The sequence below is a fragment of the Paenibacillus sp. EKM206P genome (assembly GCF_011066155.1).
GTDB lineage: Bacteria > Bacillota > Bacilli > Paenibacillales > Paenibacillaceae > Paenibacillus > Paenibacillus polymyxa_D.
The window spans coordinates 460,689-518,359 of record NZ_JAAMNQ010000002.1; the positions used below are offsets into that span (position 1 = coordinate 460,689).

The 57,671-nt window shown below is 47.2% G+C and carries 61 protein-coding genes and 1 riboswitch (2 of these 62 cut by a window edge); of the genes, 41 read left to right on the top strand and 20 right to left on the bottom strand.

What is annotated here, in order from left to right:
• Together G9G53_RS05830 and G9G53_RS05835 are read left to right on the top strand one after the other, a co-directional pair.
• Positions 1-444, top strand: partial view of a phytoene desaturase family protein gene (locus G9G53_RS05830; protein ID WP_165146064.1) — the 3' end only. The gene continues 1,041 nt to the left of window position 1, outside the view; only the last 444 of its 1,485 coding nucleotides appear in the window; the start codon falls outside the window, past its left edge; its stop codon occupies positions 442-444.
• Positions 445-469: 25 nt separating this feature from the next.
• The gene (locus G9G53_RS05835; RefSeq protein ID WP_165146067.1) at positions 470-1,084 is read left to right on the top strand and encodes a TetR/AcrR family transcriptional regulator; all 615 of its coding nucleotides are present in this window, start codon (positions 470-472) and stop codon (positions 1,082-1,084) included.
• A gap of 68 nt (positions 1,085-1,152) precedes the next feature.
• Here the strand turns inward: G9G53_RS05835 and G9G53_RS26325 are convergent, their stop codons facing one another.
• Positions 1,153-1,611, bottom strand: coding sequence for a hypothetical protein (locus G9G53_RS26325; RefSeq protein ID WP_238437808.1), 459 nt, complete (start codon positions 1,609-1,611; stop codon positions 1,153-1,155).
• Between the two features lie 10 nt (positions 1,612-1,621).
• Positions 1,622-1,987, bottom strand: a complete 366-nt coding sequence (locus G9G53_RS26330) for an SMI1/KNR4 family protein (protein WP_238437807.1) — start codon at positions 1,985-1,987, stop codon at positions 1,622-1,624.
• A gap of 175 nt (positions 1,988-2,162) precedes the next feature.
• On the opposite strand from G9G53_RS26330, the gene G9G53_RS05845 reads away from it, so the two are divergent.
• Entirely contained in the window at positions 2,163-3,788 is a 1,626-nt protein-coding gene (locus tag G9G53_RS05845) for a DUF6138 family protein (protein ID WP_165146070.1), read from the top strand.
• Here G9G53_RS05845 and G9G53_RS05850 read toward each other — a convergent pair.
• Complete coding sequence (locus tag G9G53_RS05850; protein WP_165146073.1) at positions 3,723-3,953, bottom strand: hypothetical protein; 231 nt, start codon at positions 3,951-3,953, stop codon at positions 3,723-3,725. The two genes, G9G53_RS05845 and G9G53_RS05850, sit on opposite strands and share 66 nt — an antisense overlap.
• A complete protein-coding gene (locus G9G53_RS05855; RefSeq protein WP_165146076.1) occupies positions 3,934-4,593 on the bottom strand; it encodes a hypothetical protein in 660 nt (219 codons plus the stop codon). Before G9G53_RS05855 ends, G9G53_RS05850 begins: the two co-directional genes overlap by 20 nt.
• A gap of 127 nt (positions 4,594-4,720) precedes the next feature.
• Between G9G53_RS05855 and G9G53_RS26880 the strand changes: the two genes are divergently transcribed.
• Positions 4,721-4,804 (top strand): putative holin-like toxin, encoded by an 84-nt coding sequence (locus tag G9G53_RS26880; protein ID WP_223822146.1) that lies wholly within the window; start codon positions 4,721-4,723, stop codon positions 4,802-4,804.
• A gap of 213 nt (positions 4,805-5,017) precedes the next feature.
• Entirely contained in the window at positions 5,018-5,557 is a 540-nt protein-coding gene (locus G9G53_RS05860; protein ID WP_029518560.1) for a hypothetical protein, read from the top strand.
• A 61-nt stretch (positions 5,558-5,618) separates the two neighbouring features.
• On the opposite strand, the gene G9G53_RS05865 is transcribed toward G9G53_RS05860, so the two are convergent.
• The 7 genes from G9G53_RS05865 to G9G53_RS05900 form a co-directional block, all read right to left on the bottom strand.
• Entirely contained in the window at positions 5,619-6,062 is a 444-nt protein-coding gene (locus G9G53_RS05865; RefSeq protein WP_029518559.1) for an immunity 26/phosphotriesterase HocA family protein, read from the bottom strand.
• A 2-nt stretch (positions 6,063-6,064) separates the two neighbouring features.
• The gene (locus G9G53_RS05870; protein WP_029518558.1) at positions 6,065-6,625 is read right to left on the bottom strand and encodes a hypothetical protein; all 561 of its coding nucleotides are present in this window, start codon (positions 6,623-6,625) and stop codon (positions 6,065-6,067) included.
• Positions 6,609-7,136 carry an SMI1/KNR4 family protein gene (locus G9G53_RS05875; RefSeq protein ID WP_029518557.1) on the bottom strand — a complete coding sequence of 176 codons (528 nt, stop codon included), beginning with the start codon at positions 7,134-7,136 and terminating at the stop codon, positions 6,609-6,611. The genes G9G53_RS05870 and G9G53_RS05875 overlap by 17 nt, the downstream gene beginning before the upstream one ends.
• Positions 7,137-7,219: 83 nt before the next feature.
• Complete coding sequence (locus tag G9G53_RS05880) at positions 7,220-7,849, bottom strand: hypothetical protein (RefSeq protein WP_165146079.1); 630 nt, start codon at positions 7,847-7,849, stop codon at positions 7,220-7,222.
• 178 nt (positions 7,850-8,027) lie between these two features.
• Positions 8,028-8,435 (bottom strand): hypothetical protein, encoded by a 408-nt coding sequence (locus tag G9G53_RS05890; RefSeq protein WP_029518555.1) that lies wholly within the window; start codon positions 8,433-8,435, stop codon positions 8,028-8,030.
• Positions 8,428-9,072 (bottom strand): immunity 50 family protein, encoded by a 645-nt coding sequence (locus G9G53_RS05895; RefSeq protein ID WP_165146082.1) that lies wholly within the window; start codon positions 9,070-9,072, stop codon positions 8,428-8,430. Before G9G53_RS05895 ends, G9G53_RS05890 begins: the two co-directional genes overlap by 8 nt.
• A gap of 39 nt (positions 9,073-9,111) precedes the next feature.
• Entirely contained in the window at positions 9,112-9,714 is a 603-nt protein-coding gene (locus G9G53_RS05900) for a hypothetical protein (protein ID WP_238437827.1), read from the bottom strand.
• Between the two features lie 350 nt (positions 9,715-10,064).
• Between G9G53_RS05900 and G9G53_RS05905 the strand changes: the two genes are divergently transcribed.
• The 13 genes from G9G53_RS05905 to G9G53_RS05965 all read left to right on the top strand — a co-directional run bounded on the left by G9G53_RS05905 (position 10,065) and on the right by G9G53_RS05965 (position 26,192).
• A complete protein-coding gene (locus tag G9G53_RS05905) occupies positions 10,065-11,711 on the top strand; it encodes a DEAD/DEAH box helicase (protein WP_165146088.1) in 1,647 nt (548 codons plus the stop codon).
• Between the two features lie 157 nt (positions 11,712-11,868).
• Entirely contained in the window at positions 11,869-12,771 is a 903-nt protein-coding gene (locus tag G9G53_RS05910) for a cation diffusion facilitator family transporter (RefSeq protein WP_029518550.1), read from the top strand.
• A 91-nt stretch (positions 12,772-12,862) separates the two neighbouring features.
• Complete coding sequence (locus G9G53_RS05915) at positions 12,863-13,876, top strand: LCP family protein (RefSeq protein WP_013312376.1); 1,014 nt, start codon at positions 12,863-12,865, stop codon at positions 13,874-13,876.
• A gap of 150 nt (positions 13,877-14,026) precedes the next feature.
• Entirely contained in the window at positions 14,027-15,190 is a 1,164-nt protein-coding gene (locus G9G53_RS05920) for an AI-2E family transporter (RefSeq protein ID WP_165146091.1), read from the top strand.
• Positions 15,191-15,294: 104 nt separating this feature from the next.
• Positions 15,295-16,314 (top strand): LLM class flavin-dependent oxidoreductase, encoded by a 1,020-nt coding sequence (locus tag G9G53_RS05925; protein WP_165146094.1) that lies wholly within the window; start codon positions 15,295-15,297, stop codon positions 16,312-16,314.
• A 231-nt stretch (positions 16,315-16,545) separates the two neighbouring features.
• Positions 16,546-17,439 carry an ABC transporter ATP-binding protein gene (locus G9G53_RS05930; protein ID WP_165146097.1) on the top strand — a complete coding sequence of 298 codons (894 nt, stop codon included), beginning with the start codon at positions 16,546-16,548 and terminating at the stop codon, positions 17,437-17,439.
• A gap of 12 nt (positions 17,440-17,451) precedes the next feature.
• Entirely contained in the window at positions 17,452-18,255 is an 804-nt protein-coding gene (locus tag G9G53_RS05935) for a (2Fe-2S)-binding protein (RefSeq protein WP_165146100.1), read from the top strand.
• Positions 18,256-18,342: 87 nt separating this feature from the next.
• Positions 18,343-18,819: a glutathione peroxidase gene (locus G9G53_RS05940; RefSeq protein WP_165146103.1), complete on the top strand. Its 477-nt coding sequence runs from the start codon at positions 18,343-18,345 to the stop codon at positions 18,817-18,819.
• Between the two features lie 390 nt (positions 18,820-19,209).
• On the top strand, positions 19,210-20,571 hold the full coding sequence (locus tag G9G53_RS05945) for an FAD-dependent oxidoreductase (protein ID WP_069010035.1): 1,362 nt from the start codon (positions 19,210-19,212) through the stop codon (positions 20,569-20,571).
• 387 nt (positions 20,572-20,958) lie between these two features.
• Entirely contained in the window at positions 20,959-21,792 is an 834-nt protein-coding gene (locus G9G53_RS05950) for a formate/nitrite transporter family protein (RefSeq protein ID WP_165146106.1), read from the top strand.
• Between the two features lie 371 nt (positions 21,793-22,163).
• On the top strand, positions 22,164-24,296 hold the full coding sequence (locus G9G53_RS05955; RefSeq protein ID WP_165146109.1) for a molybdopterin-containing oxidoreductase family protein: 2,133 nt from the start codon (positions 22,164-22,166) through the stop codon (positions 24,294-24,296).
• A 46-nt stretch (positions 24,297-24,342) separates the two neighbouring features.
• The gene (locus G9G53_RS05960; protein WP_165146112.1) at positions 24,343-25,593 is read left to right on the top strand and encodes an MFS transporter; all 1,251 of its coding nucleotides are present in this window, start codon (positions 24,343-24,345) and stop codon (positions 25,591-25,593) included.
• 104 nt (positions 25,594-25,697) lie between these two features.
• Positions 25,698-26,192 carry a GNAT family N-acetyltransferase gene (locus G9G53_RS05965; protein ID WP_069010031.1) on the top strand — a complete coding sequence of 165 codons (495 nt, stop codon included), beginning with the start codon at positions 25,698-25,700 and terminating at the stop codon, positions 26,190-26,192.
• A 97-nt stretch (positions 26,193-26,289) separates the two neighbouring features.
• Here the strand turns inward: G9G53_RS05965 and G9G53_RS05970 are convergent, their stop codons facing one another.
• Both G9G53_RS05970 and G9G53_RS05975 read right to left on the bottom strand, forming a co-directional pair.
• Positions 26,290-26,838, bottom strand: coding sequence for a GNAT family N-acetyltransferase (locus tag G9G53_RS05970; protein WP_029518539.1), 549 nt, complete (start codon positions 26,836-26,838; stop codon positions 26,290-26,292).
• Positions 26,839-26,922: 84 nt separating this feature from the next.
• Complete coding sequence (locus tag G9G53_RS05975) at positions 26,923-27,648, bottom strand: copper amine oxidase (protein ID WP_165146115.1); 726 nt, start codon at positions 27,646-27,648, stop codon at positions 26,923-26,925.
• A gap of 168 nt (positions 27,649-27,816) precedes the next feature.
• Between G9G53_RS05975 and G9G53_RS05980 the strand changes: the two genes are divergently transcribed.
• Positions 27,817-29,535: a glutamine--tRNA ligase/YqeY domain fusion protein gene (locus G9G53_RS05980; RefSeq protein ID WP_238437806.1), complete on the top strand. Its 1,719-nt coding sequence runs from the start codon at positions 27,817-27,819 to the stop codon at positions 29,533-29,535.
• A gap of 178 nt (positions 29,536-29,713) precedes the next feature.
• Here G9G53_RS05980 and G9G53_RS05985 read toward each other — a convergent pair whose 3' ends face one another.
• Complete coding sequence (locus G9G53_RS05985) at positions 29,714-30,922, bottom strand: MFS transporter (RefSeq protein WP_165146118.1); 1,209 nt, start codon at positions 30,920-30,922, stop codon at positions 29,714-29,716.
• A gap of 198 nt (positions 30,923-31,120) precedes the next feature.
• Between G9G53_RS05985 and mobA the strand changes: the two genes are divergently transcribed.
• Positions 31,121-31,801, top strand: coding sequence for a molybdenum cofactor guanylyltransferase (mobA, locus tag G9G53_RS05990; RefSeq protein WP_029518535.1), 681 nt, complete (start codon positions 31,121-31,123; stop codon positions 31,799-31,801).
• An 85-nt stretch (positions 31,802-31,886) separates the two neighbouring features.
• On the top strand, positions 31,887-32,501 hold the full coding sequence (locus tag G9G53_RS05995) for a LysE/ArgO family amino acid transporter (RefSeq protein ID WP_165146121.1): 615 nt from the start codon (positions 31,887-31,889) through the stop codon (positions 32,499-32,501).
• 257 nt (positions 32,502-32,758) lie between these two features.
• Here the strand turns inward: G9G53_RS05995 and G9G53_RS06005 are convergent, their stop codons facing one another.
• Genes G9G53_RS06005 through G9G53_RS06020 form a run of 4 tightly spaced genes read right to left on the bottom strand, consistent with a single transcriptional unit; the run spans position 32,759 to position 35,041 of the window.
• A complete protein-coding gene (locus tag G9G53_RS06005) occupies positions 32,759-33,691 on the bottom strand; it encodes a 1-phosphofructokinase family hexose kinase (protein ID WP_165146124.1) in 933 nt (310 codons plus the stop codon).
• Between the two features lie 56 nt (positions 33,692-33,747).
• Complete coding sequence (locus G9G53_RS06010) at positions 33,748-34,062, bottom strand: DMT family transporter (RefSeq protein WP_165146127.1); 315 nt, start codon at positions 34,060-34,062, stop codon at positions 33,748-33,750.
• On the bottom strand, positions 34,062-34,403 hold the full coding sequence (locus tag G9G53_RS06015; RefSeq protein WP_013312354.1) for a DMT family transporter: 342 nt from the start codon (positions 34,401-34,403) through the stop codon (positions 34,062-34,064). The genes G9G53_RS06010 and G9G53_RS06015 overlap by 1 nt, the downstream gene beginning before the upstream one ends.
• A gap of 44 nt (positions 34,404-34,447) precedes the next feature.
• The gene (locus G9G53_RS06020) at positions 34,448-35,041 is read right to left on the bottom strand and encodes a TetR/AcrR family transcriptional regulator (protein WP_069010026.1); all 594 of its coding nucleotides are present in this window, start codon (positions 35,039-35,041) and stop codon (positions 34,448-34,450) included.
• 204 nt (positions 35,042-35,245) lie between these two features.
• On the opposite strand from G9G53_RS06020, the gene cls reads away from it, so the two are divergent.
• A complete protein-coding gene (gene cls, locus G9G53_RS06025; protein ID WP_029518528.1) occupies positions 35,246-36,757 on the top strand; it encodes a cardiolipin synthase in 1,512 nt (503 codons plus the stop codon).
• 35 nt (positions 36,758-36,792) lie between these two features.
• Here cls and G9G53_RS06030 read toward each other — a convergent pair whose 3' ends face one another.
• The gene (locus G9G53_RS06030; protein ID WP_165146130.1) at positions 36,793-38,289 is read right to left on the bottom strand and encodes a phospholipase D family protein; all 1,497 of its coding nucleotides are present in this window, start codon (positions 38,287-38,289) and stop codon (positions 36,793-36,795) included.
• A gap of 230 nt (positions 38,290-38,519) precedes the next feature.
• On the opposite strand from G9G53_RS06030, the gene G9G53_RS06035 reads away from it, so the two are divergent.
• From G9G53_RS06035 to prmC, 8 genes are all read left to right on the top strand, one after another.
• Positions 38,520-38,945, top strand: a complete 426-nt coding sequence (locus tag G9G53_RS06035; RefSeq protein ID WP_165146133.1) for a DMT family transporter — start codon at positions 38,520-38,522, stop codon at positions 38,943-38,945.
• A gap of 59 nt (positions 38,946-39,004) precedes the next feature.
• Complete coding sequence (locus G9G53_RS06040) at positions 39,005-39,709, top strand: Crp/Fnr family transcriptional regulator (RefSeq protein WP_165146136.1); 705 nt, start codon at positions 39,005-39,007, stop codon at positions 39,707-39,709.
• A 58-nt stretch (positions 39,710-39,767) separates the two neighbouring features.
• Entirely contained in the window at positions 39,768-40,226 is a 459-nt protein-coding gene (locus G9G53_RS06045) for a DMT family transporter (protein WP_165146139.1), read from the top strand.
• A gap of 266 nt (positions 40,227-40,492) precedes the next feature.
• The gene (fni, locus tag G9G53_RS06050) at positions 40,493-41,593 is read left to right on the top strand and encodes a type 2 isopentenyl-diphosphate Delta-isomerase (protein WP_165146142.1); all 1,101 of its coding nucleotides are present in this window, start codon (positions 40,493-40,495) and stop codon (positions 41,591-41,593) included.
• Entirely contained in the window at positions 41,590-42,081 is a 492-nt protein-coding gene (locus tag G9G53_RS06055; RefSeq protein WP_165146145.1) for a GNAT family N-acetyltransferase, read from the top strand. Before fni ends, G9G53_RS06055 begins: the two co-directional genes overlap by 4 nt.
• 133 nt (positions 42,082-42,214) lie before the next feature.
• The gene (gene ychF, locus G9G53_RS06060) at positions 42,215-43,315 is read left to right on the top strand and encodes a redox-regulated ATPase YchF (RefSeq protein ID WP_013312345.1); all 1,101 of its coding nucleotides are present in this window, start codon (positions 42,215-42,217) and stop codon (positions 43,313-43,315) included.
• Between the two features lie 272 nt (positions 43,316-43,587).
• The gene (gene prfA, locus G9G53_RS06065; RefSeq protein ID WP_013312344.1) at positions 43,588-44,655 is read left to right on the top strand and encodes a peptide chain release factor 1; all 1,068 of its coding nucleotides are present in this window, start codon (positions 43,588-43,590) and stop codon (positions 44,653-44,655) included.
• Between the two features lie 3 nt (positions 44,656-44,658).
• Positions 44,659-45,558 carry a peptide chain release factor N(5)-glutamine methyltransferase gene (gene prmC, locus G9G53_RS06070; protein WP_165146148.1) on the top strand — a complete coding sequence of 300 codons (900 nt, stop codon included), beginning with the start codon at positions 44,659-44,661 and terminating at the stop codon, positions 45,556-45,558.
• Between the two features lie 128 nt (positions 45,559-45,686).
• On the opposite strand, the gene G9G53_RS06075 is transcribed toward prmC, so the two are convergent.
• Positions 45,687-46,430, bottom strand: a complete 744-nt coding sequence (locus G9G53_RS06075) for a DUF4878 domain-containing protein (protein WP_165146151.1) — start codon at positions 46,428-46,430, stop codon at positions 45,687-45,689.
• A gap of 253 nt (positions 46,431-46,683) precedes the next feature.
• Between G9G53_RS06075 and G9G53_RS06080 the strand changes: the two genes are divergently transcribed.
• The 11 genes from G9G53_RS06080 to upp all read left to right on the top strand — a co-directional run.
• A complete protein-coding gene (locus G9G53_RS06080; RefSeq protein WP_165146154.1) occupies positions 46,684-47,892 on the top strand; it encodes an FtsW/RodA/SpoVE family cell cycle protein in 1,209 nt (402 codons plus the stop codon).
• A 215-nt stretch (positions 47,893-48,107) separates the two neighbouring features.
• Positions 48,108-48,800: a stage II sporulation protein R gene (gene spoIIR, locus G9G53_RS06085; RefSeq protein WP_165146157.1), complete on the top strand. Its 693-nt coding sequence runs from the start codon at positions 48,108-48,110 to the stop codon at positions 48,798-48,800.
• 155 nt (positions 48,801-48,955) lie between these two features.
• Entirely contained in the window at positions 48,956-50,203 is a 1,248-nt protein-coding gene (locus tag G9G53_RS06090) for an L-threonylcarbamoyladenylate synthase (RefSeq protein WP_165146160.1), read from the top strand.
• A 326-nt stretch (positions 50,204-50,529) separates the two neighbouring features.
• Positions 50,530-51,090 (top strand): manganese efflux pump MntP, encoded by a 561-nt coding sequence (locus tag G9G53_RS06095; protein ID WP_165146163.1) that lies wholly within the window; start codon positions 50,530-50,532, stop codon positions 51,088-51,090.
• Positions 51,091-51,193: 103 nt separating this feature from the next.
• Complete coding sequence (locus G9G53_RS06100) at positions 51,194-51,778, top strand: low molecular weight protein arginine phosphatase (protein WP_029518516.1); 585 nt, start codon at positions 51,194-51,196, stop codon at positions 51,776-51,778.
• Between the two features lie 78 nt (positions 51,779-51,856).
• Positions 51,857-51,938: riboswitch (ZMP/ZTP riboswitch) on the top strand.
• A 219-nt stretch (positions 51,939-52,157) separates the two neighbouring features.
• Positions 52,158-52,745: a TIGR01440 family protein gene (locus G9G53_RS06105; protein WP_029518515.1), complete on the top strand. Its 588-nt coding sequence runs from the start codon at positions 52,158-52,160 to the stop codon at positions 52,743-52,745.
• A 120-nt stretch (positions 52,746-52,865) separates the two neighbouring features.
• Positions 52,866-54,116: a serine hydroxymethyltransferase gene (locus G9G53_RS06110; RefSeq protein WP_165146166.1), complete on the top strand. Its 1,251-nt coding sequence runs from the start codon at positions 52,866-52,868 to the stop codon at positions 54,114-54,116.
• A 173-nt stretch (positions 54,117-54,289) separates the two neighbouring features.
• Positions 54,290-55,171, top strand: a complete 882-nt coding sequence (locus G9G53_RS06115; RefSeq protein ID WP_029518514.1) for a carbohydrate ABC transporter permease — start codon at positions 54,290-54,292, stop codon at positions 55,169-55,171.
• Positions 55,171-56,007 (top strand): carbohydrate ABC transporter permease, encoded by an 837-nt coding sequence (locus G9G53_RS06120; protein ID WP_029518513.1) that lies wholly within the window; start codon positions 55,171-55,173, stop codon positions 56,005-56,007. Before G9G53_RS06115 ends, G9G53_RS06120 begins: the two co-directional genes overlap by 1 nt.
• A gap of 15 nt (positions 56,008-56,022) precedes the next feature.
• Positions 56,023-57,288, top strand: coding sequence for an ABC transporter substrate-binding protein (locus G9G53_RS06125; RefSeq protein ID WP_165146169.1), 1,266 nt, complete (start codon positions 56,023-56,025; stop codon positions 57,286-57,288).
• A 356-nt stretch (positions 57,289-57,644) separates the two neighbouring features.
• Positions 57,645-57,671 carry the 5' portion of a uracil phosphoribosyltransferase gene (upp, locus tag G9G53_RS06130; RefSeq protein ID WP_013312332.1) on the top strand. 603 nt of this gene lie beyond the right edge of the window, so 27 of the gene's 630 nt are visible here — the first part of the coding sequence; the start codon lies at positions 57,645-57,647; its stop codon lies off the right edge, out of view.

The window sequence follows — 57,671 nt, forward strand, 5'->3', positions numbered from 1 at the left end:
ACCAAAGGCAACTGGATGCTCACGAATTATAACGCCATGGACCCTAAGCTCAATGAACCGGGAAAGGGTGTCATTGCAATTACATTTTTGGACAGATTGGAGAACTGGCCTGCCGCACGTCCCGAATATAAAGCAAAAAAAGAAGCCGTGACACAGCAGATACTGGGATGTCTAGAACAGCTGTATCCGGGTTTTCGCAGCAAGGTAGTGGTGGCCGAGTTGGGCACACCGCGCACAATGCAGCGGTATACCGCTAATCCCGGCGGGGCCGTTTATGGCTACGCACAAACGGTTCGGCAGTCCGGTATAAAAAGACTGAAGCACAAATCAGCTGTGAATCGTCTGTCATTGGTAGGGGCCTGGACACAGCCTGGGGGCGGGTTTCAAGGGGTTATGAACTCGGGTATAATGGAAGCTGATCGTATCGCCGCCAAATTGGGGTAGGCAGAAAGGGCAAGTACATCTACTCATGAAACATATCAAACGCCGAGAACGTGAAAGCAGTGAGATCCGCCGGAAAATCATTGAGGCCGCCCGGTCGCTTTTCCTGAATCAAGGATATGCCGAAGTCTCCATGCGCAAAATTGCGGATCAGATCGAATATTCACCAACAACTATTTATCATTATTTTGCCAATAAGGAAGCCGTGGTCCGTGAACTGCTGGTAGAAGGAAATACCTTGTTCCTGCAGGCTCTTCAGCAGCGTGTGGATGAAGCACAGGCAGCGGGATTGAACGCTCTGGACACACTGAAAACGGTATCTGATGCGTATGTTCGTTTTGGAACGGCTAACCCGGAATATTACAACATCCTGTTTATCAGCAACCTGGAATCTGTAAGCTTGGTCAGCCTTATAGACAGTGGGCGTTTTAAAGGCTTTGAGCTGCTTGAAGCTGGGCTCAAAGCCGCTATGGAGGAAGGCTGCATCATTCAAGGAGATGAGCGCCTGATCGCCAGATCCGTATGGAGCATGCTGCACGGATTGACTTCTTTGCTCCTGAATTTTGAACTTCCTATGGCAAAATCCAATGATGAATTGATCGCATTCACTATAGATACTTTCCTCAGGGGGTTAAGCCGCTGACGCAGCGGCTAACTTTCTTTACCTCGCATCACTGTACATGCGAATCCGCATACGACCATTCCGAAAAATTAACAAGGTTCCAAGTCTGAAAGCTGCTTAAGCACGGCTTCAATGCGACGTTTATCTTTTTTGAGCATAACGAGCTGCAAAGAAGCAAGAAGCAGATCTGAGATATTGGCCCAAGCGTCTGCTTCCAGAGCGGGAAGAAGATCCCGATGAATCATGAGATCCAGCGCCTCCGTTGCAATTTTCTGATGAAGCTCGCTATCGGATAGCCATTCAATCAACTGCTCAGCTGTAGGACGGGAGTGAGCGAAAAGTATTGCCCAGCCATCCACCGGATGATTGACTTTATCCCGCATCCAGTTAATGATCTGTGGCGAACGAAAATGCTGTAGCTGCCCATTAGCGGTGTATCCTTCTAATTTGCCTTCTGCGGTCGAATCCTGTAGCAGGTGATTGCAAACACATACCAAGCCTTCCTGCTCGGGTAGGCAGCGGGCGCTCAGATAGGCACGTGTGGACACAAATGCACCCTTAGCATGTAGGGTATAAAGTGAGCATGGTGTCTATATAGGCGGGTAGATTTTCCGCGAGCAGCGTAAACTGATCCAACTCGTGATCATAACAAAACACCGCTGGCTCTGTAGCGGATGTCGCCATATCAAGCAGTATCGGATCACCCGCACCATTATAATTAAGGATCAGATATCGTTGCTCGTCCGCTGCTGAGTCGGTATCTTCCCCATAGGATGTAAAATAGCCAATATACTCATGATTCCAGCCAAATTCCCCTGTAATATCGTCAAGGATATTCGGCTTTTGTTCAAGGTCATGGCTGTTTTTATGTGAACACTCCGGTCCATCAGCTACAATACAGTGTTGGGGAAGACACCATAGCAAATATAAGCTGCCACACTGTAGGATACACCTGCTTTCCGGCACTCTATCTATAGGGATAGAGATCAAAAGTAAATGAGAGATATGCTATAATTAGGAAATAAAATAGTTATAGATTAGTCTATCTTAATCCCATAGGAACTACAATTTGTGAGGGGACGAAGGAGGAACACATCTTATGACAACATCAGGGGTACAAACCTACATAGATCCCATTTTTGAGGCGTACGCTTCTGAGCAAAAGCGCATCGCCGAATTCCAAATCAAAAGTGTCCTTCACGAAGGGATTCATGAATACTTAAAAGTTACCTGTAAGAAGGATGGGCTGTGGGTGGATACCTACGAACCGTTTGATTGGGATCATCGTAGACCGGATATAAAAATTTCTGGTTTTACGGAGGGGGTAACACTGCAGCAGGTTCAGGACGAATGGATGCCTGTGTTTAGGGAACGGATAGAGGCGCTATTTAATTCGGAAGAATTCAGTTCCATGTTCTTTCGTTATCGGCTGGATTTTCATCTGGAAGTGGTCTTGGAGAATAAGGCCAATCATTTTACATTCTCGCTCCTGAACGAAGATAAGCGGCAGCAACTGTTAGCCACTATCCAACATTTTGTGGAGCAGAAGCTCAACCCCTCCAGTAAAGCTGTGCCGAAGGAAGAGGACGATTTTTTCTTAGTAAGGCACTTGCTTGATCCTCATTTGTACCCTGTAAACGCCCAGCGGATGAATGAGCTGCTCAATATAATGGATGCCAAAGTGAAGGTCAGCCGCAAGCGTGAGGAAGCATGGAGGTATCAGCTCAGCAGTGGCTTAAAGCATTGGGCTGAGGATGAATTTTTGGACAAATATGCAGATCGGAAAAAAAACTACGGGCTGGAATATACGACGAAGTCCGATATTCTTCCTTCAGATATTCCCGTTCCAGCCATGGAGATGTTCCTGCTTACCGCGATGCGGGTGGGTTCGACGGATGCCGATGCACGGCAGAAATATTTGGAGATCGCTGCACAGCTAGGCTCGGAGCAGGCTTCCGTGTGGCTTGAGAGCGGATCAGGGAGCATCCCAGCGTTACATACAAGCGAGCGAGTCATCTGCCAAGCCAATGATATTTTGCAAACGCTGGAGGTTCAGATTCGTTCAGAGGAAGAAGAAAGCTATAGAGAAGCGCTCGTATATTTATGCGATATTTTAAAGAAGGGCTTTACCAAGGAATATCGGATGAATTTCAAAAGCAAGGTGAAAAACTACCTGCCTGTACCCAAGTTGGCTAAATCAACGTTACATCGTTTCTTCGCCAATGCACTTGAATACCCTGCGCTGCATCCGTTGCTGGCTGAATATGCCGAAACCGTGATGGAAGAATTCAAGTGGTATAACGATGTAGAGCCCGGTGAAAAGTCAGCGATGCCGGGGACCTACGCGGTAATGGGACTGGGCCTTAAAGGAACGAACTATTTCCCATTAGTGAATCGTTATATGGAGCTGGTGGACAGTGAACATCAGTCCGTACAGGACGGTTACGCGGCTGCTTTTGCCGAAGCGCATGGGCTAACACCTGACACGATCCCCGTTTGGACGAGGATTCTACTGGCAAGCAACGAGTCTGCCAAACCCCTGAAGTCATCTGGAATCGAAACTGTAGAGCAGGCACAGGTACTGGTGGAGGAGCTTGAGAAGCTGGAGGACTATGAACAAGAGGTGCTTGTTTATCGTATATGGGGTGGCGAGAAGAAACTAAAAAACAGCCTGAAGCAGGCTGTCCCTGAGGTAAAAGAGTTGCTGGAGACGCTTATTCCATAAAAGCATCTCCAGTTCCCACAATTCTTCCTCGGGAATGATGTAGTAGGTAGAATTGAGCGGATTACTTTGAACATGTTTTAGATTGGCAAATACCCATTCATTGATTTCTGTTTGGTCAACGGCATGGACCAGTGCTTCAAGGCTGTCAAAAGTTTGTATGCTCATGTATGGAGGCTCCTCTCTTAGCCGCTGGCTTATGCTGTAGCTTTTGTAATATCTTTAAGATGGCCTGGCGATTCTTCGCATCCTTAATGTACTTGGGAATGGAATGGGAAGCCGTACGCATCATACCGGATGCAGGCTTTTCTCGCAACTCGGCAGAGATATAGGAGAGCAGGTAATTCAGGTGTATCCGGTTAAGAGCCCAGACAGGTTTCCCCCGATAGTAATCTAGGAAGTACAGCTGGAGCTGGAAAATAGGGTCTTTTCCGTTTTGGATCACGTTCGTATGCCATTCGCGTGATTGCACACGATGCACCGGAACCTGATTGCGTGTCTCACAGTGCGGACAGTTTATATTTGTATTTTTATGGAGTTTCGTTCGGTCATCATGGATTTCGATATTAAAATACCGTTCGCAATGGTTGCATACGCCGCGTGCATAGAATGTATAAGATTCGGGCTGCTGATATGTGTAGTAACAATGAGAACATCGAACGACGTAATAACAGTCTTTTTTGGATATGGAAATAAAAGCTTGGCCCTGACAACGGGGGCAGTGAACAGTTACCTGTTCTCCTCTTCTAATCACGGCGCTAAAGTCATATTTGTATCCATATTCATCTTTGAAGCGTTTTTGCTCCATGTTCGTTCCTCCTTTTCGGAAAGATCGTAAAAACGTACTTTTTATATTTCATATGTTATAATATTCCTTAATAACAGAATGGCTTAGATGGGCGGTCGGCTAGTCTCCTGTGAGGGAGGTGAGGCCTGTGGAGGTTAAAGACACCTTAATGTTGATGATTCAATTCGCAACGTTGGTGATTCTGATTCTTTCCTTCCATAAAAAGAAATAGACCGCCCGTGGTAGGAACCGGTCTATTTCGAATACCGTGAACTTGCAGCCACCGCCCTTAAAAGCGGCTGTTGCCAAAGAGTGAGGATGTTGACGCATCTTCACTCTTTTTTAGAATATACATCTTATTCCCATTTTAACACTTGAAAAAGACCTTTTCAATGTGCCTAAGAGCGAAAAGGTGAATAAAGATGCGCGAAAGGAGAGGGCGAGCATGAGCATTTTTACAGGACTACAGCGTCCGCAATTCCAGGCTTACTATGATGAGGCTTTTCTAATAGAGCATCGTTTTGAAAATGGTATGGGCTTTCCGCCTTCTTATATAGATTATGTCAAAACTCTTGGTTACGGGCGACTATGCGGCTTATGGAACATTCATATTCCTCTTGGCGATCACCCGGATTCATGGCTTCATCGTTATCATGATTGGCGGGCTTGGTTTGATGATTTGCTGGAATCAGAAGAGGTTTTACAAGAAGCGGCGCTGGAGCCAGATGGTTTTCCGGAGCTTTTGGAGCATGCGGTCCCTTTCGCTTCCAGTGAAGAGGATGACTTGCTGATCTGGGATATTCAATCGCCTGATGAACGGGGGGAATTCCCAATCTATGCTTTGAATCTGCGCACATGGGGCAATTTTCGGTATGCAGCCTCGGATTTGTATAGCCTCGTCGAAGCGTTGGTGGATGAAGAGCGCGTGAAGTCGGTATTGGGGACAGAGCGTACATCATTCCCATATACGTTTGAACCCTTTTAACAGGTCAAATAACCACCTTGGCATTCAAACTTCAAGGTGGTTATTTGTGCTGCTATTCTTCCTAGCGGTCATCATATTGGGCTAAATATTGCTGTACCAACTCATATCCAGCCACGCCCATTACCGTATATTGATTATATTCTTCCAGTTCCAGATTGCGTATATATTCATCCCCACAGTATAGATGGCCCGCACAATTAAAATATTTTAGCTGCTGTTGTTCCTCGGAAAGAGGGCGATGATCGATAATGGGCCATACTCCTTTCGTCAGATTTTGGGTGGCGGTGAATATAACTTCAAATCGGCCGCGATAATTTGTAAACGGAAGATATGTCGTTTCACCTCCGTACGCTTGATTCTGGCCTATGGATAGAACCCCGAAGGAGAACGCTTTTTTGAATCTACCATACAGTGCGCAGATCACCTGGCATACCGCAAATCGGCCGTCATGCAGGGGGATAACAAAAATATCGCCTTCCTGATGTTTGATTCTTTTAAATACCATCGTCAGGCCAGCTCTTCCTGAAGGATCTCTGTTTTTAGACCTTTAGCGCTGGTAATCGTAATGCTGATCGCATCATAGCCGTTCCGCTTCGCATCTTCAAAATCGCATCGTTCGCCATTGATCAGCTCTAACTGCCCATTCTCATCTACATCGTCTGCAAACTCGTCATCCCAATCAACATTATAAAAGGCAGTTACGCTTACCTCGAAAGTATCTTCACCATCTTCGTCCAGATAGGGCAGCAGGGGAGTGAGATTGTTCTGCTGCTCCTTGGTATAAACTTCGCATAGCAGAGCATCGTAACCATGGCGGGTTCCGTCAAAAATCACGATCTGTTCACCTGTGACTGCATCTTCTGCAATAATGAGTTGGGGTGCAAATTCAGTACCAGTGATCAGCTCGTCCATAAGTTCTCCGTAATAAAAAATGTGGAATTTCGTATGTCCTGCCTGTGAACGAAGCGTACCTGTCCACTCCTGCTCGACCCATGCCTCGGGGTTTTCGGGTACAACCCAACCCTCCAAATAAGCCGGTCCCTGCTTAGCATTATGTATTTCTGTCATCAGTAGGCCTTCCTTTCTGCTCGTTGAGTCGTTCAATTACCTGATTAAAAAACGTTGTAAAGTCTGTTGCCACCAGATACAAATGTCCGCATTCGTCCTGCTCTGCAATATCATAGTTCAGTTTGTCATCATAAGCATGAAGATGTGTGCGGTCCCAGTAGTACACATACGGGGTGTATTCCTTACATGTCAGAACGTAAAAATTGTCGCCCGCATCTGCACCAATCAACAAAGCGCTCTCGACATGATTGATTTCATCCAGAAATTCATCATTAATCGCTAGAAGGTCATGATTTTTGTTGGATACTTCATATCCGAAAAAACAAGTCAAATCAATGTCTCCGTTATCCACTCGATCGAAGGGCACATTGCAATAAAAAGGGGCGGCTACATAAAATCCGTTATATTGTGAAAGAAAACGTTTATAGCCAGCGGGCAATATACGCTGTATCTGTTCCTCCAATGCTGCGATCTGGGCAGGCAAAAGCCCTGATTCAATTGCGAATGACATTAACAACCAGCCTCCTTGATCCTAGTAAACCATAAATCTCTTTGTTGGAAATGAAACAACGCAGCGGTACATCGTATGTGAAATCATGTCATCGATAGGGTGACGATTTTGTTGTCCTCATCCACATCTACCTTCACATTCACTCCTAGCTTATCCTTAAACAGCTTACTGATATTGATATAGTCATCCTTAACCGGACGGCTTGAATTACCAGTTGTGCGAGTCATCCCAGCGGTGATGATGGAACGGACGTATGTTTTATCGAGCTTGGCTTCGGGATTATAGGTATAAATCATCCGTTCCTGCTGATTATAAAAATGGGTTAATTCCGTGTAGTCGTTAGCATTCTCATACTCCTTTTCCTCACGCACATACTCGGGATGATCCATGGTATAGTGGACTCCTCCGTCCAGAAAAGGATTTTCCTTGGAGGGTCGGAGTTCATATTGTCCATAGGCTAGCTGAAACAGATACTCTAAGCCTGAGCCCTCCGCCTGGTAGTAGAGCTGACGACTGTCCCCTCTTTTATCTATAGCGGCATAGCTACTGATTAAAGGCCAGGCATCATACTTTTTATCCTTTACCTCAATGGCAAGCTTGTAATGTACAAGCACCTTTTCATTTTGAAATAATCCAAAGCTGCTCATAATAAAATACGCAGGCACACATATAATTCCGATAATTAATATGAATATAAATATTCTTACACGCATAAGTAGAGTGATTCTCCTTTGGTTGTCGATTATGTGGAAAGCTCCCGTTTGGCAGATACACGGAATTCTTCATGCTCAACTAATTGTTTCAGAGCATGTTGTGCGAAAGGCATGCTTTTATGTACGCGAAGCAATGCAAAAGCGGCCCCCTTGACTAAGATATATGTATCACTGCGGATCAACTCTCGTGTCTGTAGTTCGATAAAGCTTCTTCTGGTCCGCCACCCTCCAGCAGTACCATAACCGCATAGGAGATCGTATCAATCCAATCGTCAAGCGTACTAATCTGCTCTACGGTCAGCAGGTGATTTCGCTGCAGCATACCATCAGGATGCAACGCCCATGCCCGTGTATACTGGCAAATCCCCCACAGAGCGGATATAAGCTCCCGTTCTACGGACGGTTTCTCCAACTCATCTGCCAGAACTTCAATGATAGTCATGAGCTCATGAAAATTATCCTCAATCAGTTCGCCTTGAAAGGGGCGAAGCATCCCTAGAAATCCGCTTCGCATTTTGGGATGCTCCAGATCATCATGGATAAAAGAATGACAGCGTAACAGCTCGCGAGCCTCCTGTTTATTCATTCAGTTCCGTAATCTCTGCGCGGATACCTCTGCACAGAAAGCTGCCTGACAGCCCTGACAAGGCATCGATGTCAACGACCATATCAGCCTCTTCATAACGGAAGTCAAGTTGCAAAATGATATTTTCTGTTTCTACAGGGCTTAATACATGCTCTTTAGTTTCCAGAAATGTAAAAGTCACTGCATAGCGTGGGACGTCTTTTGCTGGAGCTTCAGGGATTACAGGTGCCTCAGTTGAAGGCTCCAGATCCGGTGATTTAGGGACAAGCACGCTAGCGTAGGATAGCTCAATCGTCAGCGTAATCTGGTCTTTCGTCATATTGGCAGCTGTAATTCGGTCATAATGAAAGGGAGGGAAATAGCCAAGCTTTTCGACAATGCTGTCTGCACCTTGAATAGAAACAGTTGGAGAGAAAGCCAGCTCCAGTCCGATGGACCCTGCCAGTTGGTCTTCATATTCCGGATTAATACGGACAAGGGCCTGTTCCGGCTCTACTTTCAAAATCGTGCCTATAAAATACTGTTTGCCATGGATCAGAACAATATCATGCGGAACGAACGGCAACGCTCCCCCGGCTTGATAATGAATGAGATATTCGTTCTCTTTTTTTTCAACCTTTTGAACTTGAATTTGCATAAATTGCAGCCTCCTGGGGTTAATAGTATGACGGATTGTTTAAGTGTGTGGTAAAGGGAACGGAGTCCACGATTGAAAAACATACTTCATATCCGGGGTATCCTGTTCGAGCATAAATGGAAGAATATCCATAATGGCGCGTGCTTTACTGCCAGCATAAAAGTTGCGCGAGCTATGTAACATTTTGTTTGCCTTTATCCACTGGCTGAGCTGCATCATAACGTCTTCGACGATTGTTTGGTCGATACGTTCATAAACGTCCTGACGGATCGAAACGAGTATGCCGCAATTATTGGATGATTGGGACATGGGGTCATTGGACAAAAGAATGTACACTTCCGGCGTCGTCCCTTTGTTATAGGACGATTTGATACTAGGCGCCTCTATAACCAGCATCAAAGGAGTCAATTCATCATTGGTTACAATACGAAGCAACTCCTGCTTGTCCCAGCGAATCTTACCGTGTTTGGCTTTCGTGGATTGATAGATAGACACACGGGTATTGCGGATTCCTGATATATTCAGGAACGTTTCAAAACAATCGAACAGGTTAGCAAAGCACTCTTCAGCAAACAAAGTGTGCTTCTCCGACAAGGAACCGGCCATTATAAAATTATAATGCAAGTTGTTAACCACAAGCATCCATCCTTTATTCATGAATTACCAATTCTTATACCATAATATATGACATGAAGATCGAATTCACCTTTTATATAGACTGTGGTCCTGTTCATTAAAATCGTTTGGAAACCAGTTCAACTTCGCGTATACTAGGAAAGTCATATATGGAACGGCCTGAGCCGCCTTGCGGCCGTATGTTGAGTTACATGAACAGATTCAACGATAACGGATATGCTCCCTTCCTGAAAAGGGGAGAATGAGAACCGATACAAAAATGGGAATTCTGAACTATGGAACGATAGATGTCATATGGCACATGAACCTATTTTACGTGACACATATTGAATACAGATAAGGGAAGTGAATACAACTTGAAGAATTTTACAGCATTAGGTGTGGAGCAACATTGGGTAGAAGCCTTGAAAGAGCAGGGTATCTCAGCGCCAACACCTGTACAGCAGGAGTCCATTCCACTGTTGATGGAAGGTCAGGATGTGATTGCCGAGGCACATACGGGGACAGGGAAGACGCTTGCGTTTTTACTGCCGATTTTACAAAAGCTGAATTTGGACAAGCGGCACCCGCAGGCGCTTGTGATTGCACCTACGCGTGAATTGGCACTCCAGATTACAGAGGAAGCTAAATGCTTGGCTGCTGCGGAGCCGAGTTTATCTCTACTAGCTGTTTACGGAGGACAGGACGTGGAGCGTCAGCTTCGTAAACTGAAAGGTGGCGCACAACTGATTATTGGGACACCTGGGCGACTGCTGGATCACCTGAGACGTGGCACGCTGGATCTAGGCGGCATTAAAATGCTGGTCCTGGATGAAGCCGATCAAATGTTACACATGGGCTTTTTGAACGATGTGGAGACGATTCTTCAGGAAGTTCCTTACCGGAGACAGACGATGCTGTTCTCCGCTACGATGCCAGCCGGTATTCGCAAACTGGCTCGTGTATATATGAACGAACCTGTAGATGTCAAAGTGAAATCCGCTTCTTCCGTTCCGGTGAGTCAAATCCGTCAGGTCGTTGTGCAAACAACAGACCGTGGTAAGCAACAGGCATTGGTGGATATGCTGAATACGGATCGTCCGTACTTGGCTGTTATTTTCTGCCGTACGAAGCGCCGGGCTGCCAAACTGAACGAAGAGCTGCAAGAAATGGGCTTTCAGAGCGGTGAGCTTCACGGGGATTTGTCCCAGAACAAGCGGGAGCAAGTGATGAAGGCGTTCCGTGAAGCGAAACTCCAATTGCTCGTAGCGACTGATGTAGCCGCACGCGGCCTGGATGTAGAAGGCGTCACGCATGTCTTCAACTACGACATGCCGCAGGATGCCGAAGGCTACATCCACCGCATCGGGCGTACCGGCCGTGCCGGAGGCAAAGGTGTGGCGGTGACGCTCGCTACGCCAAGGGATATTCCGGAGCTTCGGAACATCCAGAAAGTTGCTGGTGTCACATTCACCAGCAGTGAGGGCGGCGGACAGCGTAGACCTGCTTCCGATACGGCTGATCGGCAGGGTCGAGAACGCCGTTCGGGCAGAAACGACCGCCGTTCCTACGGTGGCAACGACTCCGGCGGTGGACGCCGGGGCAGCGGCCGCGAACAGGCGGGCCGTCGTGACAGTGCAGGCGGCGAACGTCGCTCTAGCCGCGGCAGTAACGAGCGCAGCGGATATGACCGCAGCAGCGGTTCCGCACGAGGAGGCCAAGGTCGCTCGGCGGGACAAAGCAGCGAGCGTGGCGGGTATGACCGTAGTAGCGGCGGTTCTGCACGAGGAGGCCAAGGTCGCTCGGCAGGGCAAAGCAGCGAGCGCGGTGGATATGACCGCAGCAGCGGCGGTTCCGCACGAGGAGGCCAAGGTCGCTCGGCAGGACAAAGCAGCGAGCGCGGTGGGTATGACCGCAGCAGCAGTGGTTCTGCGCGCGGAGGCCAAGGTGGCCGCGGTGGACAAGCCAAAGGCGGCCCGCGTGGTGGTCAAGGACAAGGAGGCCGTCGCGGACGGTCCAGATAGATAAAATAGGAGTATTCTCATAGAATGCTCCACTATGGTTATCATAATAGCCCCGGGGAGGCTCATCTTCCGGGGCTATTGTAATCTTCATCCATACCGCTGAAAGAGCAGCGCCATAAGATAAATTCAAAAGATAAATTTGGAGGGGTTATACATCATGCAGGAACAGGATATGGGCAAGCGCGCCATGGTCTCAGCATGGATCAGCCTGATTAGCAACATCCTATTAACCGGCATTAAGATTATTACAGGACTTATGTTCAACAGCAAGGTGCTGGTAGCCGATGGTGTGCATAATGCTGGGGACGTGATTGCCTCTGCAACGGCACTGGGGGCGATGCGCATATCTAGCCAGCCGCCGGATGAGGACCATCCTTATGGTCACGGCAAGGCAGAAGTGATCGGTGCAAGCGTGGTGGCGGTCATATTGTTTGGAGCGGGTATATTTATCGGCTATCATTCGATTGCAGCACTGTTCGAACCGATGCCACAGGAGCATATACTGGCATTGGTGGCCGCCATTATTTCCTTGCTCTGGAAACAGTGGCTGTATATCTACACGATTCGTATCGGGAGAGCGGCCAATAGTCAGGGTCTTATTGCAACGGCAAAAGATCATCTCGCTGATGTGTACGCCTCTGGGGCTGCTGTACTGGGTATCGGCTTGGGGCTGATTGGGGAGCACTGGGGCATTTCAATCTTATCTTACGGTGACCCTATTGCGGGATTCGTAGTGGCATTGCTAGTTCTGAAATTGGCCTGGGAAATGGGCCGTGAATCCATAGATGTGCTTATGGAAAAGGCGATTGCAACGGAGGAAATTGAGAGCTACGCCGCAGCCGCACTGAGTGTAGCCGAGGTTCAACGTATTGACCGTATCCGTGCCCGTGAGCACGGCCATTATATTATCGTGGATATCCGCGCTTCAGTGGATGCCTCTTTGACGATTCAGCAGGGACACGATATTATTCGACTGATTAAGGGGGCTGTCATGAAGCGGGAACCGCGGGTTTATGAGGTGCTTGTCCATTTGAATCCATGGTATGCGGACGACCACTAGAACAGACGGCGCGAATTGACAGATAACTTGCAGGAAGGGTATGCTTTTAAAAGCCGAACGATGATGAATAAAAGCGAGGTTACCCGAAAATATGCGAAAATTTTTAAAATGGTTAGGCATTTCTGTGACTGCGGCGGTTCTTTTAGTGGGCGGATATTATACGTATTCTATATATCATTTTACGAATCAAATTTCAGTTGCTTCCGGACAGGATTCGAAATTTAAACCGCAGGCACAAACTCAAACCAATGTACAACCTGTAGAGGTATCGCTCCCACCGGAATGGGATGGGACAGAAAGAGTGAATATTCTGCTGCTAGGCGGCGACTCCCGTGGAGAGGATTCAGGGCGTTCTGACTCCGTTATGGTTGCTTCTATTGATCCGGTTACGAAAAAGGCTACACTGATGTCGATTCTTCGTGATACGTACGTCAATATCCCAGGTCATGGGCAAAGTCGATTGAATGCTGCCTTTTCCTACGGGGGACCGGATTTGACCAGACAGACCGTGAGCGACCTGCTGGGCATACCGATTCAATATTATGTATATACTGATTTCAATGGTTTTATTGCGCTGGTTGATTCTGTGGGTGGTATTGACCTGGATGTCGAAAAAGATATGCATTATACCTCCAAGGCAGATAAACACCAGTTTGATATTGATTTGAAAAAGGGAATGCAGCACATGGACGGTAAAACAGCCTTGCAATATGTACGCTTCCGTCATGATGCGACTTCCGATTTTACGCGTACGGAGCGGCAACGCAAATTCATTACCGAGCTTGGCGGTAAAATTCAGTCAACCTCATCTCTAATCAAACTGCCGAGTATTTTAAATAGCATTTCTCCTTATATTGAAACGAACCTGAGTACTACGGAAATGCTGCAATTGGCTTCATTGGGCTTTAATATCGATGCAACAACAGTAGCGAAGCAGCAAATCCCGCCGAATGAATTGGTGCGTGGGGAAACCATTAAGGGTGCGCAGGTATTGGGTGTAGACGAAAGAAAGCTCAAGCGCTTCATACAGAATCTTTTTGAACAGGAGAACAAACCTGTGACCACGACGGTGGATGCTGCAACCACGATAAATGATACTCCATAACCCTCGAAAGCAAGCGAAGTTCGTACGATGACGTACAACTTTGTTTGCTTTTGTGTTTATTTGGGTATAACCTTGTATATTTTGTTCCAAAAATATATCGTATCTATGAAGAACGTATACTCATTTGTGTAAAGAGAAGGGGAATGTGGTGTGGAAATAACTCCGGCATGGAAAGACCGATTCAAGAAGTTTTTTCTGAACAACAAGTTTGTGTTATTCCTGCTGGTACTGCTGCTGATCGGCTTGAATATCTTGGTGCTTACCAAAATTTCATACATATTCACACCTGTCATGGTGCTGTTAAAAACGATCATTCTCCCTGTCATTTTATCCGGCGTGTTGTACTATCTGTTCAATCCGTTGGTTGATGTACTGGAGCGTAACAAGGTGAAACGAGTATACTCCATTGTTGTATTGTTTTTGCTCATTATAGGAGTTATTGCGATTGTGGTTACATCGGTGGTACCTGTGATCCGTGATCAAATACAGGGTCTTATCCAAAATTTTCCTGACTATAGCAAGCAAGTACAACGACAATTCGAGAAACTGATCGGCAGCGATTTTGTAAACCAGTTCCAGAACACCATTCAAATTAATCCATCTGAGCTGGCCTCCAAAGCTTCTGAAAAGTTATCTAGCTTTATTAATAATGCATGGACGGGTGTGGGCAGCTTTTTGGGCGTGGTGACAGAAACGGTACTTGCGATTGCTACGGTTCCATTTATTCTGTTCTACTTGCTAAAAGATGGACACAAGCTACCACAGTTTATCCTGAAAATGCTTCCGCCTATGTTTCGTAAAGAAACAGATCGCATTATGACCGAGATGAATCATCAGGTCAGTTCCTATATTCGTGGGCAGATTATTGTCAGCTTCTGTATTGGGGCGCTGTTGTATATTGGTTACCTAATCATTGGATTAGACTACTCTCTGACGCTTGCAGTCATTGCATCCTTTACGAGCGTTGTCCCCTACTTAGGTCCCGTCATTGCCATTACACCTGCGTTAATTGTAGCCTTGGTCACCTCACCGATTATGCTGCTCAAGATGGTTATCGTGTGGACAGTCGTACAGCTCATTGAGGGTAAATTAATTTCTCCACAAATTATGGGCAAATCTCTTCGGGTACATCCGATCACGATTATCTTCGTTATTCTGACCGCAGGCAATTTGTTTGGTGTGGTGGGAATTGTACTGGCGGTTCCGGGGTATGCCGTCTTGAAAGTAATCGTTACACATCTGTATAGTTTCTTTAAAAAGCGTTCACATCTCTATGAGGCGGATAAAGGGAACGCAAGTCTTTACGAAAAATAAACTTTTCCACTATAAAATTGATAGGGGCACCTCTTGGGTAACTGTGGCTACGCATGCTATAATTAATGCCTATCCTTATTCCCAAATAGAAAGGTCAGACTTTTATGATAAAACTCAGCATTCTTGACCAATCTCCGGTATCGGAAGGCATGACGCATGCGCAGGCATTACAAAAGACCACTGAGCTTGCTATAGAGGCGGAACGCTTGGGTTATCATCGCTTTTGGGTATCAGAGCATCATTCTGCAGCAAATCTCGCTGGGTCCAGCCCGGAGGTACTGATTTCACATCTGGCCGCCCGTACTCGGGCCATTCGAGTGGGGTCGGGTGGGGTGATGCTGCCTCATTACAGCGCTTATAAAGTAGCGGAAAACTTTCGTGTGTTGGAAGGATTGTATCCGGGACGCATTGATTTAGGTCTGGGACGGGCGCCTGGAGGAATGCCCATTGCTACCAGAGCCCTGCAAGAAGGCAAAATGCGAGGTGGTGTAGATCTATACCCTGAGCAGTTGGATGACCTGTTAGCTTATTTACATGACAGCACAGGCAATAATCACCGTTTCGGTTCGCTACAGGCGATGCCGCTTATAGAAACTGTACCGGAAATGTGGTTGCTCGGCTCCAGTGGTGATAGCGCAGGTCTGGCAGCCGAGCGTGGCGTGGGCTTTGCGTTTGCGCAGTTCATTAATGGTGAAGGCGGCACAGGGGCTATGAAGGAATACCAGGAAAGCTTCCAGCCTTCCCAGCATAGTGACCAACCACGTTCGCTTGTTGCCGTATTTGCGATCTGTGCGGATACCGAAGAGGAGGCCAATCGCTTGGCTTCCAGCATGGACTTGTCTCTTGTACTATTAGAGCAGGGAATGCGCTCCGCTGGAACACCTTCCGTGGAAAAGGCACTGGCGTATCCGTATACGCCGTTTGACCGGATGCGGATACGTGAGAATCGCAAACGTATGGTGGTCGGTTCGCCCGAACAGGTGAAGCGTCAGATTGAGCAATTAAGTAAGGACTATAATGCACAGGAGATCATGGTTGCGAGCATTATTCATGACTTTGATGCCAAAATGAAATCTATACGTCTCATGGCCGAAGCATTTGGACTGTCTTCTGTACAGTCATAATGCAATTCGCCGGATTTGAAAGATCACAGCTTCGAGGAGCTGTGATCTTTTTTTGAATTTTTTGAGGAAATATTGGATGATATGCACTGTATGATATAGGAAATAAACCAGTTAACACTTGATAATGATTATCAATATCTTTATTATATAAAGATAGAATGAAGTTTTGATGAAAGTCGTGCGTTAAGCCCGTGACTATATATATTGGATAAGGGAAAGGGATGATTCCACATGTTTCGTCTGAAAACGGCAAATCTGGATATTGCTTATGAAGATCGATTGATTGTAGAAGATCTGAACGTAGAAATACCGCAAGGGAAAATCACAGCCTTGGTGGGCGCAAATGGTTCTGGCAAGTCCACTATTCTGAAGACGATGGCTCGCATCATGAATCCTAAGGGCGGCAGTGTTCTGCTTGACGGTAAATCCATTCATAAGCAATCCACCCGGGAAGTAGCTAAGCAGCTGGCTATTTTGCCGCAAAATCCGACTGCACCGGAAGGATTAACCGTGACGGAACTGGTATCTTACGGACGTTTTCCTTATCAAAAAGGTTTTGGTTCCATGAAAGCGGAAGATCGCAAAATGGTAGAGTGGGCCATTCAAGTAACGGGAATGAGCGAGTTCCACGATCGTCCGATTGATCAGCTTTCTGGCGGTCAGCGTCAGCGTGCCTGGATTGCTATGGCACTTGCGCAGGATACGGATATTTTGTTTCTGGATGAGCCGACGACATTTTTAGATATGGCGCATCAACTGGAAGTGCTGCATTTGCTGGAGTATCTAAATACTTCGGAGGAGCGCACCATTGTTATGGTCGTGCATGATTTGAACCATGCGGCCCGGTATGCTCAGCATATGATTGCAATCAAAAAAGGGAAAGCTGAGGCGGTAGGAACTCCAACTGAGGTTATGTCCCCTGATGTGCTGCGTGAAGTGTTCGGGATTGAGGCTGATATTGTAACAGATCCTCGTACAGGTGTACCGCTCTGTCTTCCGTATGCTTTGGCTGGACAGCCTGCGGTAAGCCAAGCCATAAAAGATATGAATGTGGAAGATAAGCAACCTGTGGGTTCTGTTGCTGAGCGACGTGATGCTAGAGCACAAGTAGCGGCAAGAGGTTAAAGGGGACATACCATGAAACCACTGGATTACGATCAGCTTGAGCAACTAGCAAACATAGTGAGAGTCACGCCGGAGGATGCAGTATATTCCGGGCCAGTGGCCGAATGGCTTGAACCAGATAAGATCCGCTCTGTGATGGAGTATTACGGCGATCTTCTGCGTGCTGAAGACGTTTTAACCGCAGCCGTTTATTTTGTGAACCAGTTGCGTGGCCTCGTGTTTGCGCAGCATTTTATGGTATCCCTGTGTGAACGCCGTTGGGACCTGTCCGTTTCTAATCTCAGATTTCATATTTGTTATGAAGGTCAATATCCCTCTATTAGTCTTCAGGTCATCGACTTAACAGAGCTGGACAATACGTGGAACAATGGGGATCACCGTTCTTCCGAACAGGCCCAGCAAGTGTTACGAGACTTTTACAGTTTGCAGATGCGGCCCCTATTGGAAGCAATTGCTACAGTGGGGAGCGCATCTATCGGCCAAATGTGGGGACAGTTTCCGTTGGCATTGCTGTATTTTAAGGATAGAGTACAGCCATCGTTGACTGATCCTCAGGATGTGGAGCGCTTTGAACAAGATTATATGTATGTGACACGTGAACTTGAGGGAGAGATATTCGGGCGTAAAAGAAATCCGTTTACGGTTCGTCTCGTTGAATTGGACAATCCTTACCGCCCTGGTGAAAATACCTACATGAAACCGTCCTGTTGCCAATATTACAAGACAGGTGGAGGTCAGCGGTATTGTTATACTTGCCCCAAAATGTCCGCTTCCGAACGCGAAGAACGCAGACTCGAAGTGGTGGCATCACGGTAAAGTCTCTGTGGATGTTGGCATGTCCGTCACCTTTTGGTTAAAATAGGTTATGTAACCTAAACCAAGTGACACGAAGGAGGATGCTGTATGTCTGTCTATTCACATAATGCCGTAACACCAGCGAATCAGGAGGTTTCTCTGAATACTTACGCTGGTAAGGTGCTGGTTATTGCGAATACCGCCAGTAAATGCGGACTTACCCCGCAATATGGGGATTTGCAAAAGCTTTATGACGAATATAAGGATCGGGGATTAGTTGTATTAGGCTTTCCTTGCAACCAATTTGGCGGTCAGGAGCCGGGCAGCAGCGAGGAAGCGTCTGAATTTTGCCAACTGAATTACGGGGTTAATTTCCCGGTATTCGCCAAAGTGGACGTCAATGGACCGGGTACAGCGCCTCTGTTTGAATATTTGAAAAAGCAACAGCCTGGAGAACAGGAAAATGGGACAATTCAGTGGAATTTTACGAAATTCATTGTGAATCGTGAAGGTGTACCTGTGGGTCGTTTTGAACCGAAGGAGTCACCAGAAGCGATGAAAGCAGCCATTGAGCAATTGCTATAGTAGCTTTGCCTTCATTCCAAAATATATGTTTAAAAAGGTCTGATTTCCGGCATGTCTCCGGGAAGCGGACCTTTTTTTGTTCTCTACATGTGCATTTGTCTAAAGGGGGAGCATCATGTGAAAGTCGATTCCATGGGCATAATCAGGCCGCCTACAGGGGAAACTGAATGGAGCAAAAAAACATTTCAGCAAACAGTTGATCTCGTATATCCTTTCTTTTTTAAATGTGGACAAATTGTGAATATCACAAAAAGCTATTGTAATGTGAAAAATATCACACTATAATAAGTGCATGAAGTGAAATAAATCACAAACACTAACGAGCTGTTTACGTGAAACTATTCACAATTATTATACAGTTTATGCCCACACACCAAGGAGGAATTCAACATGAAAGTAGCAGTTATCGGATGTACACACGCAGGCACAGCAGCTATCGTTAACACAGCTAAATGTTATCCAGATGCAGAAATTACCGTTTACGAGCGTAATGATAATATTTCATTTTTATCTTGTGGTATTGCGCTGTACGTAGGTGGTGTCGTCAAAGATCCGCACGGCCTGTTTTATTCGTCTCCAGATCAACTGTCTGACTTGGGTGTAGTGACCAAGATGCTTCATGAGGTAACGAGTGTGGATACGGCTGGCAAGTCCCTGCATGCCCGTAATCTCCAAACAGGTGAAGAATTTACAGACACATTTGATAAACTAATTGTGACCACGGGATCATGGCCCATTATTCCAAAGCTGGAAGGCATTGAACTTGATCATATTTTGCTCTGTAAAAACTATAATCATTCCAATGATATCATTGAGAAAGCCCAGCACGTACAGAACATTACAGTCGTGGGAGCTGGATACATTGGTGTTGAATTGGTAGAAGCTTTCCAAATGAATGGTAAAAATGTAACGCTGATCGACAGTGCTGATCGTATATTGAATAAGTATTTGGACCATGAGTATACAGACCGGATTGAAAGTTCCCTGAAGGAACATGGCATTAAGCTGGTACTTGGCGAGACGGTGAGTCGTTTTGAGGGTACGAACGGTAAGGTAAGTAAAGTCGTGACCTCTAAAGGAGAATATGAAACAGAGCTTGTTATTCTCTGCATCGGTTTCCGACCTCAAACGGATCTGCTCAAAGGTCAGGTAGATATGTTGCCTAACGGTGCGATCATTGTGGATAACTATATGCAAAGTAGTTGCCCGGACGTGTTTGCAGCAGGCGACAGTTGTGCAATTCGCTATAATCCGACCGGCAAAACGGCTTATATCCCTTTGGCAACCAACGCAGTTCGTATGGGTACGCTGGTGGCACGTAATCTGGTGCAACCAACCATTGCCTACATGGGAACCCAAGGAACTTCGGGTATCAAAATTTACGAAGACAATATCGCAGGAACAGGCATGACGGAAGCTGCGGCAACAGATGAAGGCATGACTGTAGAAGCTGTAACCATTGAGGACAGCTACCGACCTGAATTTATGCCAACCTCCGAAAAAGTGTTACTGAAAGTGGTATATGAACAGGGGACGCGGAGAATTCTGGGTGCTCAAATTATGTCGAAGGTGGATTTGACGCAATCCATTAACACGCTATCCGTAGCCATTCAAAACCATATGACTATTGACCAGTTGGCCTTTGTCGATTTCTTCTTCCAGCCGCATTATAACAAGCCTTGGAATTTCTTGAACGCGGCAGGTTTACAAGCTTTGCCTACAATATCCGAACGGAACCCAGTTACTGTATAATTAGATTTGTCTGTGACATTGTTCATAAGTTTGTCAACAATCTGAGGCGTACGGATGAATCCTTATAGTACAATATAGAGTAGCATAAGGATCAGGGGGGAAGTAGCTTATGGGTTTGTTTTATATCCTTTTTCTTGTAGTCGTGGCGCTGATAGGCCTCGGTGGAGTTCTTTGGTTCTTAAGAGCAATTGAAAAGGAAGAATACAATTAAATGTAAAGCGCGTAGTAGCGCAGTAGATGTAATAATACAGAAAAACAGTCCTTTTTTCAGGGGCTGTTTTTTTTATAGTTACGAAAGTGATTTTTTTCACAAACTTAATCACTGATTTTAAATAAAATATGAAAGAAGAATATTTTAGTGAATAGATATTAAAGGAGCGGGGATATATGGCGAGCTATAAACCGGGGCAAATTGCTGAAAAGACGGTGGAAACAGGAGTGGCCAAGGCGAACAACCCGTGGACTGTGGCGGTGGTACTGGGATTTTTGGCAGGTGCATTTATTGCACTCGGGTTTTTGCTGGATATACGTGTTATTGCAAGTGCGCCTAAAGAATGGGGAAGCATTGCCACCTTTATTGGAGCTGCGGTGTTCCCTATTGGTCTGGTATTAGTTTTGATCGCAGGCGGAGAATTGCTGACCGGCAATATGATGGCGGTCCCTTTGGCGAGATGGGCAGGACGAATTAAGACAGGAGTCATGCTTCGTAATTTGGCGATTATTACGCTCAGTAATTTTGCAGGTGCGTTATTCGTTGCATTTTTCTTTGGGCATGTGCTGGGTTTGACAGAAACGGGCCCTTATCTGGACAAAGTGGTGGATATGGCAGGACATAAGCTACACGAAAGCTTTTTGCAGTCTTTTATATCGGGTATAGGATGTAACTGGCTCGTAGCACTGGCTGTATGGTTGGCATATAGCACAGACTCCATTGGCGGCAAAATTATGGGGATTTGGTTCCCGACCATGGCCTTTGTGGCTATTGGATTTCAGCACGTTGTTGCCAATATGTTTCTCATTCCGGCGGCTATTTTTGCAGGCCACTTTTCATGGGCAGATTATGTTATGAACTTCATTCCGGTCTGGCTGGGGAATTTGGTAGGAGGTAGCCTGTTTGTGGCTGGAGCCTACTGGTTGGCCTATCTGAAAAAGCCTCAAGCCAACGCACATCCAGTGAATGAATCTCCAACTACTTCTTCGGTTGCACATCCAATCCGTTGATTGATCCTACCTAATCACAGTACTTTAAACAGCAATGAACAAAGCAAATCCGCCATGACAGGCCCGGGGGAACGAAACCTGTCATGGCGGATTTTTTTGGGAGTGGTCCATGATTTGGCATGGAGGATGAGTGTGCTCTCGTCCATGATGCCTTGATCTTTTTTACCCTCAGTAAGATATGATGAAACAGGATGTTGAAAAAAATTATAATTCTTAAAAAATCCGTTTTGCTCTATGCAGCAGACGGATTTTTTTAATATTTTGGAGAGCGGCTGTGTGGGAAAATCCTTCTCTTGCCATAGGCCAAAGCTGTGGATATGATAAGATCAGTGTAATTTTTGGAAACGGTAACGGAAAGGAGCATCAACACTATGGATCATCGCAATAGCGCGCCTCGTGAGGCCACGCTTCAACAAGACTTACAAGGGGGACAGCGGATGACGGAGCAGCAGGACGGTATTTTTCCGGCTGTATGCCCGTTAGATTGCCCGGATACGTGTGGGCTCCTGCTTCACAAGGAAAAAGAAAAGATAATCAAGGTGACTGGAAACCCAGATCATCCCATTACCAAAGGGGCTATTTGTAACAAAGTTCGCAATATGACGGAGCGGGTATATGATCCTGATCGGGTGCTCTATCCGTTGAAGCGTATAGGCCCCAAAGGAGAAGGGAAGTTTGAACGAATTAGCTGGGAGGAGGCGGTCAATACCATTACAGGTCGGTTCAAGGAGCTGATCCGTACGGACGGACCGGAATCTATTCTCCCCTACAGCTTTTATGGCAATATGGGCGTATTGAGTGTGGATGGAATGGATCGCCGATTTTTTAATGCGCTGGGTTCAAGCCAACTGGATCAGACGATTTGCAGCGTGGCTGGGAATGAAGGATGGGCGTCCGTTATGGGTTTTAAGGGCGGCACCAGCCCGGAGGACACGGAGGATGCAGACCTCATTATTGTGTGGGGTGGTAATGTCATTAGCACCAACATGCATCAGGTCGTTTTGGCTGAGAAAGCACGTAAAAAAGGTGCTAAGGTGGTCGTTATTGACGTTCATCGTAACCGGACGGCGCAATGGGGGGATTGGTTCATTCCGTTATATCCGGGGACGGATACAGCGCTCGCGCTGGGTGTTATGAATGTACTGTTCGCTCAAGGACTGACGGACGACGAATTTTTACATCGCTACACAGTAGGTCATGAGGAACTGCGCGAGCATGTTAAGACCTATACACCAGAGCGAGTTTCGCGGATTACCGGCGTGCCGGAAGCGGATATTATCCGTTTGGCGGAAATGTACGGAACTGCGAGAGCAGCGTATATCAATATCGGTAATGGGCTTCAGCATCATGATAATGGCGGTATGAACGTACGTGCGGTTACATGCTTGCCTGCGCTCACTGGACAATGGCTGAAGCACGGCGGGGGAGCGTCACGCTCCAACGGCGCTTATGCCAAGATTAACAGCGCCCATCTGGAGCGTCCTGATCTGCGACAGAACCCGGATGCCCGGATGATTAACATGAACCGGATCGGAGAAGCGCTGCTACAGAAGGAACAGCCGATTAAGGCGTTATTCGTATATTGCAGTAATCCGGTAGTTGTAGCCCCCGATTCGGAACGGGTGACTAAAGGATTTGAACGAGAGGATTTGTTCACAGTCGTTCATGACCTATTCCTAACCGATACGGCCCGCTATGCAGATATTGTGCTGCCTGCCGCGTCTTCTTTTGAAGGAACAGATCTATACAAATCGTACTGGCACCACTATATCCAAATGCAGCAGCCCGTCATTGATCCGCTTGGGGAAAGCAAAAGCAATTATGAGCTGTTTAGCCTGCTCGGACGGGCAATGGGCTTTGATGAAGCTGCCTTTACGGAAAGTGAAGAGGAGATGATCGCAGGCGCGCTTGATAATCCAACGAACCCTTATCTCAACGGTGTGACCTTGGAAGCCTTAAAGAAGTCACCTTTTGTAAAGCTTGATATGACGCCAAAGGCCACTTATTTGGATCGTTTAACCACGCCTTCAGGCAAGATTGAGCTATATTCGGAAAAAATGAAACAAGCAGGTCTGCCCGCGATGCCTTCTTATGTGCCACTGATTGAAGGGTACGACGGAGAGCACCGACCGCAAGCGGACGAGCGGTATCCATTAATGTTTATTTCACCGCCAAACCATAATTTTCTGAATTCTACTTTCGCTAACTTGCCCAAGCATCAGCGACTGGAGCGGGAGCCCTTGCTACAAATTCACCCGGAGGATGCTCAGACAAGAGGCATCGCGGACGGGGAGCCGGTTACCGTATGGAATGATCGGGGGACGTATGAGCTGAAAGCCAAAGTCACCGATCTGATGCTGCCCGGTACAGTGATTAGTCAGGGATTATGGTGGGAAGGCAAAGGACGCAGACAGCGTGTCAATGTGTTAACCTCTGATCGGCTGTCGGATATGGGACAGGGGGCTACTTTCTTCTCAACGGTGGTGAATGTGAAGCGCCAATGAGATTATGCCTTTTATGGCGTCAGATGCAAAAGGAGAAACAAAAGATATGAAATGGTTGGAGTCTTATCCGAAAGAAGTGAAAGTGTTTCTCATTGCCAGCCTGATTAATTCTGCTGGAAGTTCCCTGATGTGGCCGTTGGTTAGCATGTATGTGTTTGACGAGCTAAACCGTAGTATGGGAGATGCAGGAATTGCGATTTTAGTGCAGTCTCTGGGCGGAATTTTTGGTCAAGTGTTGGGCGGAGCCCTCTATCACCGTATTGGAGCCAAGAAGCTGATTGTTGGCTCACTCGCGATGAACGCGCTGGGACTTCTCGCGCTTCCATTTACCAGCGGTCATTGGGTAGCGTTTGTCATCATGATGGGCTTTATCGGCTTTTTTAATGTCGTATCTGTACCTGCGATTCAGGCGTTTGTAGGTTTTCGTTTCGCTGACCGTCGTGGAGAGCTATTTAATATTATTTATGTCGCTAACAATATTGGGGTTGCAGTGGGTACGGGATTGAGTGGCGTTCTGGCTGACCTCTCCTATCAGCTCAGCTTTGTGATGAACGGAGTGACTTCTGCGGTATTTGCCGGATTCTTCTGGTCTTATCTAAGCAGGGTGGATCGGGAAGAGGGAGAAGTACAGCTCAGCAAGTCCGTGAAAAAAAGAGAGGAAATACCAGCTCGTTTGCTGTTTCGTGATACCAGATTGTATCTCTTTGTGGGGTTAGGCTCGCTTTTTTTATGGTTCGGCAATTCGATCTGGAATACAGGAGTGTCTCCCCATATTATTGAGCAGGGCTTGCCTAAAACGATGTATGGGTTACTATGGACACTGAATGGTATCCTTATTTTTGCCGCACAACCCATTATTTTTTGGATAAAACGACTGTACGCTCATCACGCTTCAGCGCAAATGACATGGGCCGGAGGATTTTATTTGGCGGCTTATATTGTCATGCTGGGCACACAGAACTATACTGGAATGATATTCGCTATGGTTCTGGCGACCCTGGGAGAAATGCTGATTGCACCTGCGGTTCCAGCATTCCTGTCTGATCATGGAGGTCGGGGTGCACCCTTTTACATTGGGCTTGTGGGGGGCATTGGCGCAGCCGGACGGGTAATGGGGCCTTATATTATGGGGAAGTTGTATGATGGTGGTGGGTTACCGCCTACACTTTGGCTGGCATCAGGCGTAGCGGTGTTGTCGATCCTGTTTTTCGTCCTGCATAGCTGGTTGAACCGTTACCGGCATCATTCGGATACTTTGAATACTATGACGTCCAAGGCGGATGTTCCCAGTTCTTAAGTCCTAATAAAAATGCAGTATTATGCTGTAATTATGGTACAATAAGTGACGGATGATTGTAGTTATTGCTTCAGGAAAGCCTTCACAGGAAGGATTGAAAGGAATTGTTTACAAGTCAACTCTTGACGATACGTCATTCGGAGATGAAGGATGCTCCTGATCTGATTGCGCTGGATGAATTGGTATGGAATGAACGCACGGCTCCCGCTTCGCTGTCCTGGAAGTCGCGCGGGGAGTTTCTGCGTAATACGCCTCCAGGCTCTCAACTGGTCGCCATCGAACAGGAAGTACTCTGCGGGTATATTGGATTTCGTCCTCCAACGCTGTTGGCTAGTAATTGTCATGTACTCGAAATAAATATAGCTGTACATCCAGCTTATCATCGCAAAGGCATTGGGACAGCGCTCATGAACTCCATGAAGGATATTGCAGCTGCGGAGGGCATACGTAAGTTGAGTTTGCGTGTACTCTCATGCAACACGGAAGCCCTTATGTTTTATGAAAAAAGTGGTTTCGCGATTGAAGGACGTTTGCATGAGGAGTTTTACATAGCAGGCCAATTCGTAGATGATGTGTTAATGGCCTATTTCTTAAAATAGGCGGGAGGCTACAGACAGCAATTCGGTTGTATGCCCGGCCTAAACCAACAACGCCGCAGACCTGCTCAGGTCTGCGGCGTTGTTGTACAATACAATATTACCGAAGTTGCTTCCATTCATTTTGGAGCATACCGTACACTGCGTGGTTCATGTAGCCGTCGGGCAGCAATTCCGCTTCGCGTACAATGCCTTCGAGCACAAAGCCCAAACGTTCCGGAATACCGCGGCTGCGGCGGTTCGTCGTTGCAGAGCGGATTTCGACCCGATGCAAGTCCAGCTCCATCAAAGCATATTCAACGAATACGCGGCAGGCGCTGGTCATTAGACCTTGTCCTTCGTACCCGTGTCCAAGCCAGTATCCGATGCTAACGGAGCGGTGAGTCCAATTGATCTCATGGTAGCTGATGATGCCAGCAAGCTCGTTGTCTATCCAAATTCCGGCGGTCAGACTACCGTTCTCTGCGGCTTGTTTCAAGGCGCCCTGCACGAACTGCTCTGTGTGGCTGATTTCCGTGGTAGAGTCTACCCATGGAAGCCATTGACGCAGGCGGTCACGGGACATTTCGATCAGCTCAAACAGAGGCTGCACATGCTCCTTGGTGAGCGGCCGAAGGACTGTGCGTTCGTCCAACGCATATGTAAACATGATTGATCCCCTCTTTCACTCGGAAAATCGCTAAACCAGCCAGTCTAGCATTTAATCCCATGCTACCTTATTCTGCGAGAGTCGTCAAAAGGGAGAGGAAGCTTCAAATTCAATAGGTCCCACCCGGAACCGTTCATGCTCGTATACATATCTCAGATCCAAATCCCCTACAAATTCGGTTGGGGATACACTGCCAGATACAGTGGCTTGCAGAGGAAGCTGTTCGGCATCATACATTACGACAGAGCTAAAATCGAGATGCTTTGTAAATTGGGCTGGATCATCGTAAAATACTGATGCTTTAGGGTCCATCGTGTGTGTGACACCGTCAATCGTGACAGCAATATGAACCTGGCGGTTGTGGTCACGTGGCTCCACTGAGCTGTGAACGCGCTGGGACACAGCATCTGCTGCCGATTCGACTGCATATTCTTCCATCGTCCGTGCGTTAACAATATGCAACTCCTGCAATTCGACACCCGTTCCCGAGGCACGCGTGAGGACCACGACGGCTTCACGCACACCATCCCCGTTCACATCCCTATAGTATAATTGTGGTGCGGTGGAAATATCTGCCGAGCCCGACCATCGGAATGTGTGGCGTTGTTGGCCGATTTCCAATACAGCTGAATGGAATAATCCCTGTGACGGACTAACAGCATATAAGCGGACGGATGAGTCTTCTGGAGCGCTGGCTAGTGGACGAGATTGTACAGTTCCGTTCACCGGGTCCGGTGAAGGATGGCCGGAAGTCATGACGGAAGAGGACAAAAGCATAGACAGCAGGATCACAATGAGCAGCTTAAACACGGGTGGGTCTCCTTTTCCGGGCAAAATAAAAGATATATACACTATAACGAATTTATTTGCCGAAAATGTTAACTCTTTTTCATAACTTGTCACTTTTTTTGCTGAAGAGAGCATAAGGATTTTCATTTTATTGAGTTATGCGGTGTGAAAGGGTATATTTAAGGGAACATGTTTTACACAGATTATACGGAAGAAAGGTTGATTAGCGTGGAGAAGCCGATCACTCCCCCCAATTTTATTAAAAATGTTATTGAAGAAGATCTACGTACGGGTAAGGTAAAGGAGGTTGTTACACGATTTCCGCCTGAGCCAAACGGATATTTGCATATTGGACATGCCAAAGCTATCTGGATCAATTTCTCGTTAGGAGATGAATTCGGAGGACGCACCAATCTGCGTTTTGACGACACCAATCCGGCGAAGGAAGACACGGAATACGTGAACTCCATTCAAGAGGACGTGAAGTGGCTCGGTTATGAATGGGAGGAAAAACACTTTGCCTCCAATTATTTCGAAGAAATGTACAAGCGTGCCATCCTGCTGATCCAAAAGGGTAAAGCTTATGTGGATGATCAAAGCGCGGACCAAATCCGTGAAACTCGTGGCACACTGACCGAACCGGGGCAAAATAGTCCTTATCGGGATCGCAGTGTGGAAGATAATCTGAAGCTATTTGAAGAGATGCGTGCAGGCAAATACCAAAATGGTGAAAAGGTGTTGCGTGCCAAAATTGATATGGCTTCGGGAAACATTAATTTACGTGATCCGATTATTTACCGTATTTCACACACAGCACATCACAATACAGGCGACACATGGTGTATCTATCCAATGTACTCCTATGCTCATCCGCTGGAAGATGCGATTGAGGGAGTAACGCACTCACTCTGTTCGCTGGAATTCGAAGATCAGCGCCCGCTGTACGATTGGGTTGTAGCTGAATGTGAGATGGAAAAGGTACCGCACCAATATGAATTTGGACGGCTGAACCTGGCCCAAACCGTAACCAGCAAACGTAAGCTTAAGCTTCTGGTCGATGAAAAGCACGTAGATGGTTGGGATGATCCTCGTATGCCGACGATTTCCGGTTTACGTCGTCGCGGCTATACACCGGAGGCCATCCGCAGCTTCGTATATGAGACAGGTATTTCCAAAGCCTACGGAGTCATCGATTTGCAGGTGCTGGAGCATTTTGTACGTGAGGATTTGAAGCTTAAGGCACCTCGCACCATGGCAGTCATAGATCCGTTGAAGGTGGTTATCACAAACTATCCTGAAGGACAAGTTGAAATGCTGGAGGCGGAAAATAATACGGAAAATCCGGAACTCGGTACACGTCAAATTCCGTTTTCCCGGGAAATTTATATCGAGCGTGAGGACTTCATGGAGAATCCGCCGAGCAAATACTTCCGTTTGTTCCCTGGTAATGAAGTACGTCTCAAACATGCTTACTTCATTAAATGCAACGATGTGATTAAGGACGCAGACGGAAATGTAACGGAAATCCACTGTACCTATGATGTAGAAACCAAGAGCGGATCAGGCTTTACTGGACGTAAAGTGAAAGGCACGATCCACTGGGTAGAGGCTACTCAAGCGGTTCCTGCCGAATTCCGTTTGTATGAGCCTTTGATTAACGCAGAGGACACGGAAGAGATTGAAGAGGATGCATCAGAAAAAACATTCCTTGACCAATTGAATCCGAACTCATTGGAAATTGCTCATGGCTATGTCGAGCCGAACATGAAAGAAGCTCAATCACAGGACAAGTTCCAATTTTTCCGTCATGGTTATTTCAGTGTCGATCCGAAGCTTTCCAAACCGAGTCAGCCTGTATTTAACCGTGTTGTATCGTTGAAAAGCTCTTTCCAATTGCCTAAGCAATAGGCTGTTGGAAAGCGTGGGAGAGATGGTAGCTTCGTGCGACCAGTTGAAAAGGAGTCTGCCGTTGGCAGACTCCTTTATTTTACGCATGCACGCTCTTTATACATTTGACGATACTTGCTAACAAGCCAGAAGGGAAGAGGGGATACCTCATTCCTCTAGTGTTGTTAAGGGGCACTTTCTATTCGTTTGTGCCCGCTGGCAGTCCTGGCTGATAACCGTTCTTGTACAGCATGTACCACATAATGGCAAATCCCGCAGAGCCAAGTAGGGCGAAAAAGACCCCTGCATGGTACATCATTTCTCCACCAAAGTTCTGGAATAGCCAACCTCCCGCAAAACCTGCTACGATACCGGATATACCACTCCAGGTCAAGGTATATACGGCCTGTCCGGATGATCGGTATGCTGCAGGGGTAAATAGGACGGTCAACTGGGTGCCTACATAGAAGTATCCACCGAAGGTGACGCAATGAAGTGCCTGAATAAACACGATCTGAATCGGGTCTGTGGCCAGAGCCATCAGTTCCCACCGTAAGGCAAACAGCAAACTGACGAGTGCCAAACAACCTACCATCACGGTCATCTTTTTCTTCAAGAAGCGATCAAACAGCAAAAATACAACAATTTCGAATACCGATGACATAAAAACAGCAAAACCAAGCATCTGTTTGGACCCACCCAGCTCGGTGATGTACAGGGACATAAAGGCGCTGTTGATCGAATTCGGGATGGATACAAGGATGCCCAATAAAATAAAGGATATAAAGTATCCGTTCATTAAAACGCTGCCAAAGCCACGCAAATGAATAGTTGCTGTCTCCACAGAGCTTTTTAGTGGTGGAATCGACAAGGTGCAGATCAATGCAGCCAGAAGAAGTACCGTAAAGATGGTGGATATGCTGGATATCCCCGTTTGGTCAATAACTACGCCGGCAACTGCCGCTGTCACAGCCCAGCCGAAGGAGCCCCATATACGGAATGAGCCGAATTTCCGGTCTGTGCCCTCAATATAGCTGAGAATTAGGCTATTGCTTTGGGCAAATAAAGGGCTTTGAAAAAAATAAAAACCAATCATTGACACATAAATCATGATATACGTATGGACATGAAATAAAGCTTGCAGCAATAACAAGGTACCTATAATCATAAATAGCAAAATACGTCGGAGGTTACGGCTCCGGTCGCTTGTATAGCCCCAAAAAGGGTTCGCGAATACGGATACAAAAGGTCCGATAGCCATCAGACTCCCGATCTCCAGCTTGTCCATGCCGATATCTTGCAGATACAACGGGAAGAAGCTGGAGAAAATGACCATAGCTCCATATAGAAAAAAATTATACAGTTTTAAGGAATATAGAGGAGTCTCTTGAATTTCTCTCTTTTGCAAGACAAGCCATTCCTTTCTTAGCCCGATAGAGAACTACGCATCGATGCCGATCTGTGGGGAGGTTCTTTATTCCAATGTATCATGTGTTGAAAGGGTTAACAAACCAATTAATTAACAATTATGTAATAATTAAATTTTGTTCAAAAAATTCATGATGCACATTTGCAATTGTTTTCAGAAAAAAAGGAGGGCATATTTGTGAAAGTGACTGGTATTATCGTCGCAGGAGGACGTTCCAGACGAATGGGACAGGATAAGGCTCTGCTTGAGATTGATGGAGCCACTATGCTTGAACGGATGTATACTACATTGCAGCAGGCGGCCCAGCGGGTTGTAGTAGTCACTCGTGACAACCAAGGATATGGCCTGAGTGGTATGGAAACTGTGTCTGATGTTTTTCGGGGCATGGGGCCCTTGAGCGGTATCCATGCAGGATTATCTGCATCTACTACGGAGTGGGGGATGGTTGTCGCTTGTGATATGCCCTTTGTACAGCCAGAGGTGCTACATGATCTGCTCGCTGTAACTAAGAAGTGGACGGAGTTGCAAGGAACGAGGGAACCAGCATTGCAAGCAGTGATACCTTCTATGGATGGACGTATACACCCGTTGCTGGCTGTATACCATCGGAGCGTGCTACCGTCTGCCGAGGAATGTTTGCGTAGTGGACGGCTTCGTCTCACCGATTGGTTGGACAAGCTGAACGTTCGTTATGCGACAGTAGAAGATTTGCCGGGAGTGAGTGAGGACATGTGGCATAAGGCCGTGTTCAATATGAACAATCCGCAGGACTACCAGCTTGCTATAGAGCAGTTGAAGCATAGTATAAAACAGACCACGCAGAGCGTGAAGAATTTAAAGGAAATGCAAGAGGATTAGGCACGTACAAGCTTCCTGTTCGAGGACTATTTAGGAGAGAAAATACCAGAGAAATATAATGGGTTAAATTTGGGGGAATATATTTATGCTGGAAGCTATTATCCATGCTGTTTTATTGGCGCTGGGTTTGATTTTGCCTTTGGGAGTACAGAATGTATTTGTGTTTAATCAAGGGGCGTCCCAGTCGCGGTTTCGCAATGCACTGCCTGCTGTCATTACGGCGGGTGTCTGTGACACAATCCTGATTACGCTTGCGGTTGGGGGCGTATCTCTTATTTTGCAGCAATTTCTATGGCTCACGAACGTACTCTATGCGGCGGGCTGTTTGTTTCTGCTGTATATGGCCTGGACTTTATGGAGATCGAAGGCAGCTTCTTCGGAAGAAAGTCAGCCAATGCGGCCGAAACAACAGATGATTTTTGCTGCTTCCGTATCGCTATTGAATCCACATGCCATACTTGACACGGTTGGCGTAATTGGAACCAGCTCCCTTCAATATGACGGTGTGGAACGCTGGGCCTTTGGTCTAGCCGCCGTGTCCGTATCTTGGATATGGTTTATTGGTCTGGCAACGGCGGGGCGTCTCGTGGGACGTATGGATTCAGAAGGGAAGTTTGGGACTGTGCTCAACAAAATATCGGCCCTGATTATTTTAGGCTTGGCCATTTATATGGCGATAAATTTCATTACCAGTATGTGACCCAAGCCTGGTTAGAGGAAAAACTTCAATACAGCGAACACCCCGCTCATGCAAAGGGAACACCGATCAAAAATAGCATAAAGGCCAGACAGCCTGCACCATTTACACCGCCTGCAATTCGGGCGTCCCGAGGGTTGGATGGATTGTAAATCGGAAAAGCGCATAGTTGGAATATAGAACATTCGGAATCGGAACAACTGTGTTTGTGGTATGAAAATGAGCGAATGTGTAGATGAAATAAAAAAAGTGACGCTGAATTACAACAGCGTCACCGTAATGCCTTGCTCCAGACGCTTCACGTCCTGGAGCTCGATCTTCCCGGCCATGGCGTGCAGAGCTGCCGCTGTGCCGCAGGCCGCTCCCTGCCGTAGCATGGCAGGGAGATCCAGCCCCGTCGCCGCGCCGGTGACCAGGCCGGCGACCATGGCGTCACCGCTGCCGAGCGCGCTGACAATCTCCGCGTCTGGCAGGCTCACGCGGTAGCGCGCATTGTGCGTCACCGCCAGCGCCCCGCTCGCGCCGAGCGAGATGACGGCCAGCTGCGCTCCGGCGTCCAGCAGCTGCGATGCCGCCGCTTCAGCGGCATCCGGACGCGCTGCGTCGATCCCCGCGAAGTGGGCGGCCTCGTCCTCGTTAGGCTTCACGAGGTCGGGCTTTCCGCGCAGCCCCAAGCGCAGCGCCTCACCGCTCGCGTCCAGCGCCACCCGCGCGCCACGTGCCTTTGCCAGCGTGCACAGCTCGGCGTACAGATCGGGCGGACAGCCGGGTGGCAGGCTGCCGGAGAATACGACCCAAGCCGAATCCTCGGCAAGGGTCTCGATTTTGCGCCGCAGTGCGGCTAATTCAAGCGGTCCAACGGTCGGTCCGCTCTCAATCAGCTCGGTCTGCGTGCGCGCGGACGGGTCGAGCACGGTAATGGCGAGACGGGTCTCCCCATGTGCCGTTTCAATGAAATCGGCGCTTACGCCTTCCGCGCTCAACCCGTCAATGAGCAGTCGTCCGGTGTGTCCGGCAGCAAACCCGGTTGCTCGTACTGGCTCGCCTAGTGTGCGAATGACGCGGGCGGCATTCACGCCCTTGCCGCCCGGTACCGTCAGGCCGCCTTCAATGCGGTGGACGGCATTCAAACCGAAGCCTGCAACTGTGTAGATTTTATCCACAGCTGCGTTAAGCGTTACGGTGGTAATCACAAGGCACCACTCCTTTAAGATCAAAAATTTGCAGCATTTGATGCCATTCGCTTATGCTAAGATATTAGCTTTAATCCCAATGCTGCGGCAAGAATCATGGCGATGAATAAGACACGCAGTACGCTTTTTTGTTCACCGTACAAGAACATGCCTGTAATCGTGCTACCAACCGTTCCGATGCCTGTCCATACCGCATAGGAAGTCCCCATAGGCAAACTTTTCATGGCATAGCTGAGTAGAGAGAAGCTAAGAATAAAGGATAAGATCATAAGCACTAAGGACTTCCAGCCTTTGCCCACCGTAACTCCCTTCATACCGATGACTCCTAATACTTCCGAGCATCCCGCGATAACCAAAGCAATCCAAGCCATTATGCGCCACTCCCTTCCTGAACATCACGGTCGGTAACTAACTTCAGGCCGACCACACCTGCCAGCAAAAGGGCGATTAACAGCGTTTTGGACCATTGAAACGGTTCCCCGAATAGCAGCATTTCGCCTACGACCGTTCCCCCTGTCCCTAGTCCAGTAAATACAGCATATACCGTGCCTACAGGCAAACGCTTCGCAGCCTTCATGATCAAATAAAAGCTGGCCACCACAGCCAGCACGGTTACAGCCCAGGCGAGTATAGAATCCGCATGCTTCAAACCCGATACCCATACGACCTCAATCAGGCCGCCAACAAAGACGTAAATCCAACTGCGATTCATGATGAATATTCTCCTCAAAAATAAATTTTATAAGTTCGACGGCTTCATGCTTCATGAGGTGAGGTTAACGTAATCCCACGCCAAAAAATAGGCCATGCAGCGTCCAGTCTTCGGTGGTAGTTGACGCTTCCACTGTACAGGAGCTCCACCATGACTCCGTCCACCAGTGTCATAAAGGCTAAAGCCACATCCACTGGCTCCATATGCCCAAAGGGTTCCCGATCCCGTGCATTACGGAGGTGACGAGTTAATTTTCGCTCCATTTTGTCCAGAAAAGGATTAACAATATCCAGCACCTCGTTATACAACGATACAGGCGGAAAGAAGGAAAAGCGAAGCATAAACTTGGCTGAGTCGTTGCTCTCATATTCCTGTCCCATCCAAAACAAGAAGTCATGCAGGGTATGCTTAAGCGGCTGATCTTTACGTTCCGTAAAGTACTCGAAAATACGTAGATTCTGCTCTTGAAAAGCATACCTCGCTACCTGTAGGAACAGATCCTCTTTGCCTTGGAAATGCGCGTATATAGACGGTTTTCGGATACCGACCTCAGCGGCAATACTGCTCAAGGATGCTCCTTCATACCCATTGGTGGCAAATTGAAAAAGAGCGGCCTTTCGAATCTCTTCCATTCCCATTATTGTCACCTACCTAACGTTCGTTAGTTTATTCTTGCACGAAAAAAAGTAAGTGTCAACCCAGCATCATTGTGTTTTGTATAAAGCTTTTCTTTGGATTTTTTTATCAACATTTTAATAAAAAAGTGGGAAGAAATAAGGGGCTCATGTACAATATAATGAAGAATACTTGTCGAATGTAGTCCACTGGAAGTGAGGTTAGTTATGAGGCGAAGCTTACTAGCCGTATTGATCGCGGCTATGGTGTTTATTATTTATTATTTTGGCTTGTTTAATTACATCGGCAAAAATGAAGGAACTGTCATCAGTATTTTTTCCACCCTGACAGTGATCTCCATCAGTCTGATTATTTTTACGGAGAATCGTAATCCCTCCACTACGATGTCCTGGATTTTGCTGCTGGCATTGCTGCCAGTTGTTGGACTTCCTCTCTATTTTCTGTTTGGGCAAAATGTATTCAAGCGTCGCAAGTATGATAAAAAGGCATTGCGTGACCAACAGGCTTACGACCGCATAGAAAAGGATGCTTTGCGAGTCAAACGGGATCTGACCTGCTTTACAGATGAACAGCAGCAGTTGATGCGTTTGGCACGCAGACTGGCCCGCTCCCCGATTTATTTTGCGACCGAAACTCAAATTCTGAACAATGGAGATGAAACCTTCTCCACTTTGCTAGAAGAGCTGCGCAAGGCGCAGCATCATATCCATATGGAATATTACATTTTCCGTTCGGATGATATCGGTACCAGCATTCAGAAAATTTTGATTGAAAAGGCTAAAGCGGGTGTTAAGGTTCGGTTTATGTACGATGCGGTGGGCAGTATTCAGTTGTCAAAGTCATTTTTGAAAGAAATGAGAGATGCAGGAGTAGAGGTTGTTGCGTACGGCGGCGCTCGGATCTTGTTCTTCTCCAGCCGGGTAAACTATCGTAATCACCGTAAAATTGTAGTCATCGACGGTAATATCGGATTAATTGGTGGTCTAAATGTGGGAGATGAGTATCTCAGCCGCAACAAAGCCTACGGCTTTTGGCGTGATACGCATATGATTGTGAAGGGCGAAGCTGTGCGGACGTTGCAGCTTATATTTCTACAGGATTGGCTTCACATGACGGGTGAGTCGGTGCTCGATAGCGAATATCTGTCTCCCAGTATTGAACCCATTACAGACGGAGGCGTGCAGATTATTGCTAGCGGCCCGGATAATGAGCGGAGAGTGCTTAAAAATCTGTTTTTCTCCATGATCACGTCCGCCCGAAAATCAGTCTGGATTGCCACTCCTTATTTTATCCCGGATGAAGATATCCTGACTGCCTTACGGATGGCTGCCTTGTCCGGGTTGGACGTACGTATTCTGTTTCCCGCAAAACCGGATAAATGGCTACCTTTTCTCGCGTCTCATTCGTACTTCCAGTCGTTACTGGAGGTTGGAGTCAAGGTATATGAATATGAAAAAGGGTTCCTCCACTCCAAGCTCCTCATCATTGACGGGGAAGTTGCGACCATCGGGACAGCCAATATGGATATGCGTAGCTTTCATTTGAATTTTGAAGTTAACGCTCTGTTAATTCAAACGCACAGTGTGCAGCAGATGGTAACAGACTACGAACGAGATTTGCATTCTGCCAGTCTGATCGTACGCGAAGAATTCATGAAAAAACGTCTGTTCAAACGTTTGATGGAATCGCTCGCGCGGCTGCTTTCACCGCTGTTGTAGGTCATAAACGAATTCGCTACAGCACTATTCGGTAGTTAAAATGTAGTAAAGCCTAAAATATCCTGTAGACGGTATATAATATCTTTCCAAAATGTTGAATGATCCTCGTAAGCTGCTAGATCCAAGCTGTATTCAGCCCCCTGATTATTCCATAGCTTATCGAAATAGGCCGCAACCTGTCGGGTCAGCTTGCTGTCCGCCGGAGCGGCCACCCACAATTCATTTTCCAGATTCAAATCATCCAGATTACGGGGCGTCAGATTGGTAGAGCCACCCCAAATGATATGCTCTCCTTGCGCCTTGGCGATATAAATCAGTTTGGTATGGAATTGCTCATGGGTGGTATGATACCAGCGAATTTGAATGTTCCCGCCCGATTTATCGGACAACTCTTGGGCAACTGGGCGATTGGGGATGCCGATTTTTTCCTGACCAAACGCGTTTTCATTGGGGTCCAGCAGCAATTGGATGTTTACACCGCGCGCGGAGGCATCCAGCAGGCTATTCAATACTTTGCGGTCAGCTAAATAAAACATGCCCATATGAATGCTGTCACCTTTCTTCGTCTGCCCGATGCCATCCAGAACCGAGGTGTACACTTTGCCCTCAGTTAGATATTTGATTCGATAGCTGTCCTTACTCGATGGAACTTTGGGTTCGACCTGTGGTGTATAGGCAGGAAGCTGTCCACCGCCCGAAAAGTCCAACACCGCCTGCTCCGTTTGTAAAATGTCTCCGATGATGGGCCCCTTCACCTCCAGCGCTACATTGGAGTGATAGGCGCTCGCGTCGTGCACGTTGCCTGTAGAAATGAGCGCTGTCTGTTCGTTGGTAATCAATTTTCGGTGATTGGCCTTGACGTTTAACAGCTTAAGATAGGAGCGAGCCGTAACATCCGGTCCGTCACTGGCCATCAGGTTGGGAATCCAGCCTGTGCCCTGCTGACCGAACCATTGGAAAAAGGTACGCCACACCGCCGAATAGATGGGCGTAGAGTCCCGCAAGGGATCTACATCGGTCTGCACGACTTGAATCCCTGCTCGCTTCATATTTTCCAACAAAGGATTGGGAGCAGAATTGTAGTTGGTATTGACTTCATCTGTAATGAAAAAGATAGGCATATCAGGATGAGCTTTCTTTTTGGCAATAAGATGATCGGTCATTTGTGCGCTGACTTGGGGGAAGCGCTGACCTTTATGCTTATAATCGTTGAACAGAAACAGATCGATGACGATAAATTGCTCGGCTTCATCAATGATCCCGAGCATACGATTCAAAATTTGACCTTCATGCTGTGCAGTATTACCATTCCCGGTGGGATAGGTCAAATCCGTCCAGAAGTTTACCTCATGGGTTGAATACTCCTGACTCTCATAAGAGACGAACGGAGGCAATGGTTTATGGGTCTGGTACAGCATGACGGCAATCAGCCAGAGGATAAGTACCAGAATGGCGATTTTAAGGGCACGGCCCTTTTTTTTAGTTCTTTTTTGATATTCCGGCACAGAATGCAGCGGATCACGTGTAATCATATGACGATCAACTCCTCAATTGAATGCTGCATTCCGTTTTACCGTGCCGGAACATGCAGTTTTATGATGGGATACTGTCAAGTTATTAACGCAAGTGTGCAGGATTGACGCGGATGCTGAATGAAATGGAGGATGTTTTACTATTCATTGAGGACATATGTCCTTTATAGAGAGTCTGCCCTATAATTTAATATATAGAAAAGTCATTTACATGGGGAGAATAACGATTTATGAGAGGGATTTTGTTTGCTTTTCTGGGAGGGGCGTGCATTACGCTACAGGGTGTAGCAAATACACGGATTAGTCAGGATATCGGTACATGGCAGGCGGCCACTGTTACTCAGCTCATAGGCTTTATTTTGGCAGCATTAGTCTGGATGGTTACAAGGGATGGCAATATGGCTGAAATGAAACAAGTAAAGCCAATGTATCTTTGGGGCGGTGCCTTTGCAGCTATTATTATATTTAGCGAAGTCACGGCAATCCAACATATTGGGGTTACGTTCACGATCTCGGCGCTGTTAATTGCGCAGTTGTGTTTAACCTTCCTGGTAGATATCAAGGGATGGTTCGGTATTGTGAAGCAAAAGATGAAGCTGCCACAATTTATAGGTATTGGTATGATGATCGCGGGTGTAATTATTCTGAAGCTTTAAAATAGAAATTTAACTTGTGAAGAAAGCTTAGAATGTAGAGATTGAAGGTGAGCTTAGGAATGAGAGAAATTCAGGATCAAGAGCAGCTAAAATATTTTTTGCAGCTGCATGAGTTGGAATCCATACTCTACGAGCCACTACATCCTTATTTGTCGTTGCATCGTTTGGAGCAAGGGGAGCGGCTCTGTTCACAGGGGGACTCTATCGAACATTTATATATACTGGTGCAGGGTAAGGTCAAGATTTATACCAGTTCTACAGAAGGGAAAACCCTGATCCTTTGCTTCAAAACACCGATCGAGGTCATAGGAGATGTTGAATATATTCGGAGTAGTCACGTCATCAACACGGTAGAGGCAGTGTCTCCGATCTATGTGATCGGTATTCACCACCAATGGATGAACAAATACGGCAGAGACTATGCTCCTTTGCTGCAATTTCTGCTGGATGTTGTCACGCGAAAGTTTTGCCTGGACTCCGACTTTTCCAGTTTTAATCTCATGTATCCGGTGGAAGTCAGACTGGCGAGCTACCTGCTATCGGTTTCTTTTGACGAATCGAATACAGCTTTTCATGAGGAATTACGGGCATCCAGTCTGGTAGATGTGGCGAATTTGATCGGAACCAGCTATAGACATCTCAACCGTGTTATCCGCAAAATGATTGAAGATGGATGGGTTGAACGGACAAAAGGCTATATTGTCATTCGGGACAGAAAAGGTTTGAGTGAACTGGCAGGACATAATATTTATGAATCATTGTAATAGGAGCATGTAGTAAAAAACAGAAGAATATCAAGGATCATCAAGGGAGAGTTAACATATGTTATTAGGAATTGTATTGGCGGTTATCGCAGGTGCCTTGGTCAGTCTGCAAACGATATTCAATAATAAGGTGAATGAACGGACAGGATCGTGGGCCACAACAACATTGGTGCTGGGCACAGGGTTCTTGGCTTCCTTACTCGGGAGTCTTATTTTTGAAGGGGAAAATACATTTGCTTTACAGCATATGCAGCCGTGGTACTGGTTCAGTGGCATGATTGGTGTCGGTGTTGTGTTCTGTCTGGTACAAGGAATGAAACGACTTGGCCCGACCTATGCGATCTCCATTGTATTGACAGCGCAATTAGGGACCGCCCTGTTGTGGGATTCATTAGGATGGCTAGGATTAGAGAAAATTCCGTTTACCATTAACAAGCTGATCGGTGTATTGGTCATTATCGGTGGTATTCTTGTGTTTAAATTTGGACATTTTGCAGAAAAGCGGCAGCTCAATTAGGGGCGGCTTTTCTGTAGAGCTTCCAAAATAACTGGTTTATTGCAAATTTTGAACATGATCTATGGGGAAGAAAAAATGTTCACGATCGTGTATATATTTTTCCATCCATGATACAATGAGAGTATCTTAAAATAACCACTTTAAGGGCTACGATATTTGTATAAGAGACGATAAATAGATCGGTTACCGTGTTCGGGAACGGTCTTATTTGTGCTTCTTGAACTTGATACAATAAACAGAGTGACTTTGGATGAGGTGGAACATAGATGGGTAGTACAGAGAATAAAAAAGGAGCACCTGACGGCTTTAACAGATCCGGCTCTTTGTTGCCTGCCGCGCGGACAGGCGAACGGAAGATTGAGCACGTCCGCCTTTGTTTGCAAGAAGATGTGGCCGGACAAGGTATCACCAGCGGGCTGGAGCGGTATGTCTTTAAGCACTGCGCTCTGCCGGAGTTGCATTTTGACGAGGTTCGCCTGGATACTACTTTTTTAGGACAGGCTGTACGAACACCGCTGCTTATTAGCTCCATGACAGGCGGCAGCGCCGAGACAGGAGCGATTAATGAGCGATTAGCAGAGACAGCGGAGAGACGCGGCTGGGCATTGGGCATCGGCTCGGTACGGGCTGCGGTGGAAAGGGGAGAATTGGCTCCAACCTTTGCAGTCCGCCGTCTGGCACCCAGTATCCCGATCCTTGCTAATCTGGGTGCGGTGCAGCTGAACTACGGATTTGGCGTGGACGATTGTCGCCGTGCAGTAGACATTGCCGGAGCAGATATGTTGGTGCTGCATTTGAACGGATTGCAGGAGATTTTCCAACCCGAAGGGAATTTGGATTTTAGCGGCCTGCTTAATCGTATCGAGGAGTTGTGTCGTCAGCTTTCAGTGCCTGTAGGAGTGAAGGAAGTAGGTTGGGGCATAGATGGCGAGACGGCATCAAGACTGTATGATGCGGGTGCAGCCTTTATTGATGTCGCTGGTGCAGGCGGGACAAGCTGGAGCCAAGTGGAGAAATTTCGTAACCCTGATCCTGTGCGTCGCGCGGCGGCGGAGGCGTTTGCGGACTGGGGCAATTCGACCGCTGATTGTATCGTGGAAGTCAGAGCCGCTCAGCCACATGGTGCTCTGATCGGCAGCGGTGGACTGAGAGACGGTGTCGATGCAGCGAAGGTGCTTGCTTTGGGAGCTGACATGGCAGGCTTCGGGCGTTCTTTGCTCGGTTCTGCGGTTGCCTCCAGTGAAGCGCTGGAGGCACGTTTGGAGCAGGTCGAACTGGAACTCCGCACGGTCATGTTTGGTATTGGGGTAGAAGGAATAGAAGGGATCAAAGATACGACTCGACTAAGAAAGAAGGTAAACGGATGAGCGGACTTATTACATTGGTTCCGATGAATGCGGAGCAATATGATCGATTTGAACAACGCTCGCTTGCCGACTATGCGGATGAGAAAATCCAAGCAGGTACATGGACGGTTGAAGAAGCACCAGAGCGAGCGGCAGAAAGTTTTGCTCGATACCTGCCACAGAGACTTGACACACCTCATGCTCACCTGTATATGTTGATGTTTTCCGATGACGGGGGGCAGAGTCAGGAGGAAGCTGGCTACATCTGGTTCAATATTACGGACGGCGTGCAAGGAAAAGGAGCTTTTCTACTGGATATCCTTGTATACGATTCATACCAGGGGAGGGGTCTAGGTACGATGACGATGGAGGCTTTGGAACAGGAGGCTCGCAGGCTGGGAGCTGTCCGCATCGGGTTGCATGTATTTGGGCATAATGAGCGAGCTTTGCATGTATATCGCAAGTCGGGCTATCGGATTACAGATATCCAGATGAGCAAAGAAATCTAAATAGGGATATAGTAAAATCCTGAATTCCATAACCGTATGCTTGCCGCGTGTATAGGTTCTCATATATAATGTGGGTTGGTAAACTAACGGATGGCATAACGCATATTTTATATAAACGGGAGTTGTTCTGATTATGGCTTTAAAAGCGGGGATTGTGGGCTTGCCGAACGTGGGCAAATCAACACTTTTTAACGCAATAACGCAGGCGGGTGCGGAATCCGCAAACTATCCATTTTGTACGATTGACCCCAATGTAGGCGTCGTTGAAGTACCGGACGAGCGGCTGGATAAGTTGACCGAACTGGTTGTGCCGAATAAAACGGTGCCAACGGCTTTTGAATTTGTTGATATTGCAGGACTTGTGCGCGGTGCGAGCAAGGGCGAGGGTCTGGGTAACAAGTTTCTGGCTCATATTCGTGAAGTGGATGCGATTGTACATGTGGTACGTTGCTTTGAAGATGAGAACATTACCCATGTAGACGGCAAAATTGACCCGATCAGCGACATTCAGACCATTAATTTGGAACTGATTCTGGCGGATATCGAAAGCGTAGACAAGCGTATTGAACGTTCCCGCAAAAACATGAAGGGTGGCAACAAGCAGTACACCCAAGAAGTTGAAGTGCTGGAGCGGATCAAGGAAACGCTATATGCTGATAAACCTGCGCGTAGCTTAGAATTGTCGGATGAAGAACGGCTGATTGTACGCGATCTTCATTTGCTGACGATGAAGCCTGTACTCTATGCCGCTAATGTTAGCGAAGATGGTGTAACGGAAGCCGACAGCAATCCATATGTGCAAAAGGTACGCGATTTTGCCGTGGCTGAAAATGCAGAAGTGGTGCCGATTAGCGCCAAGGTAGAATCTGAAATTGCTGAGCTGGAAGGCGAAGACAAGGCGATGTTCCTCGAGGAGCTGGGATTGGCTGAATCCGGATTGAACCGTCTGATTAAAGCGGCATACCGCTTGTTGGGACTGTATACGTATTTCACAGCAGGTGTGCAGGAAGTACGCGCTTGGACGATTCACAAAGGAACGAAGGCACCGGGTGCTGCGGGCGTAATTCATACGGATTTTGAACGCGGATTTATTCGTGCCGAGGTTGTATCCTACAACGATTTGGTCGCTGCTGGTTCGATGAACGGGGCCAAGGAACGGGGTCAGCTTCGTCTGGAAGGTAAGGAATATGTAGTGCAGGACGGAGACGTTATGCATTTCCGTTTTAATGTTTAATATAAAATTTCTAGAGTACAATACTCGATTCGGATATATAAAAGACGATGTCTCAAGTATGTGTGTTCTAAAATGTGCTAGATAATGCGGTCGCTGCCTATATTAGGGCGGCGACTTTTTTTATTGAATTACATGTCGTGTGGATTTTTGCAAAATCCTAAATTAGTCAGTATTTCTTGTAGCTAATTCATGAATTAGTTGGTATAATAAAGAGCTGTAGCCAGTGAAATTGAAGCTGGCTTCATATTAATTTAACTGAAGAGGTGAATCGCTTGTTGGACCGATTGCAATCATTGGCGGACCGCTACGATAAACTGAGCGAACTGCTCTGCGATCCGGATGTAGCGAACGATAGCAAAAAACTTAGAGATTATTCCAAAGAACAGTCTGATTTACAGCCTGCTTATGAAGCATATACCGAATATAAAAATGTCGTTGAAGAGCTGGAAGCTGCAAAAACCATGCAGGGTGAAAAGCTGGACGACGAGATGCGTGAAATGGTCAAAATGGAGATTGAAGAACTGAGTGTTCGTAAGCGGGAGCTGGATGAAAAAATCCGTATTTTGCTGCTGCCGAAGGACCCGAATGATGATAAGAACGTTATTATTGAGATTCGTGGTGCAGCGGGTGGTGACGAAGCGGCACTATTCGCAGCTGATTTGTACCGGATGTATACCCGTTATGCCGATACCCAAGGCTGGCGTGTAGAGCTGATGGACGCGAACATGAATGACCTCGGGGGCTTTAAAGAGGTTATTTTCATGATTAACGGCCGCGGTGCATATAGCAAAATGAAATTCGAAAGCGGCGCACACCGCGTCCAGCGGATTCCGACGACGGAATCAGGTGGACGTATTCATACATCGACATCTACAGTATCCGTTATGCCTGAGGCAGAAGAAGTGGATATTGAAATTTCCGACAAGGATATTCGCGTTGATACGTTCTGTTCCAGCGGTGCGGGCGGACAATCCGTTAATACGACCAAGTCGGCGGTGCGTGTAACGCATATGCCAACAGGTATTATGGCAACCTGTCAGGACGGAAAATCCCAGAACTCCAATAAGGAGAAGGCGCTGCAAGTTTTGCGTGCCCGTATTTCGGATATGTTGCGTCAGGAAGAGGAAGCCAAATATGCAGGCGAACGTAAGAGCAAAGTAGGTACCGGGGACCGCAGTGAGCGTATCCGTACCTACAACTTCCCGCAAAGCCGTGTAACGGATCATCGTATTGGACTAACTATGCATAAGCTGGACCAGGTGATGAACGGGGAGATCGAAGAAATCGTATCGGCGCTCACGATTGCAGAGCAGGCTGATTTGATGGAACAAGAGGTTTAAGTTTTGGGGAACGAGCGCGATTGTGTGTATCGGATGTCGCCGGAACGGAACATGAGTGTCAGAGAAGCCTTGGTTGAGGCTTCTTCTTTTTTAGGAAGCTGTGACGTTCTGGAGCCCCAGCATAATGCCCGCTTGCTGCTGGAGCATGTACTCGGGTTGGAAGGTACGGCGTTTTACGCCGCTCTGGGTGATCCGTTCCCTTCCACTGCCAAGGAGGCGTGGGAACGGATCATAGCCCGCAAAGCTGCGGGTGAACCGGCGCAGTATATTATCGGACGGCAGGAATTTTATGGCCGCCCGTTCATGGTTTCGCCGTCGGTGCTGATTCCGCGCCCCGAGACAGAACTGCTCGTCGAGGCGATACTCCAGCACGGCGATCGGCTGTGGCCAAGCGGTGCTCCTCAGGCGCTCGACATCGGCGCGGGCAGCGGTGCGATTGCCGTGACGCTGGCGGCTGAGCGACCGAGCTGGCGCGTAGCGGCAGGGGATATTTCGGCTGCCGCGTTAAAAGTAGCGGCTTATAACGCTGCTGCGAACGGCGCAGCCGTAGAATTCCGCGAGGGCGATCTGCTGGCGCCATTTGCGGGAACGACGGTGGACATTCTCGTGTCCAACCCGCCGTACATCCCGGCTGCTGACATCGCTGGCCTACAGCCGGAGGTCCGCGACCACGAGCCACGGATGGCGTTAGATGGTGGTCCTGACGGGCTCGGCCCGTATCGGGCAATGCTGGAGCAGCTCGGACTCCTTCAGGCTCCGCCCCGGCTAATCGGGTTTGAGCTGGGGATGGGACAGGCCAGAGACGTGGCTGGCCTGCTGGAACAGGCAGGTCATTGGAAGAACATTATAATCGTTCCTGACCTTGCAGGGATTGAACGACATGTCCTGGGTATAAAAGTTTGAATTTGTGAATGATACGTTTGGAATTGTCAAGATGAAGAGGAGTATTAGAGGATTGGAATACCCTCCAGATTTCCTGAAGAGGAGGACTGGAAGGTATTTTTAATTACTGCATTGAAAATGTATAAATTTTAAGGATGGGAAATATTGGCCGAGAGATTAACATTCGCGCTATTTCCTACAAAAATTCTAATGCAGAAGTTGCTTCCAGACGATGCTCCGAACAAATTTATAGAGTAATTACCGTCATAGTCAACATCTACTGGCTCTCCAAGGGTCTTATAACCTAGCCAATCGTCTTGGGCAAGCTGATAGGATACATTAGCTGGATATGAATTACTGGAGTATTGCCAACCTTGTAGCATGATTTTGCTGACACCGCTGGGAATAGAAAAAGTACTAGTGTAGGTAGCGCCATATTGTAATCCATTATACTGGAAACTGTCCACAAAGGCGTTTGTTGATATATTTCTTTGTCCATCTGAAGTATTCCCTAACATGATCTTCCATGCTCCATCAATATTCTTTACATGTATTACTTTTCCGGTTTCAGATTTACCGGAATTATCCTTTAAGTTCACGTATAATGAGTTACTGTTTTCAGTATCGACTGAAGTGATCTCGAGAGAGCTTAAGTCTGTACTGTTGCTGAATGCTTTATATTCTTTAATTTGTTCCTCAGAGTTGGAGAAGCGCTGATCCACAACCAAAGATGTAGCTTTTGTAAAGTCACCACTTACCATAGATGTGAGGAAATCTTTAACCACTTGGCTAGCTTCAGATTCAGGTGCTTTTTCAGCAAAGCTTATATTCCCGAATGAACAGATACTGAGAGTCAATGCAACTAAAATTAAACTCACTTTTCTAAGAAACATGATTTAGCCCTCCATATTTAAAATATTTTTTTATCCGATAGCAAACCACGGCCCTCCTTTTTTTTGTATATTTGTATTATCTCGTAAAAAAAGAAAGATTTGAATGAGCCTAAGGGACTGATGTTATATATGTATTCATAAATACGATGTCGGATTTTGATGAAAAATTGTACATTTTATCGGCAGTTTCATTTGCTATACAATTACTTTAGAATAAGAAGATATAGTCGACTACCTGATTTGGAGGATTCTTATGCTTCGTAAATTGAAAAAGATGGATACGGGTATCATTTTCATCCTTGCGATGTTGATGGTCATTAGTGTATGTGCAACATACAGTGCGGGTATCTATTTTGAAAAAACAGGACAGGGTCATGGTAATGACTACATCAAAATGATTATCTTTTATGTGCTTGGTTTTCTGGTGATTTTGAGTCTGAGTATTTTCGATTATCGCTTGTTTGTAAGGCATTCTCTATATATTTATGGATTTGGGATTTTGCTACTTTTGTTAACAATCTTTGTAGGTGAAAAGAAGAATAATGCATCTGGTTGGCTGGATATAGGGGGATTAAGTATCCAGCCTGCGGAATTATTTAAATTAATCCTGGTTCTCTTTATGGCCTATGTATTGGTGCGTAGGAATAAGCAAAGAGCACAAATGCTCTTCTGGCGTGATGTAGTGCCGATTAGTATGATCACTTTTCTACCTTTTGTGCTTGTTTTGGCTCAGAATGACTTAGGTAATGCACTAAGTTATATTATTATCATGTTTGGAATGTTTTGGATTGGAAATATAAAGATGGCTCATGCGTTGATTGGTTTACTGCTCATAGCAGGAACGGCTAGCTCGGGAATATTTTGGTACACACATTATCATGACCAGGCTAAACATTTTTTATCTGATACCATTGGAAAACCTCACTTGGTTAACCGCTTTGATCCTTGGTTGGTTCCAGAGAAGGCCACTAGAGATGCTAAATATCAGACTGGTAATGGTAGGCTGGCCATAGCCTCAGGTAGCATGCTGGGTAAAGGATTTACAAAAGGTAGCTCAGTTCAATCGGGGCGTGTGCCGTATACGTATGCAGACTCGATCTTTGTTGTAGTGGCGGAGGAGTTTGGCTTTACTGGTTCGTCGCTATTGCTGGTGTTGTACTTTATTCTAATTTACCGGATGATTGTCATTGCGCTAGAGTGTCGGGAACGGTCAGGACCATATATAATTGTCGGAATTGTCTCCATGCTGCTATATCAGATTTTTGAAAATATCGGCGCTTTCCTCAATATCATGCCGCTGACAGGGATTACGCTGCCGTTCATTAGTTACGGCGGGACTTCTCTGATTATCAACATGGCGAGTATGGGCGTCATTATGAGCATTAAGATTCACGGTCAGGAGCTGGAGGATGATCTGCCACAGCCTTCCAGAGCGAGCTTGACGAAGGAGAAAAAAGCTTAGTATGCGTGGATTGTAAGTAAGTAGATACGAATGGATATTTGTATAAAGTAAAACGGTGTAACGAAAAGGTCCAGATTGTGAAATCTGGGCTTTTTCATATTCGCAGATCATAAACAAACCTTTGCCCTGAGCATTTTAAGAGACTCATAGGTTTAGATTCTCCCAATCCGGACAGACTGATAGACATGATAGAGTTTGGGTTTGGGGGGACGAAGATGAGAAGTTGGGTAAAGCAAGCTGCAATGATATTATTTTGTATTTCGATATTAATGATGTCTTGGGAAGGACAAAAAACGGATGCCGCTATGACCACTGGAACAAGAGGAACCTTAGCTTCAGGAGTGACTACAACAGGGCTGAATGTGATTCCACACGACTCCATTCGACTGCGTATTTTGGCCAATTCGGATCGCCCGGAGGATCAGCTGGTTAAACGCGAAATACGGGACGCTATTGTGCAGCAGATGAATGCCTGGGTGGGTGAGCTGGAAAACCCGCAAAGCTTAGACCAAGCGAGATCATTGATTGATGCTCATTTACCTGAAATTGACCGTTTGGTAGGTACGGAACTGGCTCGTCGCGGCATTGCCTATGATCATCAAGTGGAACTGGCGAGCGTACCTTTCCCGACGAAAATGTACGGTGGTCTTGTCTACCCGGCAGGGAATTATGAAGCGCTTCGGGTTACGCTGGGACAAGGAAAAGGTCAAAATTGGTGGTGCGTGCTGTTTCCTCCGCTGTGCTTTATTGATGCAGGCAGTGGGGAGGCAGCGGCACAAACGGTATCAGCAAAAACGGATCATGGAGATAGTCGGACGAATGCCACTGACAAGGAGCCGGAAGTGCGTTTTTTTCTGTGGGATGCACTTGCGGGACTGTGCAGCTGGGTGAGTGGCTTGTTTGCCTAAACGTTGAGGAGTGTAAGTTTCCCCATATGCTATAATGGAGCTTACGATAGATATACACATGGCAGGGCCAAATAAACTGATCTTTCAAAGTAGCCTTATAGGATCAAGCGAAATCACTGGCCTGTATACGACAATAAGATATGGGATGATCTGATATGAGTGATAAATCGAATCAAATGCAAGACTTGCGCGGAGATTTTGTGCAAAAGGAAAAATCGGAGCAAAAGCTGGACGAACAGGAAAATTGCGAGCTGAAGCAGGCATTGAAGTCTTCCCATACACAATGGTGGGATGTAAGATGTTTGGTTCCTGTGAACAACACTGACGGGGGTGTTTCTGACGAAACTTCGGCTGAACAGACTCGGATCGCGGCGGAAAAAGGCATACGCGAGGCTGCTGTACTCCTCCAAGCTGGAGAGACGGTAGCCTTTCCTACGGAGACCGTGTACGGACTGGGAGCCGATGCTCGTAGTACAAAAGCGGTGGAGGCGGTATTCGCTGCCAAAGGACGCCCCTCCGATAACCCGCTCATAGTACATATTTCTGATGCTGATCAATTAGAGGGTATGGTAGCAAAAATAAACGATACAGCCCGGACGTTGATGAATATGTTCTGGCCGGGACCGCTGACTCTCGTATTGCCAGTGGTGCCGCAGGCACTGTCATCGCGTGTAACGGCCGGGCTGGACACGGTTGGTGTGCGTATGCCAGATCATCCGATAGCGCTGCGCTTGATCGCTGAAGCGGGTTGTCCGTTGGCTGCGCCAAGCGCCAATCGTTCGGGAAGACCCAGTCCCACCCTTGCACAGCATGTGCGGGAGGATCTGGAGGGCCGCATCGGCGGCATTTTAGACGGAGGTCCCACAGGTGTGGGGCTGGAGTCCACGGTGGTGCAGGCGGCTGACGACGGAACGGTCACCATCCTGCGCCCCGGCGGCGTGACGGCTGAGCAGCTCGCTGCAGTTGCTCGCGCCGTCGTGCTGGACCCGGCGCTGGCCGCTACGCCCGGGGAGGATGCCGACAGCCCGGCGCCGCGCTCGCCGGGCATGAAGTACACACACTACGCGCCGCGAGGCCGCTTGAGCGTGGTACAAGGCCCGTCGTCCGTTGAGGTGACGGGCTGGATTCGCGCCGCGCTGGCGGAGGCTTCCGCCCGCGGAGAGCGCACAGCAGTGCTCGCGTTCGACGAGCATACCGCCGGCTACGCCGGAGAACGCGTCTACACGCTAGGCAAGCTGGACGCGCTCCATGAGGCAGCGCAGCGCCTATACGGCGTGCTGCGCCGCTGCGACGAGGACGGCGTCACCTACATTTTGGCGGAATCCTGTCCGCCGAAAGGATTGGGCGACGCCGTTATGAACCGCCTGCTTAAAGCGGCAGGTCACCGAATCGTCCGCTTGTAGCTTCTGTCGAATCAGAGCCTCTTATAGTGCGTGTTCAAAAAGTCGGCTTTTCAGGACCGAGAAGGCTGGATGAAGCTAGGGACTGAGTAGCGGAGCGTAGATAGATCTACGTGAGCAACGGAAGGCCCGGCTGAATTCAAGATTCGACGTCGAATCCGCTTCTTGAATAGCTTCGTTATGGAAAGACGACTTTTTGAACAACCTCTTATATTAAATTTTCCTCCCTCCTCTTCTCGGTATTGGGTACTTTCAGTGCATGCTTGTACTGATTTGCCTCTTGTCCGCATAACGTGTACAAGAACAGACGGATAATGGAGGGATGGAGTATGCTGGTAGCCTCTGCCCATGCCGGGCAGGTTGTAACGATTCTGATCATGGCGGTAGCGCTAGGAATGGATGCGTTATCGCTGGGCGTAGGGATCGGCATGAAGGGGATACGCCTGCGAGACGTGCTGCGCATCAGCACTGTTATTGGCTTTTTTCACATTCTGATGCCATTGCTGGGAATTTTCACAGGCCATTATATGAGTTCTTTATTAGGTCATGTGACGACCTACTTCGCAGGGGGGCTACTCATCCTTTTAGGCGGGCATATGGTGTATAATTCCTTCAAAGGGGACGGCGTACAGGTATTGGATCATCGTTCGCCTTTAGGTCTTTTGCTGTTTGCACTTGGGGTGAGCGTGGATTCATTTTCTGTAGGAGTGTCACTGGGGATGTTCCAGAGTGATCTGGTGCTGTCTGTTCTGGCATTTGGTTTTTGCGGGGGAGCAATGGCGATGTTGGGCCTGCTGCTGGGTCGCAAGGTCAGCCGCAATCTAGGAGATTACGGGGAAGCAGTGGGCGGTGCCATTTTGCTGGCATTCGGCTTTATGTTTATGTTTTGATTTTAGCGCAGACAGTGTAAAATAAGTGCAGGGTTAAAGTAAGGGATTAGGATTATAGTAATCCTCTGTTTATATATTTTTTAACATACGGGGGGTGAAAACGTTGAAGAATATCTTATTTGTATGCACTGGGAATACCTGTCGTAGTCCAATGGCTGAAGGGATGCTGCGTAAGTTGGCTGCTGAGCATGGACTAGAACTGGAAGTGCGTTCTGCGGGAGTGGCAGCGATGGAAGGCACGCCGATATCCCGACATGCAGAGGCGGTTCTACGTGATCACGATATATCCGATCAGATCACTTCAACCCCTTTGAGCGACGGGCTTGCCGGGTGGGCACATCTGATCTTAACCTTGACGCAAGGACATAAACAGCACGTAATTCAGCGCTTTCCCCAAACGGCGGGCAAAGTATTTACGCTTAAGGAATATGTGGAGAACCGGGATGCGGTGTTGAATGATGTACAGGAGTTGGACGGTTTATATGCTTCACAGCAGTTGATGGCTTCACTTGGACAAGAGCTATCGGCGCAGGAGCGTGAACGAATGATTGAATTACACCAACGGATTCCGGGCTTTGATATTTCAGATCCGTTTGGCGGTTCACGAGAAGACTACGATGTCACAGCTGCGGAAATCCGCACGGCGCTGCATAAGCTGCTGGACAAGCTAAAGGCCTCTTCCGAATAAAATCGCTCTTACTCATCTATTTTGTACGGAATCTGTTGATTTTCGACGGTTAATCCGTTAAGATAAGGTGGAAAAATGAGAATCCGATGTAACTGGCGACAAAAGTGGGATTAACCACGATGGAGCATCGGATATACGGCCGGTCGCCTGGGCAAAAGAGCAATTCCACATAGGTGTGGACTGCTCTTTTTTCATATACAAGTTATGCCAGATGTTTAGCTGAGGGTTGATTCCTTCAAAGGTTCTTCCATTTTTTCTGCTCGAAATCTGAAACATCGGCTATAATATAGTGAGATTGTGATCAGGAGAGAGTGTGTTGAACTTGGGGCATGAGACCGTGCCTAGTCTCTGAGAGGCTGTTCAACCAAAGGAGGTTCCAATGGTGGGACAATTGGATCATGAGATTTCGCTAGAAGCACAGACCACTTCTGTTGTGCGGGAAATCGCAGAAGCAGCCAGTCTCAGGGCTGGTCGCCTGCTGGTTATCGGCGTTAGCACAAGTGAAGTGGCTGGAAGTCGAATTGGCACGGCGGGAGCGCTCGATGTGGCTCAACAACTGTTATCTGGAGTAGAGTCCGTTCGCAGGCAGTATGGCTTTGATGTAGCGTTTCAATGCTGTGAGCATTTGAACCGAGCGTTGGTCGTTGAACGGGCTGTACTGGAGCGACTGGGACTGATGGAGGTTGCGGCTGTTCCTGTTCGTACAGCAGGAGGCTCTATGGCTACCGTCGCCTATCGTTCTATGAGCGACGCGTGTTTGGCGGCGAACGTGCAGGCTCATGCCGGGATAGACATCGGCGAAACGCTGATTGGCATGCATCTGCGACCGATTGCTGTTCCGTTTCGCCCAAGCCTTCGCTGGATTGGCGAAGCACGTGTGACAGCGGCGTTCACCCGTCCTCCACTTATTGGCGGACAACGGGCGGTGTACAGTCTGGAGCAAGAAGTCGGCGGAAACTGCGATTAGCATTTGGCATGGCGGCATGTTTGTACTAATCGTTTTTGCAATGATGATGAGGTACCCAACAGAGGAGCAGGCGTTAGCTTGTATACCCAACAATTGACTATGGAGAGGGAGTAATCAATCATGATGGAACACCTGCGTAAAAGTGACCCAGCAGTGATGGAAGCAATGGGACTTGAACTGAAACGACAACGCCACAATATCGAGCTAATCGCATCCGAGAACATTGTCAGTGAAGCAGTAATGGAAGCCATGGGCTCCGTGCTGACGAATAAATATGCTGAAGGTTACCCAAACAAACGCTACTATGGTGGCTGTGAGCATGTAGATATCGTTGAAGACATCGCACGTGACCGAGCAAAAGAACTGTTCGGCGCTGAGCATGCTAACGTGCAGCCTCACTCTGGAGCACAAGCCAACATGGCGGTGTATCTGGCAGCTCTCAAACCTGGAGATACTGTACTGGGTATGAATCTGGCGCATGGTGGCCATTTAACACACGGAAGTCCGGTTAACGCTTCCGGCTTGTTGTATAACTTTGCTGCCTATGGTGTGCGCGAAGACAACTTCCGCATCGACTACGATGAAGTGCGCAAGGCAGCCTTCAAGCACCGCCCTCGTCTGATTGTAGCTGGCGCGAGTGCATATCCGCGTACTATTGATTTTGAAGCTTTTGCTTCCATTGCCAATGATGTAGGTGCTTTGTTCATGGTGGATATGGCACATATCGCAGGTCTTGTGGCAGCGGGAATTCACCCAAGTCCAGTTCCGCATGCCCAATTTGTAACAACAACGACACACAAAACGCTGCGTGGTCCGCGTGGGGGTCTGATTCTGACTCGCAAAGCATGGGCGCAAGCGATTGATAAAGCTATTTTCCCTGGTACTCAAGGGGGGCCACTGATGCATGTGATCGCGTCCAAAGCGGTTGCTTTGGGTGAAGCGCTCCAGCCATCGTTCAAAACCTATGCGCAAAATGTAGTCCGCAACGCACAGGTGCTGGCTGAAACACTGTTGGCTGAGGGGATTAACATTGTATCCGGTGGTACGGATAACCATCTGATGCTGTTGGATACGCGCAATTTGAATATCACAGGTAAAGAAGCGGAGCATGTATTGGATTCCGTGGGCATCACGGTCAATAAAAATGCGATTCCTTTTGATCCGACCAGTCCATTCGTAACAAGCGGGATTCGTATTGGTACACCTGCTGCAACATCTCGTGGGATGGATGAAGAGGCTATGGTCAAAATCGGTAAAATCATTGCTGAAACCCTTAAAAACCCGAAAGATGATACTGTATTGTCCAAAGCAAGCCAAGCGGTTGGCGAGTTAACAGATAAGTTCCCGATTTATTCAGGAACTCAATACTAATTCATCGACAATCATAATCTTTATATTATAGGCTGTTTTCCTTCCGTAAGCCGGAGGAGAACAGCCTTTTTTTGCTTCCAAACGACTCGAAACTTACATTTTTGGGTAATAAGCGATTACAGTAAAGGTTTATGTGCGCTTTCCTTTATATCTACGACAAAGGAGTGATTACATTGAGTCAAAGAAAATCCGCGCAATTATTGCAGCAGCTCGTATTTGTGGGACCGATGGCGTTGTTTTTCGTCTTGATTATGGTCATTCCGTTCCTGCTGGGGCTGTATTATTCCATGACGAACTGGGATGGAGTATCTGAAAATATCCGATGGCTCGGGCTAGGGAATTACGTTCATATATTTAGGGATGATCCAGATTTCCGTAATGCGTTCTGGTTTACAGTTCGGTTTACCGTATGTGGTGTCATTCTAACGAACCTGATTGGCTTTTTCCTAGCCTATGCACTTACCAAACCGTTGCGTACCCGTAATGCACTGCGAACTGTATTTTTTATGCCCAATATGATTGGCGGCTTGCTGCTCGGCTTCATCTGGCAATTTATATTTGTACGCGGCTTTTCTGCGGTAGGGGAGGCAACAGGGCTTTCCTTTTTTAAACTGCCGTGGCTGGGTGATGGGCCAACTGCTTTTTGGGGAACTGTCATTGTGTTTGTATGGCAATATGCAGGTTATCTCATGGTTATTTACATATCTTCGTTAAATAATGTCCCGTCTGCCCTGATTGAATCGGCTCAAATTGACGGCGCGGGCCGAAGACAGATTTTGCGTCATATTGTAGTGCCACTTATTATGCCAGCGGTGACCGTCTGCTTGTTCCTGGCGATATCCTGGTCCTTTAAAGTATTTGAATTGAATTTGGCTCTCACAAAGGGGGGACCTTTCAAGTCGACAGAGTCTGTAGCGTTGGACATATATAATGAAGCGTTTACAAATAATCGACTTGGATTGGGAACTGCCAAGGCTATGATTTTCTTCGTGGTCGTTGCGATCATTACCAGCATTCAGGTGCGTCTCACGAAGAAAAAGGAGGTCGAAATGTAATGGAAAAAACGTCAAACTACCGTTTGGGCACATGGGTTGCTGAAATATTGCTTATTGTGATCGGGTTAATTTTTCTGGTTCCATTCTATTTTTTGCTCGTAAACTCCATTAAATCCTTTGGTGACATTTTGGCCCATTCCGCTTCGTGGCCGACAACCTTCCGTTTTGAAAACTATGCTAACGCCTGGAATAAAATAAGCTTTCCCACAGCACTGGGGAATTCACTGATTGTCACGATCGTCAGTAATGCGCTTTTGCTGCTCATCAGCTCGATGGCCGCTTACCAGATGGTTCGGCATGACACTCCTTTTAATCGGTTTTTATTCGGTTTACTTGTGGCAGCAATGGTAGTTCCCTTTCAATCGATTATGTTGCCGCTTATGGAAGTGTCCAACGTATTGAGCTTAAACAACAGTATACCAGGACTGATCCTATGTTATCTGGGTTTTGGGGCGCCTTTATCCGTTTTTCTTTTTCATGGCTTTATTAAAACGGTACCTATTGAGATTGAGCAGGCGGCAAGGGTGGACGGTTCATCCCGGTACGGGGTGTTCTTTCGCATCGTTTGTCCACTCCTGCTGCCTATGTTCGTAACTGTGCTTATTTTGAATACCTTATGGATCTGGAATGACTATCTGTTGCCTTCGCTCATTTTGAATGATCCTGAGCTGCGCACCATTCCGATTGCAACCTATATGTTGTTTGGTCAGTACACCAAGCAATGGGACTTGGCGCTGCCAGCACTGGTGTTGGGGATCACACCAATTGTTGTGTTTTTTCTGGTGATGCAAAAATACATCGTTTCTGGCATTGCAGCCGGTGCGGTCAAGGGCTGAAGGGAGGGATATCCGATGAAAAAAACAGCGTTACTTGTCATCTCCTTGATGGTGCTGCTCGCATGTACACTTGCAGGTTGTGGAAATACGAAGGCTCAACAGAGTGAGACGAAAACGATACACATTTATCAATTCAAAGTAGAGATTTCGGAACCGCTAAATAAGCTGAAGGCAGAATATGAAAAAACGCACCCTGGCATCAAGTTGGATATCCAATCTGTCGGTGGTGGTACGGACTACGGTGCTTCGTTGAAGGCTAAATTCGCATCAGGCGATCAGCCGGACATTTTCACAAATGAGGGCTACCAGGACCGCGATACGTGGTTGGAGTACTTGGAGGATTTGTCGGATCAGCCATGGGTAAAGGATCTGGACGATTTCGCTCGTAAGCCGATGACGGTTAACGGTAAGATTTATGGACAGCCTATGAACCTAGAAGGATTTGGTTTTGTTTATAACAAGGATTTGTTCAAAAAAGCGGGCATAACCAAACTACCTCAGACGATAGATGAACTGGAGGAAGCAGCCAAGCGACTGAAAACGGCAGGGATTATACCTTTTGCTAACGGGTATGCGGAATGGTGGGTTCTGGGGAACCATTTTATCAATATCCCGTTTGCCAGACAGCCGAACCCGGAAAGTTATGTTAAGGATTTAAACAAAGGAACGGCTCGTATCCCCGGTAACCCGGTGTTTGATCAGTGGGTGAAGTTACTTGACCTGACTATAAAATATGGGAACCGCAATCCGCTCACGACGGATTACAATACACAAGTGACGCTGTTTTCGACAGGTAAGGCTGCTATGATGCACCAGGGGAACTGGACGCAACCGCAAATAGATGGAATTAATCCTAACTTGAATTTGGGTATTCTGCCTGCGCCTATAGACAATGATCCCTCCACAGGAGGTAGACTCGCTGTGGGAGTGGCTTCGAACTGGGTGGTCAACAAAAATTCGCCTGTGAAGCAGGAGGCAAAAGAATTCCTCAATTGGTTGGTCACATCAGAAACAGGCAAGCATTATATCACCAAGGAATTTAAGTTTGTTCCCGCCTTCAAAAGTATTACGTCCAGCGACGAGACGACAGGCGATCTAGGTGCAGAAATATCTCGGCATGTGAGGGAAGGCAAGATATGGAGTTGGAACTTCCAACGCTTTCCGAAGGGGCTGAATCAGGATTTAAGCAGCAGTATGCAAGCCTATATTGCAGGGGTTATCACAAAGGATGAAATGCTTCAACAATTTCAGGGGGCATGGGACAATTTGAAGTATAGATAAAAGAATACCTCTGCATGAGGAGGCAAAGGCTATAGCTCGGGCAGGAAGTATAAAGCCTTCAGGCTTTGGCGGTCAAGGGCCGTCAGAGCCTTTTTGTTGTGTTTTTATGTGACGAAAGTCACACGTAAAGCGGTCCTATTCATTATTTTACATGTCATATCTTTCCCTTGACAAAAGGTTACGGTGGCAGGTGTTAAATCAATCAAGGGAATGTTATAATAAACAGGATTTACAGGCACGCATTGCATCTGTGCTTATTTGGTTTGTACAAATAGGTTACATAGATCCTTTCGACTCAGGATAGTTCGATATGCTGGTGCGAAAGAACGTGACGATAATACCGGAGGGAATATATTATGGCGAAACTGGTGGTTTGTGATCAC

Coding starts and splice junctions, on each gene's coding strand:
- G9G53_RS05835 (WP_165146067.1), top strand. CDS start 470: ATGAAACATATCAAACGCCGAGAACGTGAAAGCAGTGAGATCCGCCGG.
- G9G53_RS05845 (WP_165146070.1), top strand. CDS start 2,163: ATGACAACATCAGGGGTACAAACCTACATAGATCCCATTTTTGAGGCG.
- G9G53_RS05850 (WP_165146073.1), bottom strand. CDS start 3,953: ATGAGCATACAAACTTTTGACAGCCTTGAAGCACTGGTCCATGCCGTT.
- G9G53_RS05855 (WP_165146076.1), bottom strand. CDS start 4,593: ATGGAGCAAAAACGCTTCAAAGATGAATATGGATACAAATATGACTTT.
- G9G53_RS05860 (WP_029518560.1), top strand. CDS start 5,018: ATGAGCATTTTTACAGGACTACAGCGTCCGCAATTCCAGGCTTACTAT.
- G9G53_RS05865 (WP_029518559.1), bottom strand. CDS start 6,062: ATGGTATTTAAAAGAATCAAACATCAGGAAGGCGATATTTTTGTTATC.
- G9G53_RS05870 (WP_029518558.1), bottom strand. CDS start 6,625: ATGACAGAAATACATAATGCTAAGCAGGGACCGGCTTATTTGGAGGGT.
- G9G53_RS05875 (WP_029518557.1), bottom strand. CDS start 7,136: ATGTCATTCGCAATTGAATCAGGGCTTTTGCCTGCCCAGATCGCAGCA.
- G9G53_RS05880 (WP_165146079.1), bottom strand. CDS start 7,849: ATGCGTGTAAGAATATTTATATTCATATTAATTATCGGAATTATATGT.
- G9G53_RS05890 (WP_029518555.1), bottom strand. CDS start 8,435: ATGAATAAACAGGAGGCTCGCGAGCTGTTACGCTGTCATTCTTTTATC.
- G9G53_RS05895 (WP_165146082.1), bottom strand. CDS start 9,072: ATGCAAATTCAAGTTCAAAAGGTTGAAAAAAAAGAGAACGAATATCTC.
- G9G53_RS05900 (WP_238437827.1), bottom strand. CDS start 9,714: ATGCTTGTGGTTAACAACTTGCATTATAATTTTATAATGGCCGGTTCC.
- G9G53_RS05910 (WP_029518550.1), top strand. CDS start 11,869: ATGCAGGAACAGGATATGGGCAAGCGCGCCATGGTCTCAGCATGGATC.
- G9G53_RS05915 (WP_013312376.1), top strand. CDS start 12,863: ATGCGAAAATTTTTAAAATGGTTAGGCATTTCTGTGACTGCGGCGGTT.
- G9G53_RS05925 (WP_165146094.1), top strand. CDS start 15,295: ATGATAAAACTCAGCATTCTTGACCAATCTCCGGTATCGGAAGGCATG.
- G9G53_RS05930 (WP_165146097.1), top strand. CDS start 16,546: ATGTTTCGTCTGAAAACGGCAAATCTGGATATTGCTTATGAAGATCGA.
- G9G53_RS05935 (WP_165146100.1), top strand. CDS start 17,452: ATGAAACCACTGGATTACGATCAGCTTGAGCAACTAGCAAACATAGTG.
- G9G53_RS05940 (WP_165146103.1), top strand. CDS start 18,343: ATGTCTGTCTATTCACATAATGCCGTAACACCAGCGAATCAGGAGGTT.
- G9G53_RS05945 (WP_069010035.1), top strand. CDS start 19,210: ATGAAAGTAGCAGTTATCGGATGTACACACGCAGGCACAGCAGCTATC.
- G9G53_RS05950 (WP_165146106.1), top strand. CDS start 20,959: ATGGCGAGCTATAAACCGGGGCAAATTGCTGAAAAGACGGTGGAAACA.
- G9G53_RS05955 (WP_165146109.1), top strand. CDS start 22,164: ATGGATCATCGCAATAGCGCGCCTCGTGAGGCCACGCTTCAACAAGAC.
- G9G53_RS05960 (WP_165146112.1), top strand. CDS start 24,343: ATGAAATGGTTGGAGTCTTATCCGAAAGAAGTGAAAGTGTTTCTCATT.
- G9G53_RS05970 (WP_029518539.1), bottom strand. CDS start 26,838: ATGTTTACATATGCGTTGGACGAACGCACAGTCCTTCGGCCGCTCACC.
- G9G53_RS05980 (WP_238437806.1), top strand. CDS start 27,817: ATGTTTTACACAGATTATACGGAAGAAAGGTTGATTAGCGTGGAGAAG.
- G9G53_RS05995 (WP_165146121.1), top strand. CDS start 31,887: ATGCTGGAAGCTATTATCCATGCTGTTTTATTGGCGCTGGGTTTGATT.
- G9G53_RS06010 (WP_165146127.1), bottom strand. CDS start 34,062: ATGGCTTGGATTGCTTTGGTTATCGCGGGATGCTCGGAAGTATTAGGA.
- G9G53_RS06015 (WP_013312354.1), bottom strand. CDS start 34,403: ATGAATCGCAGTTGGATTTACGTCTTTGTTGGCGGCCTGATTGAGGTC.
- G9G53_RS06020 (WP_069010026.1), bottom strand. CDS start 35,041: ATGGGAATGGAAGAGATTCGAAAGGCCGCTCTTTTTCAATTTGCCACC.
- cls (WP_029518528.1), top strand. CDS start 35,246: ATGAGGCGAAGCTTACTAGCCGTATTGATCGCGGCTATGGTGTTTATT.
- G9G53_RS06030 (WP_165146130.1), bottom strand. CDS start 38,289: ATGATTACACGTGATCCGCTGCATTCTGTGCCGGAATATCAAAAAAGA.
- G9G53_RS06035 (WP_165146133.1), top strand. CDS start 38,520: ATGAGAGGGATTTTGTTTGCTTTTCTGGGAGGGGCGTGCATTACGCTA.
- G9G53_RS06040 (WP_165146136.1), top strand. CDS start 39,005: ATGAGAGAAATTCAGGATCAAGAGCAGCTAAAATATTTTTTGCAGCTG.
- G9G53_RS06045 (WP_165146139.1), top strand. CDS start 39,768: ATGTTATTAGGAATTGTATTGGCGGTTATCGCAGGTGCCTTGGTCAGT.
- fni (WP_165146142.1), top strand. CDS start 40,493: ATGGGTAGTACAGAGAATAAAAAAGGAGCACCTGACGGCTTTAACAGA.
- G9G53_RS06055 (WP_165146145.1), top strand. CDS start 41,590: ATGAGCGGACTTATTACATTGGTTCCGATGAATGCGGAGCAATATGAT.
- ychF (WP_013312345.1), top strand. CDS start 42,215: ATGGCTTTAAAAGCGGGGATTGTGGGCTTGCCGAACGTGGGCAAATCA.
- G9G53_RS06075 (WP_165146151.1), bottom strand. CDS start 46,430: ATGTTTCTTAGAAAAGTGAGTTTAATTTTAGTTGCATTGACTCTCAGT.
- G9G53_RS06080 (WP_165146154.1), top strand. CDS start 46,684: ATGCTTCGTAAATTGAAAAAGATGGATACGGGTATCATTTTCATCCTT.
- spoIIR (WP_165146157.1), top strand. CDS start 48,108: ATGAGAAGTTGGGTAAAGCAAGCTGCAATGATATTATTTTGTATTTCG.
- G9G53_RS06090 (WP_165146160.1), top strand. CDS start 48,956: ATGAGTGATAAATCGAATCAAATGCAAGACTTGCGCGGAGATTTTGTG.
- G9G53_RS06095 (WP_165146163.1), top strand. CDS start 50,530: ATGCTGGTAGCCTCTGCCCATGCCGGGCAGGTTGTAACGATTCTGATC.
- G9G53_RS06105 (WP_029518515.1), top strand. CDS start 52,158: ATGGTGGGACAATTGGATCATGAGATTTCGCTAGAAGCACAGACCACT.
- G9G53_RS06110 (WP_165146166.1), top strand. CDS start 52,866: ATGATGGAACACCTGCGTAAAAGTGACCCAGCAGTGATGGAAGCAATG.
- G9G53_RS06120 (WP_029518513.1), top strand. CDS start 55,171: ATGGAAAAAACGTCAAACTACCGTTTGGGCACATGGGTTGCTGAAATA.
- G9G53_RS06125 (WP_165146169.1), top strand. CDS start 56,023: ATGAAAAAAACAGCGTTACTTGTCATCTCCTTGATGGTGCTGCTCGCA.